The 48,792-nt window shown below is 73.6% G+C and carries 34 protein-coding genes and 2 pseudogenes (1 of these 36 cut by a window edge); 26 read left to right on the forward strand and 10 right to left on the reverse strand.

The features are described from left to right. Window positions 1–1,474 carry the 5' portion of an ATP-dependent DNA helicase RecQ gene (locus LZF96_RS14115; RefSeq protein WP_233871218.1) on the reverse strand. The gene continues 773 nt to the left of window position 1, outside the view, so the window shows 1,474 of its 2,247 coding nt (coding positions 1–1,474); the start codon lies at window positions 1,472–1,474; its stop codon lies beyond the left edge, outside the window. 999 nt (window positions 1,475–2,473) lie between these two features. Between LZF96_RS14115 and LZF96_RS27045 the strand changes: the two genes are divergently transcribed. The 6 genes from LZF96_RS27045 (at window position 2,474) to LZF96_RS14150 (ending at window position 11,401) form a co-directional block, all read left to right on the forward strand. Continuing rightward, on the forward strand, window positions 2,474–3,667 hold the full coding sequence (locus tag LZF96_RS27045) for a DUF4192 domain-containing protein (protein WP_233871221.1): 1,194 nt from the start codon (window positions 2,474–2,476) through the stop codon (window positions 3,665–3,667). Window positions 3,668–3,698: 31 nt separating this feature from the next. After that, window positions 3,699–4,532: an NUDIX domain-containing protein gene (locus LZF96_RS14130; RefSeq protein WP_233871224.1), complete on the forward strand. Its 834-nt coding sequence runs from the start codon at window positions 3,699–3,701 to the stop codon at window positions 4,530–4,532. A 187-nt stretch (window positions 4,533–4,719) separates the two neighbouring features. Beyond that, entirely contained in the window at window positions 4,720–6,915 is a 2,196-nt protein-coding gene (locus LZF96_RS14135) for an ABC transporter ATP-binding protein (RefSeq protein WP_233871226.1), read from the forward strand. Between the two features lie 41 nt (window positions 6,916–6,956). Further along, window positions 6,957–7,916, forward strand: coding sequence for a FadR/GntR family transcriptional regulator (locus LZF96_RS14140; RefSeq protein WP_308294203.1), 960 nt, complete (start codon window positions 6,957–6,959; stop codon window positions 7,914–7,916). A 636-nt stretch (window positions 7,917–8,552) separates the two neighbouring features. Continuing rightward, window positions 8,553–10,127, forward strand: a complete 1,575-nt coding sequence (locus LZF96_RS14145) for an RNA polymerase sigma factor (RefSeq protein ID WP_308294204.1) — start codon at window positions 8,553–8,555, stop codon at window positions 10,125–10,127. A gap of 440 nt (window positions 10,128–10,567) precedes the next feature. After that, a complete protein-coding gene (locus tag LZF96_RS14150; RefSeq protein WP_233871236.1) occupies window positions 10,568–11,401 on the forward strand; it encodes a serine protease in 834 nt (277 codons plus the stop codon). 261 nt (window positions 11,402–11,662) lie between these two features. On the opposite strand, the gene LZF96_RS14155 is transcribed toward LZF96_RS14150, so the two are convergent. Then, window positions 11,663–11,893: a hypothetical protein gene (locus LZF96_RS14155; RefSeq protein ID WP_233871239.1), complete on the reverse strand. Its 231-nt coding sequence runs from the start codon at window positions 11,891–11,893 to the stop codon at window positions 11,663–11,665. A gap of 504 nt (window positions 11,894–12,397) precedes the next feature. On the opposite strand from LZF96_RS14155, the gene LZF96_RS14160 reads away from it, so the two are divergent. After that, window positions 12,398–14,551, forward strand: a complete 2,154-nt coding sequence (locus LZF96_RS14160) for a type IIA DNA topoisomerase subunit B (RefSeq protein ID WP_233871242.1) — start codon at window positions 12,398–12,400, stop codon at window positions 14,549–14,551. Between the two features lie 294 nt (window positions 14,552–14,845). Then, window positions 14,846–16,009 (forward strand): annotated as a pseudogene (locus LZF96_RS14165) (GTP-binding protein); the annotation flags it as partial. Between the two features lie 330 nt (window positions 16,010–16,339). On the opposite strand, the gene LZF96_RS14170 reads toward LZF96_RS14165, so the two are convergent. Beyond that, window positions 16,340–18,802: a DNA topoisomerase (ATP-hydrolyzing) subunit A gene (locus LZF96_RS14170; protein ID WP_233871245.1), complete on the reverse strand. Its 2,463-nt coding sequence runs from the start codon at window positions 18,800–18,802 to the stop codon at window positions 16,340–16,342. Window positions 18,803–19,255: 453 nt separating this feature from the next. Between LZF96_RS14170 and LZF96_RS14175 the strand changes: the two genes are divergently transcribed. The 3 genes from LZF96_RS14175 to LZF96_RS14185 all read left to right on the forward strand — a co-directional run bounded on the left by LZF96_RS14175 (window position 19,256) and on the right by LZF96_RS14185 (window position 23,087). Beyond that, entirely contained in the window at window positions 19,256–20,635 is a 1,380-nt protein-coding gene (locus LZF96_RS14175; protein ID WP_233871248.1) for a pitrilysin family protein, read from the forward strand. 35 nt (window positions 20,636–20,670) lie between these two features. Then, complete coding sequence (locus tag LZF96_RS14180; RefSeq protein WP_233871308.1) at window positions 20,671–22,095, forward strand: pitrilysin family protein; 1,425 nt, start codon at window positions 20,671–20,673, stop codon at window positions 22,093–22,095. A gap of 314 nt (window positions 22,096–22,409) precedes the next feature. After that, window positions 22,410–23,087 (forward strand): GntR family transcriptional regulator, encoded by a 678-nt coding sequence (locus tag LZF96_RS14185; protein ID WP_233871251.1) that lies wholly within the window; start codon window positions 22,410–22,412, stop codon window positions 23,085–23,087. Window positions 23,088–23,520: 433 nt separating this feature from the next. Here the strand turns inward: LZF96_RS14185 and LZF96_RS14190 are convergent, their stop codons facing one another. Continuing rightward, complete coding sequence (locus LZF96_RS14190) at window positions 23,521–23,805, reverse strand: HPr family phosphocarrier protein (RefSeq protein ID WP_233871254.1); 285 nt, start codon at window positions 23,803–23,805, stop codon at window positions 23,521–23,523. Window positions 23,806–24,170: 365 nt separating this feature from the next. On the opposite strand from LZF96_RS14190, the gene LZF96_RS14195 reads away from it, so the two are divergent. The 4 genes from LZF96_RS14195 (at window position 24,171) to LZF96_RS14210 (ending at window position 29,902) form a co-directional block, all read left to right on the forward strand. Further along, entirely contained in the window at window positions 24,171–27,137 is a 2,967-nt protein-coding gene (locus tag LZF96_RS14195) for a GNAT family N-acetyltransferase (protein ID WP_233871257.1), read from the forward strand. Window positions 27,138–27,242: 105 nt separating this feature from the next. Further along, on the forward strand, window positions 27,243–27,875 hold the full coding sequence (locus LZF96_RS14200; protein ID WP_233871260.1) for a DUF5998 family protein: 633 nt from the start codon (window positions 27,243–27,245) through the stop codon (window positions 27,873–27,875). Beyond that, a complete protein-coding gene (locus LZF96_RS14205; RefSeq protein ID WP_374203229.1) occupies window positions 27,872–29,071 on the forward strand; it encodes an alkaline phosphatase family protein in 1,200 nt (399 codons plus the stop codon). The genes LZF96_RS14200 and LZF96_RS14205 overlap by 4 nt, the downstream gene beginning before the upstream one ends. A 96-nt stretch (window positions 29,072–29,167) precedes the next feature. Next, entirely contained in the window at window positions 29,168–29,902 is a 735-nt protein-coding gene (locus tag LZF96_RS14210; RefSeq protein ID WP_233871263.1) for a thymidine kinase, read from the forward strand. 85 nt (window positions 29,903–29,987) lie between these two features. Here the strand turns inward: LZF96_RS14210 and LZF96_RS14215 are convergent, their stop codons facing one another. Continuing rightward, the gene (locus tag LZF96_RS14215; RefSeq protein WP_233871266.1) at window positions 29,988–30,848 is read right to left on the reverse strand and encodes a VOC family protein; all 861 of its coding nucleotides are present in this window, start codon (window positions 30,846–30,848) and stop codon (window positions 29,988–29,990) included. 338 nt (window positions 30,849–31,186) lie between these two features. Between LZF96_RS14215 and LZF96_RS14220 the strand changes: the two genes are divergently transcribed. After that, entirely contained in the window at window positions 31,187–32,029 is an 843-nt protein-coding gene (locus LZF96_RS14220; protein ID WP_233871269.1) for a sulfurtransferase, read from the forward strand. 266 nt (window positions 32,030–32,295) lie between these two features. Here the strand turns inward: LZF96_RS14220 and sepH are convergent. Beyond that, a pseudogene (gene sepH, locus LZF96_RS14225) lies at window positions 32,296–33,378 on the reverse strand (septation protein SepH); the annotation flags it as partial. 1,086 nt (window positions 33,379–34,464) lie between these two features. On the opposite strand from sepH, the gene LZF96_RS14230 reads away from it, so the two are divergent. Further along, a complete protein-coding gene (locus LZF96_RS14230; protein ID WP_233871272.1) occupies window positions 34,465–35,592 on the forward strand; it encodes a ferrochelatase in 1,128 nt (375 codons plus the stop codon). 132 nt (window positions 35,593–35,724) lie between these two features. Continuing rightward, window positions 35,725–36,555, forward strand: coding sequence for an inositol monophosphatase family protein (locus LZF96_RS14235; RefSeq protein WP_233871275.1), 831 nt, complete (start codon window positions 35,725–35,727; stop codon window positions 36,553–36,555). 202 nt (window positions 36,556–36,757) lie between these two features. Here LZF96_RS14235 and LZF96_RS14240 read toward each other — a convergent pair whose 3' ends face one another. Next, complete coding sequence (locus tag LZF96_RS14240) at window positions 36,758–36,934, reverse strand: hypothetical protein (RefSeq protein WP_233871277.1); 177 nt, start codon at window positions 36,932–36,934, stop codon at window positions 36,758–36,760. A 632-nt stretch (window positions 36,935–37,566) separates the two neighbouring features. Between LZF96_RS14240 and LZF96_RS14245 the strand changes: the two genes are divergently transcribed. From LZF96_RS14245 to LZF96_RS14255, 3 genes are all read left to right on the forward strand, one after another. Continuing rightward, window positions 37,567–38,220 carry a response regulator transcription factor gene (locus LZF96_RS14245; RefSeq protein ID WP_233871281.1) on the forward strand — a complete coding sequence of 218 codons (654 nt, stop codon included), beginning with the start codon at window positions 37,567–37,569 and terminating at the stop codon, window positions 38,218–38,220. A gap of 169 nt (window positions 38,221–38,389) precedes the next feature. Then, the gene (locus tag LZF96_RS14250) at window positions 38,390–39,634 is read left to right on the forward strand and encodes a sensor histidine kinase (protein ID WP_374203232.1); all 1,245 of its coding nucleotides are present in this window, start codon (window positions 38,390–38,392) and stop codon (window positions 39,632–39,634) included. Window positions 39,635–39,917: 283 nt separating this feature from the next. After that, window positions 39,918–40,217 carry a DUF4193 domain-containing protein gene (locus LZF96_RS14255; protein WP_143620971.1) on the forward strand — a complete coding sequence of 100 codons (300 nt, stop codon included), beginning with the start codon at window positions 39,918–39,920 and terminating at the stop codon, window positions 40,215–40,217. Between the two features lie 52 nt (window positions 40,218–40,269). On the opposite strand, the gene LZF96_RS14260 is transcribed toward LZF96_RS14255, so the two are convergent. Continuing rightward, on the reverse strand, window positions 40,270–40,851 hold the full coding sequence (locus LZF96_RS14260; protein WP_308294205.1) for a DUF3093 domain-containing protein: 582 nt from the start codon (window positions 40,849–40,851) through the stop codon (window positions 40,270–40,272). 372 nt (window positions 40,852–41,223) lie between these two features. On the opposite strand from LZF96_RS14260, the gene dut reads away from it, so the two are divergent. The 4 genes from dut (at window position 41,224) to LZF96_RS14280 (ending at window position 44,241) form a co-directional block, all read left to right on the forward strand. Next, window positions 41,224–41,718, forward strand: coding sequence for a dUTP diphosphatase (dut, locus tag LZF96_RS14265; protein WP_233871287.1), 495 nt, complete (start codon window positions 41,224–41,226; stop codon window positions 41,716–41,718). A 1-nt stretch (window position 41,719) separates the two neighbouring features. Further along, window positions 41,720–42,478 carry a DUF3710 domain-containing protein gene (locus tag LZF96_RS14270; RefSeq protein ID WP_233871290.1) on the forward strand — a complete coding sequence of 253 codons (759 nt, stop codon included), beginning with the start codon at window positions 41,720–41,722 and terminating at the stop codon, window positions 42,476–42,478. A 542-nt stretch (window positions 42,479–43,020) separates the two neighbouring features. Then, a complete protein-coding gene (locus LZF96_RS14275; protein WP_233871293.1) occupies window positions 43,021–43,428 on the forward strand; it encodes an OB-fold nucleic acid binding domain-containing protein in 408 nt (135 codons plus the stop codon). A 3-nt stretch (window positions 43,429–43,431) separates the two neighbouring features. Continuing rightward, window positions 43,432–44,241, forward strand: coding sequence for a DUF3159 domain-containing protein (locus LZF96_RS14280; protein WP_233871296.1), 810 nt, complete (start codon window positions 43,432–43,434; stop codon window positions 44,239–44,241). Between the two features lie 95 nt (window positions 44,242–44,336). Here LZF96_RS14280 and LZF96_RS14285 read toward each other — a convergent pair whose 3' ends face one another. Then, window positions 44,337–45,032, reverse strand: coding sequence for a TrkA family potassium uptake protein (locus tag LZF96_RS14285; protein ID WP_182662214.1), 696 nt, complete (start codon window positions 45,030–45,032; stop codon window positions 44,337–44,339). Next, window positions 45,029–45,697 carry a TrkA family potassium uptake protein gene (locus LZF96_RS14290; RefSeq protein WP_233871299.1) on the reverse strand — a complete coding sequence of 223 codons (669 nt, stop codon included), beginning with the start codon at window positions 45,695–45,697 and terminating at the stop codon, window positions 45,029–45,031. Before LZF96_RS14290 ends, LZF96_RS14285 begins: the two co-directional genes overlap by 4 nt. Before the next feature lie 969 nt (window positions 45,698–46,666). Here LZF96_RS14290 and LZF96_RS14295 point away from each other — a divergent pair. After that, window positions 46,667–47,971, forward strand: coding sequence for a class I SAM-dependent RNA methyltransferase (locus LZF96_RS14295; protein WP_233871314.1), 1,305 nt, complete (start codon window positions 46,667–46,669; stop codon window positions 47,969–47,971). Window positions 47,972–48,792: the final 821 nt, after the last annotated feature.

The following is a 48,792-nucleotide window of genomic DNA, read 5'->3' on the forward strand; positions in this document are numbered from 1 at the left end:
GGTCGGCGTACTCCAGCATGGCGCGCTCCTCCTCGGCACGCCGCCTCGCCACCCGCTCGTACCGCTCGGTGTCGTACACCCACGGTTCGCCGGTGCCGATCCACCCACCCCGCACCCGGCGCACGGCGCCGTCCACGTCCAACACCTTGAGCATGGTCTCCAGCCGGGAACGCCGCAGGCCGACCAGTGGTTCGAGGGCCGGCAGCGACAGCGGTCGCTCCGACTCACCGAGCACCCGCAGGGTCTGGCGCACCTGCTCCTCCGGCGGGAAGGCCAGGGAGGCGAAGTACCTCCAGATCGCGGAGTCCTCCGGGCCCGGTAGCAGGATCACCTCGGCGCGGTCGGTGCCGCGCCCGGCCCGGCCGATCTGCTGGTAGTAGGCGATGGGGGAGGAGGGCGAGCCCAGGTGCGCGACGAAGCCCAGGTCGGGCTTGTCGAAACCCATGCCCAGGGCGGAGGTCGCGACAAGCGCCTTCACCCGGTTGGCCAGCAGGTCGGACTCGGCGGCGGCCCGCTCGGCGGCCTCGGTGCGCCCGGTGTACGCGGCGACCACGTGGCCGCGTTCGCGCAGGTGGGCGGCGGTCTCCTCGGCCGCGGCGACGGTCATCGCGTAGATGATGCCGGAGCCGGGCAGTTCGCTCAGTCGTCGATCCAGCCAGGCCAGGCGGTGGGCGGAGTCCGGCAGCCGCACCACCGACAGCCGCAGACTCTCGCGCTCCAGGGAGCCGCGCAACACCAGCGCGTGTCCCGTCTCCCGCTCCGTGCCGTCCCTCCCGGTGGCGCCGGTGCCCAATTGCTCGGCGATGTCGGCGGTGACCCGGGCGTTGGCGGTCGCCGTGGTGGCCAGGACGGGTACCCCCTCGGGCAGGTCGGCCAGGACGGTGCGCAGACGGCGGTAGTCGGGACGGAAGTCGTGTCCCCAGTCGGAGATGCAGTGCGCCTCGTCCACCACCAACAGGCCGGTGCCGGCGGCCAGCCGGGGCAGCACGTTGTCCCGGAAGTCCGGGTTGTTCAGGCGTTCCGGACTGACGAGCAGGACATCCACGGCCCCTGCGGCGATCTCCTTCTCGATCCCCTCCCACTCCTCGGGGTTGGCCGAGTTGATGGTCCGGGCCCGGATACCGGCGCGCGCGGCGGCGTCGATCTGGTTGCGCATCAGGGCCAGCAGGGGGGAGACGATGACGGTGGGGCCCCCTCCCTCGCGGCGCAGCAGGGCGGTGGCCACGAAGTACACGGCGGACTTCCCCCAGCCGGTGCGCTGGACGACCAGGGCCCGGCGGCGGTGTGCCACCAGGGCCTCCACCGCCCGCCACTGATCCTCCCGCAACACGGCGCCGGGGACTCCGACCAGTTCGGCCAGCACGGTGTCCGCGCGGACCCGCAGCTCTCCGCCGGGCTCCGGGGACGGGGAGGGGGACGCCGGGGCGTCGGTGGACGGAGGGTCGGAGGGATCGTTGCCGGGAAGCTGTTCCATGGCCTCCATGGAAGCCGATACGGGTGGCCGGCGGCGAATCACCGTCCACAGGCACCCGCGATGATCGGATCGTCTCGGGTGCCTGTGGATGACGCGGGAGACGATTTCGTCCCGAGCCGGCACGGTGCTGCCATGACACGACACCACGAGTCCTCCCGCGGTTCGTCCGACGGTTCCGTGCCCGCCCTCCCCGCCCTGTCCGGCGGTCCGATCGTCCACTCCGCACCACGGGAGCGGACGGACCGCGACGCCCCGATCGGCCCGTCGGGCCCCGGGGTCGCATGCGGTCATCCCACCGGTACCGGGCCGAGCGGTGACGGGGCCGACCCCGCCGCCGCTCCCGCCCCGACTCCCGGGACGCCGGTGCGTTCGGCTCTCCCCGACGCCCCGCGCCCCCGCACCCCCGGATCCGACGCCTTCGGTTCCGAGCCCCCCGGCTCCGACGCTCCGGGCCCCGGCACCCCCGGTTTCGGGACTCCCGGCTCCGGCAGGTCCGGGGGGTCCGCCCACGGCCCGAACGGCGACGGTGCCGATGTCCCGGATCGGGTCCCGGCCCCTCTCCCGGCACCCGATCCGACCGCGCACCCGGTCGGGCATCCGAGGGGAGTGCCGGGATGTCGGAGCCGGCGCCCCGGGGTCCCCTTCCGTGTGGCGGCGACCCGTCCACCCGCCCGGGTCCCGCTCCCCGTCGGCGTCCGGATCCCCGCCCCGCGCCGTCCCGCAGGTGAGGAACCCGGCTCCGGCGCCTGTTCCCTCCCCTCCCGACCGCCCACCGGTCCCCTTCCCGGCGCCACGACGCCCTTCGTCGGCCGGGGTTGCCGGAGCGCTCCGACCGGCCGCGGTGTCCCCCGTCCGGTCCTCTTCCGGTGCGCCGACGGCCATCGGCCGCTGCCGCGCCGACGGGTGATCGGGACCGGGATCCCCGCCCCGATCCCCGCCGGGCACGCGTCCCGACCGTCGCCGTCCCTGCGGCCCGCCCGCACCGAGCCGACCCGACCGGTGACCTCCCGTCGGCCGGGCACCGGACGACGGGAGGTCACGGCCGGCGACGGAGGCGGGTCCCGTACCGGGGCACCGGATGCCCCGGCCGTCGTCCTGCGCGGTGCGGAGGAGCTGGTGGACGCGCTGCCCCACCTGCTGGGCTTCCACCCGGAGGATTCGCTGGTGCTGGTCGCCGTGCACCGGAACGGCGGACGGCTCGGCGGGCGGGTGCGCGCCCCCATCCCGGAGTCCCCGGCGGACTGGCCCCGGGCCGCCGAGGCGGTGGCGGACTGCCTGCTGGAGGGTTCGCGACGGCGTGAGGGGGTGCCCGCCTCGGCGGTGCTCTATCTGTGCCGGGACCCGAGGTCGGGGGAGTCCCCTCGTCAGGTGATGGAACGCCTGCGTCCGTTCGCAGCGCTGCTGCGCTCCTCCTGCGCCGCGCTGGCCGTGCCGGTGCATCGGGCGCTCTGTCTGTCCGGCGACCGCTACTGGCCCTATACGGGGCCGGAGGTGTCGGACTGGCCGCCCGAGGGAGTCTCCCGCCCCCGACCGGGACACTCCGAACTGGCCGCGGTATCGGTCCTGGCGGGTGTCCCGATGCCGCCCACCCGCAGCGAGATGGAACGTCGCATCGCCCCCGCCCGGGGAGCGGCGGCGGAGGACCAGCTCCGGGCCCTGGACGAGGCGCTCGCCGCGATGGCGCCCCGGGTGCTGGGTGACGAGGCGGGCCTCACGCTCCTGCGGGAGGAGACCGTCGACCTGGTCCGACGACTGGTGGGCCGGTTCCGTCGCGGCGGGGTCGAGCCCCGACGCGGTTCACCGGCCATGGCGGACACCCGTGACGACGCGCTGTTGTCCTCGGTGGAGGCGGCCTCCCTCATCCTCGGTCTGCAGGACCGCGAGACGCGGGACCGGGCCGCCGAGTGGCAGGAGGGGGCCGACGGGCGGGCCGCCCTGAGACTGTGGCGGGCGCTCTCGCGGCGCTGTGTGGCGGAGTACGGCGTGCACGCGGCGGCCCCGTTGACGCTGGTGGGGTGGGTGGCATGGTCGCTGGGGGACGAGGTGGAGGCGCGGATCGCGCTGGCGCGGGCGTTGGAGACCGACCCGCGCTGTCTCATGGCCGGCCTGCTCCACCACGCGTTGAACGAGGGGCTGGACCCGGAGCCCCTGCGGCGCTCGCTGCGGTCACGACGGTCGTTCGCGAGGGACTGATTATCGTCAGGCAGACGACTATGATCACCGTATGCCCTACGACCCGTCGGCCTTCCCGCCGTTCGCCGTCACCGTGGACCTGGTCGTGCTCACCGTTCGACGGCACGCGTTGTGCGCGTTGGTGGTCCGGCGCGGGGAACCCCCTCACAAGGGGCGCTGGGCCCTGCCGGGCGGTTTCGTCCGGGAGCGGGAGGATCTGGCGGCGGCGGCCGCCCGCGAGTTGGGAGAGGAGACGGGGCTGCGGTCGCGCGAGCCCGGGACCGAGCGGCCGGGGGTACACCTGGAGCAGTTGGCGACCTACGGGGAGCCGGGCCGCGACCCCCGGATGCGGGTGGTCAGCGTGGCCCACCTGGTACTGGCCCCCGATCTGCCGGCCCCGGTGGCCGGGGGTGACGCGGGCAGCGCCCGATGGGTGCCGGTGGCCGAACTCCTTCCGGCGAGGTCGACCCCGGGCAGCGGCACGGAGACCTCCGCCACCGGCACGGGCGTCTCCCCGGGCGAGGGGGATGCCGACGGCGCGGGCACCCCCGGCGACCCGGAGGTGCCCCGGGGGCCGCTCGCCTTCGACCACGATCGGATCCTCACCGACGGTGTGGAACGGGCGCGCTCCAAGCTCGAGTACTCCTCCCTGGCCACCGCCTTCTGCCCGCCCGAGTTCACGGTGGGGGAGTTGCGCCGGGTCTACGAGGTGGTGTGGGGCGTCGCGCTGGACCCGCGCAACTTCCATCGCAAGGTCACCGGCACCCCCGGATTCCTGGTGCCCAGTGGTGGCACCACCACCCGCCAGGGTGGGCGCCCCGCGCAGTTGTTCCGGGCCGGAGGGGCCACCCTGCTCAATCCACCGATGCTTCGACCGGAGGTGTGAGACCGGGACGGGTCGGGGCGCCGCCCCGGGGCTCGCCGGGGAAGCGGGCACCCGGCCGGCCCGCCACCATTCGGGTCCGATCAACCGACAAGGAGATCGGTTCCCCGGCGGCACGGTTCCTCCTGGCTACCGTGTGGTCACCCTGCGCAAAGGCGCGGGGGCCGCACCGTGATCACCGGGGGCAGCGATGATCCAGGCCATCGGACTCACCGGGCCGTTCGGACGCCGGCGGGAGCCCGTCGTGGACGACCTCACCTTCGACGCCCGACCCGGGGACGTCACCGTGCTGCTCGGCCCGCCCGGGGCGGGGAAGACCACCACGCTCCGCCTGTTGTTGGGACTGGCACCGCATCGGGGCGCGGCTCTCGTCCGGGGCCGTCCGGTCCGTCGCATCCCGCGCCCGGCACGGGAGATCGGTGCCCTGCTGGGGGACCCCGAGCCGCACCCGGGCCGGACGGTCCGGGGGCACCTGAAGCTCTCCGCCGCCGCGGCCGGGGTTCCCGCGGCCCGGGCCGATGAGCTGATGGAGGCGGTGGGGATGACCGGCCTCGCCGACCGTCGGGCGTCCACCCTCTCCCGGGGCATGGAACGGCGGCTCGTCCTGGCGACGGCCCTGATCGGCGATCCCCATACCCTCCTGCTGGACGAGCCGACCCGGGATCTCGACCCCCGGGAGGCGGCCCTGCTGCACGGACTGGTGCGCGGATGGGCCGGGGCGGGTGGCACCGCCCTGGTCACCTCACGGGACCCCGCCGAGGCGGCCCGGATCGCGGACCGGGTGATCTCCGTCGCGGACGGCCACCTGGTCGCGGACCAGGTGGCCGAGGACTTCGTCCGCACCAGGCTGCGCCCCCGGGTGGCGGTCCGCACCCCGCACGCCGAACGCCTGGCGTCCCTGCTGAGCCGGGAGTTCCGGGCGGTCGGGGCACCGGCCGCGGCGCGGTCGGGGGACACCGGCGCCGGACCGGTCGGTACGGCGGCTTCCGGGGCCGCCGGCGCCGGACCGGGTCCCGACCGCTTCGACGGACCCGGTGGACCCACGCCCTCCGGTTTCCCGGACGTCCCCGCTCTCCCCGAGGTGGTGGTGGAATCCGGCGGACGGCTGTCGGTGTACGGGACGGACTGCGCCGAGGTCGGGGAGATCGCCCACCGCCACCGCCTGGTCCTGCACGAGTTGACCCGCGAGACCGGGACGACGGGTGACCGCCGCGCTCCGGGACCGGCCGGCCGGGCGGATGGACGTCCCTGCCGACGTCCCGGGGAACGGGTCCCCGAGCCGCGCGGCACACGGGAGAGGGGAACGGTCCGGCGCGCCCCCCTGCCGGCGGCCCCGGCACGCCCGTTGCGGTACGAGGTGCTGCGTTGGTGCGGTTCCCGGGCGATGGCGGCGGGCGCGGCGGCGGGGGTGCTCCTCACCGTCCTCCTGGCCGGAATCCTGGCGCACGGGGGTCACGAGGGGGCGATCCTGCACCCACGCGTGTTGCTGGGGTGGGCGCCGGTGCTCCCGGTGCCGGTCTCCGCGCTGACGGCGGGTTGGTTGGGAGCGGCGGCGGTGGGACAGGAGCTGCGTCGCCCCGGACTGCTGCCCCGGGTGGTCGGGGTGCGCCGGTGCGCCCCGCTCTCGGCCACGATCGTGGTCGCCACGACCGCCGCCCTGTCGATGTCCGCCCTGGCGGCCCTGATCGGCGCCTCGGTGTTCCCCCTGTTCACCGGAACGACGGACGGTTGGGTCGCGGTGTCGGGAGCCGCCCCGGTACCGGCGTTGCGGGCGGTGGTGGAGGGTGCCGGGCCGGCGGTCTGCTGTGCCGTGCTCGGTCCGCTGCTCGCCGCGGTGTTCCGTTCCGGTGCGGTGGGGGTCTCGGGTGTTCTCCTGCTGCCGCCGGCGCTGCTCGTGCTCGCGCCGCTGCTCCCCTCCGGCCTCCTCGCCCCGGGGTCGGGCGTTTCCCCGACCGGTCGACTCGTCGACGCCCTGGGCTCGGCACCGCTGCCCGGCGCGGACCTGCCGGCCACCCCCGCCGCCTGGTTCCCCGCCTTCGCCGAGACGCTCGCCCGGTTGCCCGGGGTCGGGGGGCCCGGGTGGTGGGTGGTGCCGGCGCTGTTCGGTTCGGTGCTGGTGGCGCTCCCGCTGCGCTGCGCGTTCACGGCGCTGCGGCGTCGGTGGGCGGACGCCGGGACATCCCTTTCGGTGGGGCGGATCGCCGTGCCCCGGACCGGGGGCGGGTACGGGACCGTGGCCGGCGCCGGAGGGGGACGGCGCGCGGAGGGGCGGTTCGGGTCGGCCCCGGGAGTGACGCGCGGGCAGCCGCGGGGGGTGGAAACGGCGGATGGGGGAGCGGGAAACACTCGACGCACGCCCCCTGGGGAAATGTCTGGTTTGAGGTGATAATTCGTCAATTATCTACAGGGTGCCGATCACCCTTTCGTGTGCTTTTCAGCAAAGACCTCAAGCGGACGGCCGGGGCCGCCGACAAAGGATGCGTGACTACCCTTGCGCATTCCATGATGTCCGCCGCCCGGTCCGCAGCCGCTTCGGGTGAGGCCGACCGCTTCGGTTACCCCGACTCCACCGGTGCCCGGGGCGCCACGACCGCCACCGGTGCCCCCGCGTGGGGCGCGGGTGAGAACGACATGGGCCGTCCCGGTCGTCGTGCGGCGGGTAACCGCGGGCGCGGCCTGCACGGCCAACTCGTCCAGCAGCTCGGCCAGATGATCGTCTCCGGCGATCTCGGGGCGGACCGCCCCCTGGTCCCCGAGGAGATCGGTCAGCGGTTCGAGGTCTCCCGCACCGTCGTCCGTGAATCCCTGCGGGTGCTGGAGGCCAAGGGACTGGTCAGCGCCCGTCCCAATGTGGGTACCCGGGTGCGTTCGGTCGCGGATTGGAATCTCCTGGACCCGGACATCATCGAATGGCGTGCCTTCGGTCCGCAGCGCGACGAACAGCGTCGCGAACTGTGGGAGTTGCGGGTCGGTATCGAGCCGTCGGCCGCCCGGCTCGCAGCCGAACGCTGTGACGAGGAGGTGCGGGCCCGCCTCTCCGACATGGTGGACATCCTGCGCCACGCCATCGAGCAGGGTGACGGGCTGACCTTCTCCCGCGCCGACTCGGAATTCCACGCACTCCTGCTGCGGGCCGCCGACAACCGGATGCTCGAGCACCTCGCCGGTATCGTCGCCGTCGCGCTGCAGGTCTCCGGCGGCACCGACGGTCCCTGCCGGCAGTCGAACGAGGCGTGCCTGACCCATCACCAGCGCATCCTGGACGCGGTCTCGGCCGGTGATCCGGAGGCGGCCGAGGCCGCGGCGCGGGCGTTGCTCGACCCCCGCACCGGAGAGGAGCCGGCTCCGGGGCCCGACACGGTGGTGCCCGCCCCCCGCGAGCACTGATCGGCGGGGACGGGGGGTCGGTACCGGCGGGGCGGCGTCCGATCCCCGCCGGTACCCACCCCCCGTCGCGCTTCGTCGAGGTCGACCCACCCCGGTGTTCGCGCCCGGCGGGGATCGGAAGCACCCGGCGCCGTCCGGCGGTCCCCGCGGGGAGGCCCGGTCGGTGACACCCGACGGGCGCCCGCGCCCCATCGCCGGCTCCACCACCCGACCGATCGGATCGCCCCGACCGCCGGAGCCGGACCGTTCCGCCGACCCGCCCCGCCTTCCGGGTGTCCCGGCCGTTCGTCGGATTGGTTTCGGGACGAACGGGCATACGTCGGCACGGGAACACCCGTGTCGATCCGATGGTTCCGGCACGGCGTGTCCGCCGGGCGCCCCGTCTTGGACCGCCGGCCGGTTACAGTCGGAGGGGCGGTGTGACTCGGACCACGCGAAGGTGTGCGTAACGCTTCCGGGCGCAGCGCGATGACTCAAGAGGTGACAACGGGAATCGAATCCCCCGGGCCCCGCGGAACTCAGCGGGATCCGGAGGTCGGTCGTCCTTCGTCGCCACCGGTGGTCGATCCCCGCCACCGGTCGGGGACCCCCAACGGGTGGTCCCCAAGCCGTTCCCAGAGTTCCGAGAGGTTGTTCGTGTCGGCCAGCACTCCCCGTACGCTCCCTGCAGAGATCGCCGAATCCGATTCTGTGATGGCGCTCATCGAACGAGGGAAGGCTGAAGGGCAGATCGCCGGCGATGACGTACGCCGGGCCTTCGAGGCGGATCGGATCCCTCCCACTCAGTGGAAGAACGTGCTGCGCAGCCTCAACCAAATCCTCGACGAGGAAGGCGTGACGCTGATGGTGAGTGCCGCCGAAACCCCCAAACGCGCCCGCAAGAGCGTCGCGGCCAAGGCATCCGCCAAGCGCACGGCCACGCGCACCGTCTCCACTTCCACGAAGACCGCCGTGGCCGCCGAGCCGGCCGCCGATGAGGCGTCCGAGACCTCCGTCGCGGCGAAGGCGCCGGCCAAGAAGACCGCGAAGAAGGCCGCCCCGGCCAAGAAGACCGCGAAGAAGGCGGCCCCCGCCAAGCGCGCGGCGAAGAAGACCGCCGGCGGCAAGACGACCGCGGCCGGCAAGAACGTCGCCGACGAGATGCTGGCCGAGGAGGAGCCCGCGGAGGAGCTCGCCGGCGCGACCGGGGCCCGTCCCGAGGGAGCGGCCGAGGGGACGCCGGGGAAGCCGGAGAACGAGGGCTTCGTCCTGTCGGACGAGGACGAGGACGACGCCCCCGCCCAGCAGGTCGCCGCCGCCGGTGCCACCGCCGACCCGGTCAAGGACTACCTCAAGCAGATCGGCAAGGTCCCGCTCCTCAACGCCGAGCAGGAGGTGGAGCTGGCCAAGCGGATCGAGGCCGGCCTCTTCGCCGAGGACAAGCTCGCCGGCGCGGACAAGATCGCCCCCAAGCTCAAGCGCGAGCTGGAGATCATCGCGGAGGACGGCCGCCGGGCCAAGAACCACCTGCTGGAGGCCAACCTCCGTCTGGTGGTGTCGCTGGCCAAGCGGTACACCGGTCGTGGGATGCTCTTCCTGGACCTCATCCAGGAGGGCAACCTCGGTCTGATCCGGGCCGTCGAGAAGTTCGACTACACCAAGGGCTACAAGTTCTCGACCTACGCCACCTGGTGGATCCGGCAGGCGATCACCCGCGCCATGGCCGACCAGGCGCGCACCATCCGGATCCCGGTCCACATGGTGGAGGTCATCAACAAGCTGGCCCGGGTGCAGCGCCAGATGCTTCAGGACCTCGGGCGCGAGCCCACCCCGGAGGAGCTGGCCAAGGAACTGGACATGACCCCCGAGAAGGTGGTCGAGGTCCAGAAGTACGGTCGCGAGCCGATCTCCCTGCACACCCCGCTCGGCGAGGACGGGGACAGCGAGTTCGGTGACCTCATCGAGGACTCCGAGGCCGTGGTGCCCGCCGACGCGGTGAGCTTCACGCTCCTGCAGGAGCAGCTGCACTCGGTGCTGGACACCCTCAGCGAGCGCGAGGCCGGTGTGGTCTCGATGCGCTTCGGTCTGACCGACGGGCAGCCCAAGACGCTGGACGAGATCGGCAAGGTCTATGGCGTGACCCGTGAGCGCATCCGTCAGATCGAGTCCAAGACGATGTCCAAGCTGCGGCACCCCTCGCGTTCGCAGGTGCTCAGGGACTACCTCGACTGATGCGCCACGGCCCCGCGTGAGGGGCCGCCCGCCGGGGCCCGGTCGGTGACGACCGGGCCCCGGGCGCGTGTCCGGTGCCCGTGGCGGGGGTGCCGGGCCGATCCACGGCCGGAGGAGGAGGCCGGTGAGAAGCCCGTACGCGGATTCGGGGCCCGAACGCCACGCCGGGCGGGGCGGCACCCGGGGAGACGGGAAACCACCCGATCGGTGACTTCGGGTATCCGGTCGGGTGCGTGGAGTGCCCGTGCCGGGCATGGTGGGGATGCCAGACGACCGGCGGACGCCAGGAGCGTGTCCGTCCCGGATCCCCACCGCAGGAACGGCAGGTCTCCATGCGCGCATTCACCCGGCGTCCCCTCACCCGCCGGCGAGCCGCCCCCCGGCCCGGCGACGCCCCCGGCCCCCGACGCGGCTCCTTTCGGCGCGGTCCTTTCCCTGCGATGCGACGCGCCGCGCTGATCGGCGTGGCACTGGGTCTCTGTGCCCCGCTGGCCGCCGCGCTGCCGGGCGGGGGTACGGGGACGCCCGCGGCGGCCCGGGACGTCGTGGTGGGCGGCCTGCCCGCCCACACCGGTGACAGCCCGTGGGCGGTGGCCCTGGCCAGCCGGGCCCGTTTCGGCGAGTCCCGTTCGGGACAGTTCTGCGGCGGTGCGCTGATCGGGCCGACCACGGTGATCACCGCCGCCCACTGCCTGGACCGCCGCGTGCTGGGCGTTCGCCCCGAGCGCCTGCCGGACCTGCGGGTGATCGTGGGACGCGACGATCTGCGCCGCACGGGTGAGGGACGGGAGATCGCCGTGACCTCCCTCCGGACCGATCCCCGCTACGACCCGTGGACCAACATCGGGGATCTGGCGGTGTTGGAGTTGGCCGAGGCGCTGCCCGCGGGGTGGGCCCTGCCGGTGGCCCGTGCGGGGGACCCGGTGTACGCGGCGGGTACCCCGGCCCGGGTGTTGGGTTGGGGGGACACCAGGGGTGACGGGAGCCACTCCCCGGTGTTGCTGGCCGCGGATGTCCGGATGATCTCCGACGCGGAGTGCGCGGCGGCCTACCCGGGTGGCCCGGAGGGGCGTTTCGTGCGCGGTGAGATGGTTTGCGCGGGCCTTCCGGGGGGTGGCGCGGACGCCTGCCAGGGGGACAGCGGGGGACCGCTGGTGGCCCACGGGCGCCTCGTCGGACTGGTCTCCTGGGGTGTGGGATGCGGTCTGCCGAACAAGCCCGGTGTGTACACCTCGGGCGCGATGGCGGCGCAGCGACTCGGCCTGTCGGGCTGAGCGGGCCGTTCCACCACGGGGTGTGCCCCGCCCTGCCGATTCCCCCGTGCCGCCCCGGCTCCCCGCCCCGGGGCGGCACGGGCACGTCCCGCTGTCCTCCGGTGTCCCCGGTGGGGCCCGAACGGCCCGGGCGGCGGATACCCGGCGCGCCGCACCCGGGCCCGGACACGACGACACGGCCGCCCCCGGGTGGGGGCGGCCGTGTTCGAACTCCGACCGTGTCGGATCAGCTCGCCGGGCGGGCTCCGGGCCCGCGTCGGGTCAGCGCTCGTCCTCCGTGCCGGTCGCGCCGGTCGTGGAGAGCCGCTCCGTCTCGTCCTGGATATCGGCGGCGATCTTCTTGAGCTCCGGAGCGAACTTACGGCCGTGGTGGGCGCAGAACAGGAGCTCGCCGCCGTTCACGAGCACGACGCGCAGGTACGCCTGGGCGCCGCAGCGGTCGCAGCGGTCAGCGGCGGTCAGCGGGGTCGCGGGGGTCAGAACAGTAGTCACGTCGCCTCTTCTCTAGCTCGACGAGCTGTCGTACCAGGGTCAACATCCAACCGGGCCGAAAACGTTCCCGCTCGCGGCTTTTTCTCGGAAATCCCTTCTCGACTTCCTCGGTCACCGGATGCTGCCCGTTGGCGGCGAATGGGCCGTAGTGCGGTGTGGTGCTCGTATGGTCGCGCTGTCGTCGCAGATGGTGGATGATCGGTTTCGCTGGGTGATGGTGTCCCGTTGGTTCTCCGGCCACGGACGCCGTCGCCGCCGTCCTCCCGGGTGGGGTCGGTCGCCGTTGACGAATGCCCTTGTGGAGAAGGACGTGCCCGGAGCCTAATTGGTTCATGCCTCGAAAGGAACGCGATGTGTCACTCACCTCTTCCCGAAATCGAACACCAGATCGGTTCCGGTAGGGTGGGAAGACGCCGGGGTGCCCGGTCAGCCGCGTCGTTGGGCCTCGGTACCCTCTGAGCGGCGAACCCGCCACCCAGCAGAATTCAGCGAGGAGCGAACTGCGTGACCGCCGATACGTCCGTGCCGTCCACCGCGCTGCTCACCGGTGCCGAGACCGGGGGCAACTACACCGCGCGGCACCTGTTGGTCCTCGAGGGCCTCGAGGCGGTCCGCAAGCGCCCCGGTATGTACATCGGTTCCACGGACAGTCGGGGGCTGACCCACTGCCTGTGGGAGATCATCGACAACTCCGTGGACGAGGCCCTCGGGGGCCACTGCGACCACATCGAGGTGATCCTGCGCGCCGACGGATCCGTGGAGGTCCGCGACAACGGTCGTGGCATCCCGGTGGACGTGGAGCCGCGCACCGGTCTGTCCGGCGTCGAGGTGGTGATGACCAAACTCCACGCCGGCGGCAAGTTCGGTGGCGGCTCCTACGCGGCCTCCGGTGGCCTGCACGGTGTCGGCGCCTCCGTCGTCAACGCCCTCTCGGCCCGGCTCGATGTCGAGGTGGACCGCGACGGGCGCACGCACTCCATCGGCTTCCGGCGCGGGACCCCCGGCTCCTTCGCCGGAGAGGGCCCCGACGCGCCCTTCGAGCCCGGTGGCGGCCTCGTCAAGGGCGGGCGGGTGCCCCGCGAGCGCACCGGCACCCGGGTGCGCTACTGGGCCGACCGGCAGATCTTCCTCAAGGACGCCGAGCTCTCCCCGGAGAATCTGTACGCCCGTGCCCGCCAGACCGCCTTCCTGGTCCCCGGCCTGACCATCGTCGTGCGCGACGAGCGGGAGGTGGGGAAGGTCGGCGCCGACGGGGAGATCGCGGAGGGCGACGACGCCAAGGGCACCACCGAGATCTTCCACTACGACGGCGGCATCGGGGAGTTCTGCGAGTTCCTGGCCCCCGACCGGCCGATCTGTGACGTGCTGCGGCTGCGCGGCGAGGGCACCTTCAAGGAGACCGTGCCGGTCCTGGACGACCGCGGCCACATGATCCCGACCGAGGTCAAGCGGGATCTGCGGGTCGATATCGCGATGCGCTGGGGCACCGGCTATGAGACCACGCTCAAGTCCTTCGTCAACATCATCGCCACCCCCAAGGGCGGCACCCACGTCGCCGGCTTCGAACGGGCGGTCACCCGTACCGTCAACGAGGTGCTGCGTTCGGCCAAGCTGCTGCGCGTCGCCGAGGACGATGTCGTCAAGGACGACGCCCTGGAGGGTCTCACGGCGGTCGTCACCGTCCGACTGGCCGAACCACAGTTCGAGGGGCAGACCAAGGAGGTGCTGGGCACCTCCGCCGCGACCCGGATCGTCGGCCAGGTCGTGGCCAAGGAGCTCAAGGCCTTCCTGACCTCGGCCAAGCGGGATGACAAGCAGCAGGCCCGGGCGGTTCTGGAGAAGACCGTCGCCGCCGCCCGCACCCGGATCGCCGCCCGTCAGCACAAGGAGGCCCAGCGCCGCAAGACGGCGCTGGAGTCCTCCTCGCTGCCCGCCAAGCTGGCAGACTGCCGCAGCGACGACGTGGACCGCAGCGAACTGTTCATCGTCGAGGGCGACAGCGCGCTGGGCACCGCCAAGCTCGCCCGCAACAGCGAGTTCCAGGCGCTGCTGCCGATCCGGGGCAAGATCCTCAACGTCCAGAAGTCCTCGGTGTCGGACATGCTCAAGAACGTCGAGTGCGGCGCCATCATCCAGGTCATAGGAGCCGGCTCCGGGCGCACCTTCGACATCGATCAGGCGCGCTACGGCAAGGTGATCTTCCTCGCGGACGCGGACGTGGACGGCGCGCACATCCGCTGCCTGCTGCTGACCCTCTTCCAGCGTTACATGCGCCCGATGGTCGAGCAGGGCCGGGTCTTCTCCGCGGTCCCCCCGCTGCACCGCATCGAGTTGATCAACCCCCGGCGGGGCCAGGAGAAGTACCGGTACACCTACTCGGACTCCGAGTTGCGGGACACCCTGCGGGACCTCACCGAACGGGGCATCCGCTTCAAGGAGTCGATCCAGCGCTACAAGGGCCTGGGCGAGATGGACGCCGACCAACTGGCCGAGACGACCATGGACCCGCGCCACCGCACCCTGCGCCGGATCAACATCCTCGACCTCGAGGCGGCCGAGGCGGCGTTCGCCCTGCTGATGGGGAACGACGTGGCGCCGCGCCGGGAGTTCATCGCGGGCTCCGCCGCCGGTCTGGACCGCTCCCGCATCGACACCTGAGGAAGATCCCGGGGACGCCGGAGGGTGGGTGACAGGCCGCACGGCCTGTCACTCACCCGCCCCGGCGTCTCCGCCCCGGCGTCTCCGCCCCGGCGACGGGGCCGGAACATTCCGGGGAACGACATGGGGGACGGTCGGAATTCGGCCGGGAATCGCCGCTCGCACAGCCGATCCGCATCCCCGCCCCGCCCTTCGGATCGGCGGAACGCGGCGGCCTATGCTGATCACCACCCGCGACGGTGATCGGCGCGGCGGACCTCCCGGCACTGCCGGGCCGACGGAAGGGACGGACAGGTGACGGCGGCATCCGGCGGGCGCATCCCGGTGCTCGTCCTGACGGGTTTCCTGGGCGCGGGGAAGACCACCCTCCTCAACCACCTCCTGCACAACCGGCGCGGGCTGCGCATCGGCGCGGTGGTCAACGACTTCGGCAGCATCGGTGTGGACGCCTTCGCCGTCTCCGGGCAGGTCGACTCGATGGTCTCGCTGGGCAACGGTTGTCTGTGCTGTGCGGTGGACACCGAGGACCTGGACGAGATGCTGGGGCGGCTGGCGGAGCCCTCGGTGGGCATCGATCTGATCGTCATCGAGGCCAGTGGCCTGGCCGAGCCGGAGGTGCTCGCCCGCATGGTGCTCGCAGCCTCCTCCCCCCGGGTGCTCTACGGCGGGCTGGTGGAGGTGGTCGACGCCGCCGAGTTCACCGCAACCCGTGAGCGGCACCCGGGGATCGAGCGGCACCTGGCCGTCGCCGACCTGGTGGTGCTGAACAAGGTGGATCGGTTGCCGGAGGAGCGGTTGGGGGTCCTGCTGGGGGAGGTTCGTGCCCTGGCCGCCGGCGCCCCGGTGGTCACGACCGTCCACGGGCGGGTGGACCCCGAACTGCTCTTCGATCCCGTGCGACGGGGGAGCGACGGCCCCCGGCAGTTGAGCTTCGGAGATCTCCTCGCGGAGGAGGCCGGGGACACCGGAACCCCCGCCGGCCCCGACGACGGACCGGTCGAAACCGGCCGGCCCGGGGAGGGCATCCATCCCTCTCCACCGGTCCCCGTCTGCTGCACGGCGGACGCGGGGGAGGGGGACCACGCGGGCCATCTGCACGCCGGCTACGCCTCGCTGGCCTTCACGGCCGACGAACCGCTCGGCCCACGTCGCTTCGCGGCCTTCACCGAACGTCGCCCGGAGGGCCTGTACCGGATCAAGGGCACGGTCCGCTTCGCGCTCCCGCCCGGTGAGCCGGACCGGCGGTTCGTCCTGCACGCGGTGGGGCGCTTCCTGCGCTACCGCCCCGAGCCGTGGCCCGAGGGGGATCCGCGCCGCACCGAACTCGTGCTGATCGGCGCCGGGATCGACACCGAGGCGTTGCGCGCGGAACTCGAGGAGTGCGTCGGCGCCGGGCCGGAGGACGCCCGGCCCGACGCGCTCTACGGTGTGCTGAGATTCGTCGACCACCCGACCGACACCCCTGCCGACGAACCGGTCGATCGCGAGGAGGCCGGCACCGGCGCCGGTCTTCCCACCCCGGTGGGAGCCGACCGGTGGGCCGGGAGTCCGTGGGCGGGCATCGGATCGTCGGCGTCGCGGGACCCGTACGCCGGCGGCGAGCCGGGCGAACCCGGGGACTCGTACGACACGACGCCCCCGTACGCCGTCGGCGACCCCGGATACCCCGACGATGCGTACCCCGCCGTACTGATCCGGCCGGCGGCACGACGAGTGTGCCCCGCCGTGCCCGGCCCCGCGAATCCCCGGACGTGCCGGTGCCCGCCCGTGCGGGCGGGCACCGGTCGGTCAGACGTCCCGACCGACCGGCCCGGCCATCACCGCGATCGCCTTGGGCACCGGGACACCCGAGCCGTCCCGACGCGGATCGGGCTCCGGCAGCGTCGCCGCCGCGCCCGAGGCGGTGGCGGCCCGGGCGGGCGCCGGCCCGGCCCAGGCGAAGGCGAGACGCTCCTCGTCCTTGAGGAAGCGCTGACAGCGCACCCCGCCGGTGGCCCGGCCCTTGCGCGGGTACTGCTCGAACGGGGTCAGCTTCGCGGAGCCCCGGGACCCCGCCGCCCCGGTACCGGCGGCCATCGTGAAGACCACCGCCTCGACGGCCGGGTCCACGGCCGTGAAGGAGAGCACCCGGCCCCCCTCCGGCAGCTTGACGCCCGCCATGCCGCCCGCCGGCCGCCCCTGCGGGCGCACCTGCGAGGCCGGGTAGCGCAGCAACTGCGCTTCGTCGGTGATGAAGACCAGGTCCTCCTCGCCGGTGCGCAGCTCGACCGCGCCCACCAGTCGGTCCCCCTCGCGCAGCGAGATGACCTCCAGTTCGTCCTTGCCCGCCGGGTAGTCGGGGACGACCCGCTTGACCACGCCCTGCTCGGTGCCCAGCGCCAGACCGGGCGAGGACTCGTCGAGGCCGGTCAGGCAGAGCACCCGTTCCTCCCCCTCGAGGGAGACGAACTCGGCGAGCGGAACGGCCTCGGTGAGACCCGGTCCGGTCGCGTCGAGGGGCAGTTCCGGCAGGTCCACCACCTGTAGCCGCAGCAATCGGCCGGCGGAGGTCACCGCGCCGATCTCGCCACGGGTGGTGGCGGGCACCGCGGAGACGATGACGTCGTGCTTGGCGCGTTTGCCGGCGGTGCTCTGCTCGAAGAGGTGCTCCGGGCCGGTGGTGCGGGTCAGCAGCCCGGTGGAGGAGAGCAGCACCCGGCACGGGTCGTCGGCCACCTGCAGCGGCACGGTGGCGAGCGGCGCCCCGTCCTCCTGCGACAGCTCGGTGCGGCGCGGGGTGCCGAACCTCCGGGACACCTCGGTCAGCTCGGAGGAGACCACCCGGCGCAGCTCGGCGTCGGACTCCAGGATCCGGGTCAGCTCGGCGATTTCCCCGGTGAGGCGGTCGCGCTCGGTCTCCAGCTCCAGCCGGTCGAAGCGGGTCAGCCGACGCAGCGGGGTGTCCAGGATGTAGCGGGTCTGCGTCTCGCTCAGTTCGAAGCGCCCCATCAGCGCGTCCTTCGCCGCCGCGGAGTCGTCGCTGGCGCGGATGAGCCGGATCACCTCGTCGATGTCCAGCAGGGCGATCAGCAGGCCCTCGACCAGGTGGAGGCGGTCCTCGCGCCGACCGCGTCGGTGTTCGCTGCGCCGCCGCACCACCGTCAACCGGTGGTCCAGGTAGACCTGGAGCAGCTCCTTCAGCCCGAGGGTGAGGGGCTGGCCGTCCACCAGGGCCACGTTGTTGATCCCGAAGGACTCCTCCATCGGGGTGAGCTTGTAGAGCTGGGCGAGCACGGCCTCGGGGTTGAAGCCGTTCTTGATCTCGATGACCAGCCGCAGCCCGTGGTTGCGGTCGGTCAGGTCCTTCACGTCCGCGATGCCCTGGAGCTTCTTGGCGTTGACCAGGTCCTTGATCTTCGAGATGACCTTCTCCGGACCCACCGTGAACGGTAGTTCGGTGACGATCAGGCCCTTGCGGCGCGGGGTCACCTGCTCGACGGCGACGGTGGCCCGGATGCGGAAGGTGCCGCGCCCGTTCTCGTAGGCGCCACGGATGCCGTCCAGACCGGTGATCCGCCCGCCGGTTGGCAGGTCGGGGCCGGGGACGAAGCGCATCAGCGTGGTCAGGTCGGCGCCCGGGTGCTTGAGCAGGTACTTGGCGGCGGCGATCACCTCGCCCAGGTTGTGCGGGGGCATGTTGGTGGCCATGCCCACGGCGATCCCGGAGGCGCCGTTGACCAGCAGGTTCGGGTAGGCGGCGGGAAGTGCGACGGGCTCCTGCTCGCTGCCGTCGTAGTTCGGCGCGAAGTCGACGGTGTCCTCGTCGATCGAAGCGGTCATCAGCTCGGCCGGCGAGGCGGAACGGCACTCGGTGTACCGCATGGCGGCGGGCGGGTCGTCGTTGCCCAGGGAACCGAAGTTGCCGTGGCCGTCGACCAGCGGCAGCCGCATGGAGAACGGCTGAGCCATCCGCACCAGGGCGTCGTAGATGGCCGAGTCACCGTGCGGATGGAGCTTGCCCATCACCTCGCCGACCACGCGGGCGCACTTCACATGCGCGCGGTCGGGGCGCAGCCCCATCTCGTGCATCTGGTACAGGATGCGGCGGTGCACCGGCTTGAGACCGTCCCGGGCGTCGGGGAGCGCGCGGGAGTAGATCACCGAGTAGGCGTATTCCAGGAAGGAGCCCTGCATCTCGTCCACGACGTCGATGTCGAGGATCCGCTCCTCGAAATCGTCGGACGGCGGGGTCTTCGTACTGCGGCGGGCCATCGCGGCTGGCGCTCCTTCGGCACGTGACGGACGGTCGGGGACGGGCGATCAGGGCGGGCGGCACGCCGCGGGGCGGGTGCCGACGCGACCCCCGGTGACGCGCGCCGCCGACCATTGTGGACCGTGCCGGTGACAACGAACCGCCGGACCGGTCCGGTTTGATGGCGGCGGATCCGTTCGGGGCTTCGCCCCGCGAGGGCATCCGCGCATACAGTGACAACGTCCGTCCGGGAACCGGCCCGCGGCCGGTCGCCCGGCCGGGCCACGGTACCCGGGTTCCGGGGCACCGTGCGCACCGCCCCCGCCGATCGGCCCGGCGGGAACGGCCGCCGGCCCGTGCGTCCCGACCCGGTTCCGTGCCCTGTCGGCCACCCGGCCGTGCCGCGGGCCCGCCCGCACCGAACCGCCCGTGCCCGCCGGCCCCCCCGTCGGCGACACGACGAAAGGAACCACATGACCATCGGCCACACGGCCACCCCACGGGAGTCCGTCGGCGGACTCACCGCGACCGAGCACCGGCTGGCCAACGGCCTGCGCGTGGTGCTCTCGGAGGACCACCTCACCCCCGTCGCGGCGGTCTGCCTCTGGTACGACGTGGGCTCCCGCCACGAGCGGCCGGACCGCACCGGCCTGGCGCACCTCTTCGAGCACCTGATGTTCGAGGGGTCGGCCCAGGTCTCCGGCAACGGACACTTCGAGCTGGTGCAGGGCGCCGGCGGCTCGCTCAACGGCACCACCAGCTTCGAGCGCACCAACTACTTCGAGACCATGCCGGCCCATGAGCTGGAGCTCGCGCTCTGGCTGGAGGCCGACCGGATGGGCACCCTGCTGACGGTGCTCGGCCAGGAGTCCCTGGACAACCAGCGCGACGTGGTGAAGAACGAACGTCGCCAGCGGTACGACAACGTCCCCTACGGCACCGCGTTCGAAAAGCTGGTGTCGATGGCGTACCCCGAGGGGCACCCGTACCACCACACCCCCATCGGTTCGATGGCCCACCTGGACGCCGCCTCGCTGGAGGACGCCCGGGAGTTCTTCCGGACCTACTACGCCCCGAACAACGCGGTCCTGGCGGTCGTCGGCGACATCGACGCCGAGCGGACCCTGGAGTGGGTCGAGAAGTACTTCGGCACCATCCCCGCCCACGACGGCAAGCACCCGCCGCGCGACGGCACCCTCCCGGAGATCCTCGGCGAGGAACTGCGCCGCGAGGTGGTCGCCGACGTCCCGGCGCGCGCCCTGATGGCCGCCTACCGACTCCCGCACGACGGCACCCGCGAGGCCGACGCCGCCGACCTGGCGTTGACGGTGCTGGGCGGCGGCGAGTCCTCCCGTCTGCACAACCGCCTGGTGCGACACGACGGCACGGCGGTGACGGCCGGGTTCGGCCTGTTGCGGCTGACCGGCGCGCCCTCCCTGGGCTGGCTGGACGTGAAGACCTCCGGCGACGCGGAGATCCCCGTCATCGAGGCGGCCGTCGACGAGGAACTCGCGCGGTTCGCCGCCGAGGGCCCCACCGACGAGGAGATGGAGCGGGCCCGCGCCCAATTGGAGCGCGAGTGGCTGGACCGCCTGGCCACGGTCGGCGGACGCGCCGACGAACTGTGCCGCTACGCAGTCCTCTTCGGCGACCCGCAGCTGGCGCTGACCGCGGTGGAGCGGGTGCTCGCGGTCACCCCGCAGGAGGTCCGCGAGGTCGCAGCCGCCCGACTGCACCCCCGCAATCGGGCGGTCCTGGTCTACGAGCCGGGCGGGGAACCCGCCGACACCGGCGCGGAGACCGAAGCGGACGTCGCCGAGACCACGGGCACCGAGAGCGAGGAGCAGCGGTGACGGACACCGAGACGACCACCGCCGGGGAGACCGGGATGCGGCTGCACCCCCGGCCCGGCAGCGGTACCCCGAAGCCCTGGGCCTTCCCGGCCCCCGACCGCTCCAGGCTGCCCAACGGCCTGACCGTGCTGCGCAGCCACCGCCCCGGACAGCGCGTGGTGGCGGTGGAGATCCACCTGCCCGCCCCGCTGGCCGCCGAGCCCCGGGACCGGGAGGGCGTGGCGACCGTCACCGCCCGCGCCCTGTCCGAGGGCACCGACCGGCACACCGGCGAGGAGTTCGCCGCCGAACTGGAGCGCTGCGGGGCGACGCTGGATTCCTGGGCCGACCACGCCGGGATCCGGATCTCCCTCGAGGTCCCCGCCTCCCGGCTGGGGCGGGGCCTGGAGTTGCTGGCCGACTCCCTGCGGGCCCCCGCCTTCCCCGAGCACGAGGTGGAGCGGCTGGTCCGCAACCGCCTCGACGAGATCCCGCACGAGCTGGCCAACCCGGCCCGCCGGGCGGCGATCGCCCTGTCCGAGGCGCTCTTCCCCGCCGACAGCCGGATGTCCCGGCCCCGCCAGGGCTCCGCGGAGACCGTCGCGCGCATCGACACCAAGGCCGTGCGCGCCTTCCACGAGGCGCACCTGCGGCCCTCCACGGCCACCGCGGTGGTGGTCGGCGACCTGACCGGTGTGGAACTGGACGGGATGCTGGGGGAGACCCTGGGCACCTGGCGGGGCGACGACCGTCCCCCGGCCCCGTACGCGCCGGTGACCGGTGACGACTCGCCGCGGGTGATCGTGGTGGACCGACCCGGTTCGGTGCAGACCCAGCTGCTCATCGGCCGGGTGGGCCCGGACCGGCACGACCGGGTCTGGCCCGCCCAGCAGTTGGGCGTCTACTGCCTGGGCGGCACGCTGACCTCCCGGCTCGACCTGGTGTTGCGCGAGGAGAAGGGCTACACCTACGGCGTGCGGGCGTACGCCCGGGTGCTGCGCTCCTCCGCCGACGGCACCGGTGGCTCGCTGCTGGCGATCAGCGGATCGGTGGCCACCGAGGTCACCGGCGAGGCGATGGCCGACCTGCGCCGGGTGCTGGTCACCCTGGCCGAGGAGGGACTGACCGACGCCGAGCGGGACACGGCGGTGCGGAACCTGGTGGGCGTGGCCCCGCTGCGGTTCGAGACGGCCGCCGCGGTGGCGGGCACCCTCGCCGACCAGGTGGAGCAGGAGTTGCCGGACGACTTCCAGGCGCGGATGTACGAGCGTCTGGCCGAGACCGGCACGGTGGAGGCGACGGCCGCCGCCGTCGCCTCCTTCCCCGTCGACCGCCTGGTGACGGTCCTGGTGGGTGACGCCTCGCGGATCGTGGAGCCGGTGCGCGACCTGGGCTTCGGTGAGGTGACGGTGATCACCGGCGAGGCCGTCGACCCGCAGGCCGACCCCGAGGCGGTGAGCGGGGAGGGCCCGGCCGCCTGACCCCCGGTCCGGTGGGGTCCGGGACGCCCCGGATCCCACCGATATCGGGCGTGGTGTCGGGCAAGCGGGTCCGGTATCCCCGTCCCGCCCTCTCCCCGGCGGCCCGCGGAACCGGCGGACCGAAGGACCGTGATTCCCTGCCCGCCCGCGTACGGCCGGTATCCGCCCGATATCCGTTCACGGCGGCCGAAATCGGATGCCCGGGAAGGGCGCCTATCGGCATCCCGGGATTTTTGCCATACAGTTCGGGGAGGGCCCGGCGTGAATATGGCGGGGTGCAACGGGGCCGGCACCGTTATCAGTGGGAGCTCTTCATGCGTGTCTCCGCGCACACGGTATGCACGGCGATCCGTGACGACATCATCGGTGGGGTGCTGCCGCCGGGCGCCCGGCTCGCGGAGGAGCAGTTGGCGCACCGTTACGGCGTCTCCAGGGTGCCGGTGCGCGAGGCCCTGCGCACCCTGGAGTCGGAGGGCTTCGTGGTCTCACGGCGCCACGCGGGGGCCTGTGTGGCGCAGCCCGGTGACCGGGAGGCCGCCGACCTGCTGGACGTCCGGGGCCTGCTGGAGCCGCTGGGCGCGGCCCGCGCGGCCCAGCGCCGCACCGAGGCCCACCTGAAGGTTCTGCGCGGACTGGTGCGGTTGGGGCGACAACGTGCCGGTCAGGGGCAGGAGGCCGACCTCCGCTCGTTGGGCGACTGGTTCCACGAGACGGTGGCCCGCGCCACCTGCAGCCCCGGCCTGACGTCGATGCTGGTGCAACTGCGCCGCAAGATCACCTGGCTCTACACCACGGAGCCGATGTCGCGGGCGGTACCGCTGTGGCAGGAACGGGGAGCGCTGGTGGACGCGATAGCCCGCGGGGACGCCGAGCGGGCGCGCGCCCTGTCGGTGGCCCAACTCGAGCACTCCACGACGGTGCGCAGAACTCCGCGCCAGGGCGCGGTGAGAACTCCGAAACCTGCCGTCAACACGGCGCGCGGGCGGATTTAACGGGGGTCGTATACACCTGGGTTCACGGCGATTGATTCGGCTCCCGAATCATCGTGTCGATTTCCATCTGCCTGCTTCGGTGAATTCCGGACCGGTCGCGGAGTCGAACATTTGGATCCCGGTTCCCGCGGGTGTCGTGACGGTATCGCGTGACGGCTCCGGGGAAAACGGTGGGGAATTCCCGCCGAAGGCCGAAGGTCGGGCCACCCCGGACCGGAGGAACCCGACCGGCGGGTGATCCGACACGGCACGCCGCCCCGCCCCGTCCCCGGGGACGTGACGCCCCGGGGGCCGGTGGAGCGCCGGCGCCGGAAGCGCCCCCCCGGACGCCACCACCGGTTCCCGACGGCCCGGCCCTCGACGTCCCGGTTCCCGACGCCCCGGGGGCGGCACCCGACCCGGGTACCGCCCCCGCACCGCCGCGAGAGTCGCGTCAGCCCGCGGCGGGGAGCTCCTCCAGCCCTTCGGACACCAGCTTCGCCAGTCGGTCCATGGTCTCCTCCGCCCCGTCGGCCCCGGAGGCCAGCACGACCTCCTCGCCGCCCTCCGCGCCCAGTGCCAGCACCGCCAGCATCGAGGCGGCGTTGACGGCCGGAGCGTCACCCTTGGCGATGGTCACCGGGATTCCGGCACCGGTGACCGCGCGGACGAAGATCGAGGCGGGGCGGGCGTGCAGGCCCTCCGGCCAGCCGACGGTGACACGGCGCTCGGTGGTCATGGTGGTAAGCCCTTCGGGTCGGGGACACTGCCCGGCCGGGCCCCCCGTGGACCCGGACCGTTTCCCGTGGACCCCGCCCGCCGACGGGACGCCGGGCGTCCCGTCGGGGTGCGATCCACGGATCTCCAGCCTGCCCCGGGTGCCCCGGCCGGGCGCACCCGGGGCACCCGGAAGAGCAGTACGCCCCGAACCCGCCCGCCGCCGCGACCCGCCGCCGATCCGCGGGTCGGGACACACGCCGGTCCCGGTGCCGGTCGGCCCCCCGGCCGGCACCCCCGGGTCGGCGGCGGGACGTCCCGAAGGTCCCCCGGTCGGGTCCGGTACGCCCGGTGCCGGGACGGCCCCCCCGGCCGTAGGGTGGCACCATGCCGCCGTCCGCCGCCCCCCAGCCGAGCCCCGACGCCGACTCCGAGTCGCAGCGGTACCCGGCCCACTGGGAGGCCGATGTGGTGCTCCGCGATGGTGGCACCGCGCACATCCGGCCCATCACCGAGGATGACGCGGGCCGCCTGGTGGACTTCTACGAACGGGTCTCCGACGAGTCGAAGTACTACCGCTTCTTCGCCCCCTACCCCCGGCTCTCGGCCCGCGACGTCTACCGCTTCACCCACCACGACCACGTGGACCGGGTGGGCCTGGCCGCCACGGTCGGGGACGAGTTCATCGCCACCGTGCGCTACGACCGGATCGACACGGACGGCCATCCCGCCTCCTTCCCCGCCGACCACGCCGAGGTGGCCTTCCTGGTCGAGGACGCCCACCAGGGCCGGGGCCTGGCCTCCGCGCTCCTGGAGCACATCGCCGCCTGCGCCCGGGAGCGCGACATCCGGCGGTTCGTGGCCGAGGTGCTGCCCGCCAACAGCAAGATGATCAAGGTGTTCACCGACGCGGGTTACTCCCAGCGCCGCAGCTTCGTGGACGGCTCGGTGCACCTGACGCTCGATCTGGAGCCCACCGAGGCCTCGCTGAACGTGATGCGGGCGCGCGAGCAACGCGCGGAGGGGCGGTCGGTGCACCGTCTGCTCGCCCCTCGTTCGGTGGCCGTCATCGGCGCCGGCCGGCGCCCCGGCGGCACGGGCCGCACCGTCCTGGAGCACCTGTTGCGCGGTGGTTTCGCCGGGCGCGTGCACGCAGTCAATCACGCCCTGCCCGCCGACGGCGGACTCCTGGAGATCGGCGGGGCCCCCGCCCACCGCTCGATCGCCGACATCCCCGAACCGGTGGACCTCGCCGTCCTGGCCGTGCCGACGGAGGCGGTCCCCGGCGTGGTGGAGGAGTGCGGTGAGCACGGCGTCCAGGGGCTGGTGGTCATGGCCGGCGCCCCGGACCGCGTCCGCCAGCGCGAACTGGTCCACCACGCCCGCTCGTTGGGGATGCGGATCATCGGCCCCAACGCCTTCGGTGTGTTCAACACCGCCTCCGGTGTGCGGATGAACGCGAGCATGGCCCCCTACCTGCCCCATCGGGGTCCGATCGGCCTGTTCACCCAGTCCGCCGCGATCGGCATCGCGGCGCTGGAGGAACTCGAACGCTGCGGCGCGGGTCTGACCACCTTCGTCGCGGCGGGCAACCGCGCGGACGTCTCCGGCAACGACCTCCTGCAGTACTGGTACGACGACCCGGACACCCGGGTGGTGCTGATGTACCTGGAGTCCCTGGGCAACCCGCGCAAGTTCACCCGTTTGGTGCGCCGGGCCGCGGCCGCGGGGCGACCGGTGGTCGTCGTGCGCGGTGGTCGGCACAGCGGTGGCAGCGTCCCCACCGGCCACGCCGTCCCGGCACTGGGGTCCGGCCGCACCCCCGACGCCACCGTCTCGGCCCTGCTGGGCCGGGCCGGCGTGATCGAGGCGGACACCGTCACGGAGATGGTGGACGCCGGGCTGTTGCTGGCCCGCGGTCCGCTGCCCGCCGGCCCCCGGGTGTCGGTCGTGGGCAACGCCGAGTCGTTGGGCTTGGTGGTGCACGACGCCTGCCGCGCCCAGGGCCTCATCCCGCGACTGACCCCTCCGCTGCCGGCCGACGCGGATCCGGCGGCGTACCGCCGGGCGGTCGCCGCGGCCCTCGCCGACCCGGCGACCGACGCCGTGGTGGTCACCGCGGTGCCGGTGGTGGGCGAGTCGCGGCAGGAGGCGACGGGCGTCGGCTCGGAGCGCTGGGGGCGCGCCCTCACCGAGGCCCTGCACGCCGCCCTGCGCGACGCGGCCCCCGGCACCGGGGACGACCCGGGGGAGGACACCGCGGGCGCCCCGACGACCACGACCGGCCCCGCCGCCCCGGCCCCCGCCCCGCGCCACACCGGCTCCGACACCACCCCGACGGGTGACGACGGGGAGCGCCCCGTCGGCCCCTTCGGCACCAAACCGGTCGTCGTCGCCCACGTCGCGATCGAGGGCCTCGCCGAGGCCCTCAGCGCCCGGGACATCCCCGCCTACCCCTCCGCCGAGCGCGCCGTCCGCGCCCTGGCACACGCCGACCGGCACGCGCGCTGGCGCCGCGCCGCCGGCACACCCGGGAAGGCCCCCCGGTTCGAGGACGTGGACGAGGCCGCCGCCGAGGCGGTGCTCGCCGAAGCCCTCGGCGGCCGGGCCGCCGGCGGACCGCTCACCACCCCCGCCGGGATGCCCGGGGCCCCCGCGGCCGTCCGCAGCACCCCCCTCGCCGACGAGGCCGCCCACCGCCTGCTCGCGGCCTACGGCATCCACGTCCTGCCCGCCCTGCCGGCCCCCACCGAGGAGGCCACGGTGGAGGCCGCGGAACGCCTGGGGTACCCGGTGGCGCTCAAGACCACCGCCCCCCACCTGCGCCACCGCGCCGACCTCGGCGGCATCCGCCTCGGCCTCGGCTCCGTGGACGACCTGCTGCGGGCCCGCGCCGGGATGATCGCCGACCTCGGCGGCCCGGCCGGGCTGCGCCCCGTCGTGCAACCGATGGCCCCGCGCGGCGTGGACACCGTGGTGCGCGCGGTGGTGGATCCGTCCATCGGCGCCGTGCTCTCCTTCGGCCTGGCCGGCCCCGCCTCCGAACTCCTCGGTGATCTGGGTCACGCCCTGCTGCCCCTCACCGACCGGGCCGCCGCCGAGGTGATCCGTTCCATCCGGGCCGCCCCGATGCTCTTCGGCTGGCGCGGCGCCCAACCGGTGGACACCGCCGCCCTGGAGGAGATGCTGCTGCGCCTCGGCCGACTCGTGGACGATCACCCCGAGGTGGCGGCCGTGGACCTCGAACCCGTCGTGGTCTCCGCCCGGGGCGTGGCCGTGCTCTCCGCCTCGGTGCGCGTCGCGCCCGCTCCGCCCCGCAGCGACCTCGGCCCCCGCCGGCTCGCCTCCTGGTGAGCCGGCGGGGGCCCGACGGGGCGCCGGGCGGGCGCGGCGCCGGCACGCGGACGCCGGGCCCGCTCGGGGACGGCGCGGTCGGTACCGCCCCTTAGGATGGACCGCATGGCGAAGACCGGTACCACCACCCAGGGGCTGCGTGCGGCGATCGAGCGCAGCGGCTACTACCCGGCGCTCGTGGCGGACGCGGTCGAGTCGGCCGTGGGCCGGGAGCCGGTGGTCTCCTATCTGGTGCACCAGGAGACGACCTTCGACAGCAACGAGGTCCGCCGGCACGTCACCGTCCTGGTGCTGACCGCCACCCGATTCGTCGTCAGCCACACCGACGAGCAGCCCGCCGACCCCGGCGCCCCCGCGCCCTCCGGCCGGGGCTCCGACCCCGCCCAGCCCGCCGAGCCGGTCGCCTACGCCACCACCTCGACCGAGTCGGTCCGGCTGGAGCGGATCTCCTCGGTGGTGCTCAGCCGGGTCGTCGCCGACCCCGAGTCCTACACCCCCGGCACCCTGCCCCACGAGGTGGTCCTCACCATCGGCTGGGGCGCGGTCTCCCGCATCGACCTCGAGCCCGCCGGCTGCGGCGACCCCGGCTGCGAGGCCGACCACGGCTACACCGGCTCCACCACCGCCGACGACCTGTCGCTGCGCATCAGTGAGGCGGGTGACGGCCCGGAGACCGTTCGGCAGACCCTGGAGTTCGCCCGTGCCCTCTCCGAGGCCACCGCCCCGACCGGCCGGTGACCCGGGTGCCCTCGGACGCCTACGACGAGCCGCCGCTCCCCGACCCGGCCCTGGCCCCGGTACCCGCCTGGGGCACCGCCTCGCTGGCGGACCTGCTGCCCGCCGCCCTCGCCGGCATGGGCGTGCCCGGCCCCGCCACCGGACTGGTCCTGCCGGCCGCCGATCGGGTGTGCGTCTTCCTGGTGGACGGCCTGGGGTGGGAGGTGCTGTGCGCCCACCCGGCCGAGGCCCCCTTCCTGACCTCGCTGCTGCCCGGCTCGCTCGCCGGCAGCGGCCGGCCCGCCACCGCCGGCTTCCCCTCCACCACCGCCTCCTCGCTGGCCTCGGTCGGCACCGGTCTGCCGGTCGGCGCGCACGGCCTGGCCGGCTACCGGGTCCTGGACCCGGCGGCCGACCGGTTGATGAACCAGCTGCGCTGGGATCCGTGGACCGATCCCCACCTGTGGCAGCCGCACCCCACGGTCTTCCGGCTGGCCCACGAGGCGGGGGTGGCCACCTGTCAGGTCTCCGCGCCGGCCTTCGAGCACACCCCGCTGACCCGGGTGGCGCTCAGTGGCGGCCGGTGGTTCGGCCGCCTGGACCCGGGTGAGCGCATGGACCTGGCGGCGAGCCGGCTGGCCGTCGCCGACCGGGCCCTGGTCTACACGTACTACGCGGACCTGGACGGCTGCGGTCACCGCTTCGGCGTGGACTCCCCGGAGTGGCGCGCCCAACTGCGGATCGTGGACGGCCTGGCCCGTCGGCTGGCCGAGCAACTCCCCCCGCGCTCGGTGCTGTACGTGACCGCCGACCACGGCATGGTGGACGTGCCGATGACCGAGGAGTCCCGCTACGACGTGGACGAGGATTGGGAGTTGGGCGCCGGCGTCCGGCTGCTCGGTGGCGAGGGCCGCGCCCGGCACGTCTATGCCGTCCCGGGCGCCGCCGCCGACGTGTACACCGTTTGGCGGGAGGTGCTGGGGGAGGACGCCTGGGTGGTCGGGCGGGAGGAGGCCGTCGAGTTGGGCTGGTTCGGGCCGCCGAAGACCGTGGAATCACGGGTGGTGGGACGGCTGGGCGACGTGGTCGTCGCGATGACCGGCACCGCCGCCGTGGTCGCCGGCTCCACCGAGCCCAACGAGTCGGCGCTGATCGGTATGCACGGCTCGCTGACCTCCGCCGAGTTGGACATCCCGCTGCTGGAGGTCCGTACCTGAGCCGGTCACCCGCCACGCCGTGACCCCGGGTCCGGCGAAGAGCCCCACGCGATGCCCCGCGTCCGCCCCCGCCCGCCGCACCGAAAGCCCCCATCCGTGGCCGAACTCGCCTTTTACGCCGGAACGATGAACTGCGGGAAGAGCACCCTCGCCCTGCAGATCCAGCACAACCGCTCGGCCCGCGGGCTCCGGGGCCTGATCTTCACCCGGGACGACCGGGCGGGGGAGGGGCGGCTGTCCTCCCGGCTCGGCCTGGTCACCGAGGCGATCGAGACCGACGGCGCCTTCGACTTCCACCACCATCTGGTGCGCCGGCTCACGGCGGGTGACCGGGTGGACCACCTGATCGTGGACGAGGCCCAGTTCCTCTCCGCCGCCCAGGTCGACCAACTCGCCCGGATCGTCGACGACCTGGGCATCGATGTCTTCGCCTTCGGCATCACCACCGACTTCCGCACCCGGCTGTTCCCCGGTTCCCAACGTCTCATCGAACTCGCCGACAGCGTCCGGACCCTCCAGGTGGAGTCTCTGTGCTGGTGCGGGGAGCGCGCCACCCACAACGCCCGTACCGTGGACGGCCGGATGGTCGTCGAGGGAGAGCTGGTGGTGGTCGGTGACGTGGACGGCGAGCCCGCCGACGGGGCCGGGGACCGGGGCGCGGTCGGGTACGAGGTGTTGTGCCGGCGCCACCACCGGCGGCGGCTGACCGCCGCCTCGGCCGGCGCGGCCCGCCTCTCCCCGGATGTGCTCCCGGTCGATCCCCCCGAGGACCCGGCACCGGCCCGACCTCCTGTCCCGCGGGGTGGGCGGGGCCCGATCCGTATCGGCTGATCGCACGGACGATCGAGGCGTTCCCCGGTCGGGGGCCCTCCGGCCGGGTTCCACGCGTCGTTCCACACGACGTGCGTCGGGGTCCTCAGCCGCCGGTCGGGGCGTCCGCCGGTCGCACCAGGCCGAAGGGCGCGCCCTCGGGGTCGGTCACCCGAACGAAGTCGCCGAACGGCGCCGGCCGCACCGGTCCCAGCACCTTCCCGCCCAGCCGACCGACCCGGTGGGCGGCCTCCTCCGGGTCGGCCACCGAGAAGTAGGTCACCCAGCAGGCACCGTGCCCGGGCGGCAGACCGGTCGCCCCCACACCGTGGATCCCGGCCACCGGTCGGCCCCCGTGGTGGAGCACCACGTAATCCCCGGTGTCCCCGGTATCCGGAGCGCCCCCGACGTCATCAACACCCTCGGATCCCGCCGGCGCCCACGGACCTCCGCCCCGGTGTTCGGTGCGGGGATCGTCGTCGAAGACCAGCGAGTAGAACTTGCTCACCATCGAGGAGTCCACGGTCACCAACTCCGTCCACACCGGGGCCCCGGGGCGGGTGGAGAAGGGCGTGCCGTGCACGGCACCGGCCTGCCAGACGCCGAACACCGCGCCCAACGGATCGGCGGCCAGCGCGACCCGCCCGGCCCGCTCCACGTCCATCGGCCCCACCGCCGGTGTGCCGCCGCACTCGCGCACCAGGTCCATGGTGGCGTCCGCGTCGGCGGTGGAGAAGAACGGCACCCAGGCCACGGGGTGCCGACGGCCCGATGCCGTCCCGCCCAGGCCGGCGATCGGCCGACCGTCCACCATCGCGTTGAGGAACGGGCCCAGCATCTCCGGACCCGCCTCGAACTCCCACCCGAGCAACTCCCCGTAGAACCGCCGACCGGCGTCGAGGTCGTGCATCATCACGCTGACGAAACAGGGGATGCCGGGGGTGGGTCCGCTCACGGATTCGGTCATCGTCGCCTCTCCTCGGAACTGAACCGGGTGCTTCCGGTCACCGCGCTCCCGGCGCCGTGCGGCGGACACCGTCCGAACCGCCGGTCGATTCCGTTCGCCGGGCCCGGGGCGATGACACCGGTGTCACTGTCGATGCTCCCACCGATCACCTCCCGCGTCGTCGTCCGGGGCCGGAGTGGTCCGGGGTGTCGCGGGTTTTCGTCCGGAGCCCGACCCCGTCACGTTCGGAACGTGTTCGACGCGATACCCCCCGTGCCCGACGTCGAGGTGTTCGGACCCGTCCGGGCGGCTACGCGCCCCGGCCCACCCGAGCACCGCCCGCACGGGACAATGACCCCATGACCGCAGCGATCATCTCCCCGGACGAGCTCGCCGCCGTGCTCGCGGACCCCCACACCGACGCCGAACCGCCGGTCCTGCTCGACGTGCGATGGAACCTCGGCGGACCACCGAGACGTGAGGAGTACGGGCGCGGCCACCTGCCCGGCGCGGTGTGGATCGATCTGGAGACCGAACTCGCAGGACCGCCGGGAGCGGCAGGCCGCCACCCGCTGCCCGACCCGGATGTCCTGCGGGACGCGATGCGCCGCGCCGGCGTGGACGACGACAGCCACGTCGTGGTCCACGACGGCGGTCCCGGCTGGGCCGCCGCCCGCGCCTGGTGGCTGCTGCGTCACGCCGGGCACGAACGGGTGCGTGTGCTGGACGGTGGCCTGGCCCGCTGGAAGGGCCCGCTCACCACCGAGGTGCCCGACCCCCGGCCGGGGACCTTCACCCCGCGGTTCGGGGCCATGCCGGTGCTGGACGCCGACGCCGCCGCCCGCCTGGCCCGCGACGGCATCCTCCTCGACGCCCGCGCCCCCGAGCGCTACCGGGGCGACACCGAGCCGATCGACCCGGTGGCCGGGCACATCCCCGGCGCCCGCTCGGCCCCCACCACCTCCGCCGTCGGATCGGACGGCGCGCTGTTGCCGGCCGACGAACTCGCCGCCCGTTTCACCGCTCTGGGCGTCACCCCCGGCACCGGGACGGGCGTCTACTGCGGATCGGGCGTCTCGGCGGCGCAGCAGGTGCTGGCGCTGTCCCTGATCGGGGTGCGGGCCGCCCTGTACCCGGGCTCGTGGAGCGAGTGGTGTGCCGACCCCGCCCGGCCGGTGGCCGTCGGCCCCGATCCGGGCTGAGCCGCCCCCTGCCGATCCGGTTCGCGCCGGTCCGGTCCGGACCCGAACGCTCCGCACGGGCCGGACCGCGTCGGGCTGAGAGCCCGGGCCCGCTCGGACCCGCTCGGACCGGCCCGAGCCGGCCCGAAAAGGGCTGAACCCCGGTCGGTGTCGGACCGGGCCGGTGCGAGAATCCTCCCGGGCCGACGCCGATCCCCGCGCCGGGCCGAAGGCCGGTCGGGGCCGTGCCGAACCGGGTCGGCACGGCCCCGAAGGCCGGACAGGACACGGCGGCGGGTGCCGAAGACGATCTCGTCCCAGCTGGGCACCGCCGCGCGCCGTCCGGGCCGCACGCCGTCCGCTTCGGCCTGTCGATCGGTGGTGCCGACCAGCCGGTCCCGGTGGCCGCTGACCGCCCGGGGCATCAACACGTCCGCGTACGCCGCGCCCGCACCCGCCGCGGAGGCCGCGCGCTCGGCCGGGGGTTCCTCCCCGACCTCCTCCTCGACGGCCTGCGGCTCCTCGTCGTCCGGCGGGGGGCGGTCCGGCACGACGAGGTCGCCCCGGAAGCTGGGTACCGCCTCCAGCAGACTGGTCAGCGAGTCCTGGTCGTTCGGCGAGGAGGTCCGGGAGTCGGGGGACGCCGAGGACATCGCCGCCGCCGGATCGGTCACCCGGTCCCGGCCGGGTCGGGCCCGACCCGCCTCGCGTTCACCTTCGCGCGGAAGGCGGGCGATGCGCGGCACGAAGGGCGTACTGGGGGAGGGGGTGTCGTCCACGTCGCCGAGTAGCGCCCGTGCCTCGTCGTCGACCGCCTGCACCAGCCGGCGCGGAGGGTCGTACATCCAGCTCGCGGAGTGCGTCTCGCCGGCGACCCGGTAGACCAACAGCACCTCCCAGGTGCCGTCGTCGCGCCGCCAGGAGTCCCAGCGAACCGTGTCCCGATCGGCGCCGCGCACCAGCAGCCGCTCCGCGACCGCGTCACCGAGCTGCGGGCCGGTGGTCTCACCGGAACGCCGCACCGGGGTCTTGCGGGCGCGTTCGGCCATGAAGGCGCGCTCGGCGAGCACCGGCCCCTCGAAACGCCGCACCCGCTCCACCGGGATGTTCGCGAACTGCGCGACCTCCTCGGCGGTCGCACCGGCCCGTATACGGGCCTGGATGTCGCGGGGGCGCAGGTGGCTCTCGACCTCGATCTGACCCAGACGCGCGCGATCGTTGCGCACGGCGGCGCGCAGACGTTCGTCGATCGGCAGGGTGTATTCCGTGTTGTCGGCAGCCTTCAGCACCAGCCGTGTGCCGTCGTTGCTGACGGCCACGACACGCAGTTCGGGCATGAGGACCTCCCGGGTGGTGCCTGCCGACGTCACGTGCGTCGCTGGTTCTCGCTGGACGAGTGTGGCCTGCCCGGGTGCAGCCTGCCACAACCCTGCGGACCAGCCCGGAGTGTCGGGCCGGGGCCCGGGGAGCCGTCATGGCGACGCCTCACCTCCCTGCCACCCCGCGGGGCCGATGGTTTCGGCCCCTTCGGATGGTCGGTCGGCCCACGCCGCCGGAATGGCCACACTACTCCATAGGGGCCATCCGGGAGGGGTGGACGCGCCAATCCGGATCGGCTCCCCGGGGGGCCGGGAAAGCCCCGCGGAACCTCCCGAATCGGCCTCCTCCGTCCGGCGGACGGCCCGTCTCCCGTCCCCGACCGGCGGGTGATCGGGGACGGAAGCCCCTTTCGGGGAGAGTCCGGGAAGCGCGGAGGGGGCCCGGACGGGGTGCTCGACGAACGTCCCGGAAAGGGGCGGACGCGGTCCCCGGAGGACGGCCCGGTGGCCCCGCACCGCCGGGGAGGGGGTTCGTCCGGCCCGGCCGCACGCGGCTGTCGGTCGACGTCCGGGGCCGCCGGCCGACAGGGCGAAGGGGGACCCGTGACGGTAGTTCCGGGAACGGTTTCGTCGCCGCCGCCCCCAGTGGCCGCCGGTACCGCCGGCGCGATCCGCCGATATCCGCCGCACCGTGTCGGAGTCTTCCGGCGGGGCGCGGGCGAGCCCCGGGGAGGATGTCCGGGACCACCCGGATGGCGGTCACCGGATCGAGGGACCCCTTCCCGGGGGTGAGGTCCATGTGCCCCGGTGGGCCGGCGAAAGTGCCGGGCGGGGGCGCGGAACGGGGTGGCGGCCCCGACATCGGGGCGCGGTGCCGTGCGGCCGGCTTCCCCACCCGGTGGTGCCCCCCGGTCGATCGCTTCGGCGGTTCCCCGGGATCGTGGTCCCCCCGGCCGGCCCCTCCCGACCGTGTGTGGTCGATCGGACCCACCGGCGGTCCCGATCCGCCCGTATCCGGTGGCGCCGCCGGGAGGGGAGCCGCTCCGAACGACCCCACCGCGGACCGCGCCCGCACCGTCGGCGAGAACGGTGGTGCCGACCCGTCGGGTGACCGTGAGTGATGCGAGGATGGCCGACATGGCACACCCCACCGACCCCACCCCCTACGACGCGCTGCTGCTGCTCTCCTTCGGCGGACCCGAGGGCCCCGAGGACGTCGTCCCCTTCCTGGAGAACGTCACCCGCGGGCGCGGGATCCCCCGCGAACGCCTGGAGGAGGTGGGGCAGCACTACTTCCTCTTCGGCGGTGTCAGCCCGATCAACGAGCAGAACCGCCGTCTGCTCGCCGCCCTGCGCGAGGACTTCGCGGCGAACGCCCTCGACCTGCCGGTGTACTGGGGCAACCGCAACTGGGACCCCTATCTCACCGACACCCTGCGCGAGATGGTCCGCGACGGCCGCCGGCGGATCCTCACCCTGGCCACCAGCGCCTACTCCTCCTACTCCGGCTGCCGCCAGTACCGCGAAGACCTCGCCGGGGCGCTCGCCGCGCTGGAGGCCGAGGGGGCGGAGCTCCCCCGGGTGGACAAGATCCGCGTCTACTGGAATCACCCCGGCTTCCTGGAGACCATGGCCGAAGGCGTGGTGGCCGCCCTGGAGGAACTGCCGGAGGAGGTGCGCGACGGTGCCCACCTGGCGTTCTCCACGCACTCCATCCCGATCTCCGCCGCCGACACCTCCGGCCCGCAGGCCGGTCACGGCGACGGCGGCGCGTACGTGCGCCAGCACATGGACGCCCTGCGGTGGATCTCCGAGGCGGTCCGCGAGGCCACCGGCGTGGAGCGCTCCGCCGAACTGGTGTACCAGTCCCGCAGTGGTGCCCCGCACATCCCCTGGCTGGAGCCCGACATCTGCGACCACCTCGAAGAGGTGCACGCCAGGGGTGTGTCCGCCGTCGTGATCGTGCCCATCGGCTTCGTCTCCGACCACATGGAGGTCCTCTACGACCTCGACACCGAGGCGAAGGCGAAGGCGGAGGAACTGGGTCTGCCCATGGTCCGCTCGGCCACCGTCGGCGCCGACCCCCGCTTCGTGGCGGCCGTCCGCGACCTGGTGCTGGAACGTGCGGCCGCCGAGCGCGGGCAGGAGCCCGTGCGGTGCGCCCTCGGTGACCTCGGCCCGAGCCACGACCGCTGCCCCGTGGGTTGCTGTCCCGGCCGCACCCCGCGCCCGGCGGCCACCGGCGTCGACAGTCCCCAGGCCTGACCCCCACGCCCGACCACCGGGTCCGACCCGCTCGCCCCTCGGCGGAGTCGGGCGGATCGCCGCGCCCGACGATCCGCCCGACACCACCGCCCCGGCCCGTGGCCCGGACCCCGTACAGGAGGAACTTCCCCCGTGAGCGACCACACCGGATACCCACCCGCCCCCGGCGACCTGCTCGACCTCGCGTTGGAGGCGGCCGCCCGCGCCGGCCGGCTGCTGCGCGGCGGGCGCCCCGACGACCTCGCGGTCGCGGCGACCAAGTCCAGCCCCATCGACGTGGTCACCGAGATGGACCTGGCCGCCGAGAAACTGATCACCGACTTCCTCGCCGAGCGCCGCCCCGATGACGCGGTGTTGGGCGAGGAGGGTGGTGACACCGCCGGCACCAGCGGGGTGCGCTGGGTCGTCGACCCCCTCGACGGCACCGTCAACTACCTGTACGGCCTGCCCAACTGGTCGGTCTCCATCGCCGCCGAGATCGACGGCCGCGCCGTCGTGGGTGTCGTGGAGATCCCGATGCGCGGCGAGACCTGTTGGGCCGTGGCCGGTGGGGGAGCGCTGCGTCGTACCGCCGACGGCACCACGACCCCGCTGCGCTGCCGCCCCTCGCCCCCGCTGGAGCAGGCCCTGATCGGCACCGGATTCAACTACGTGACGGAGGTCCGCGTCGCGCAGGCGGAGGTGGCGCGCCGACTGATCCCCCGCCTGCGGGACATCCGGCGCGGTGGCTCGGCGGCGATCGACCTGTGCGACGTGGCGGGCGGTCGGCTGGACGGTTACTACGAGCGCGGACTCGGCGCCTGGGACCTCGCGGCGGGCGAGTTGATCGCACGTGAGGCGGGGGCACTGACCGGCGGACGCCCGGGGCGACCGGCGGACGGCGACCTCACCGTGGCCGCCTCGCCCGGCGTCTTCGAGCTCCTCCAGCCGTTGCTGGAGGAGCTGGGCGCCTGGCACGACTGAGCGAGCCGGCGCGACCGGCGGTATCCGGCCCGCCCCCGGCCCCCGGCACGACCGGCCCGCACGCGAAGAAGCCCCGGGAGGAGAGAGATCCTCCCGGGGCTTCTTCGCGTGCGAACCGCGTGGGTCGGTCCGAACGTGATCCCGGGTCGCCCCGGGGAAGGTCGCGGTGCCGGGCGCGGCACGCGCGACGGAGTGCGTGACGTCAGGCGGGTACTCCCCGCTCGACCCGTACGCCGTGCTCGGAGGCCAGACGCAGCAGGTCCTCCAGCTCGGCCTGCTCCAAGTCCGCGGAGAAGACGTCGCCGGCCTCGCGGGCGCGCTCCAACTGGGTCTCGGTGTTCTCGATGCGCTGCAGAATGCCTGCGGTGAACGCGTCCATGATGCGCCCCCTTGTCATCGGTCGGCGGCACGGGGTGCCGGGGTGGTTCGCGATCGCCACGCCCTCGAGGAGGCGGTCCCGTCCGTGTCGCCGGCGTCGATGCCTGGCGCCCGGTAGGGGGGAATCGCTGGGGTGTGCAGGGGTGATCCCCGGGTGGCACTCCTCGGAAACCTTCCGGCAACAGAAAAAACGATGGACATTCCGGCGGACGCCCGGTGCGCGGTCGGGCCCCGGATCCGACCGTCGCCCGCCCCCGGGCTTCCCGCGCGCTCCTTGCGAACCGCTCACGGCACTCCGTGCCCGCTCCTGCCCCGGGACACGTGATCCACTCCACCGGGTGATTCCTGACGGCGCGCTTATCCGTGTCCGGGGGAGTATGGCTCCGGGACGAATGATCCCCGGGGTCGGGCCGACCGTCCGGCCCCGGGGCGTCCCCGGTGGACCCCGGCCGCCTCGGCGCCACCGGAGCGGGCGATCCGGAGCCGTCGGCCCGCCGCGCGAATCCGTCGCCCCCGCGCCCCGGAGCCCTTCCGCACTCCCCGCCCCGTGACCGGTCGCCGGTCGGGTCGGTGAGCGGGGACGAACGGTTCGGGCGACCACGAGCGGAAACGATCAGGAGAGGGAGGTGCCGCGTGCGCGTGCTGGTCGTCGAGGACGAACACCTGCTCGCCGACGCCGTCGCCACCGGTCTGCGACGCGAGGGCATGGCGGTCGACGTCGTCTACGACGGCGGGGCGGCCGAGGAGCGGGTGGAGGTCAACGACTACGACGTCATCGTCCTGGACCGCGACCTGCCCGTGCTGCACGGCGACGACGTCTGCCGCCGCGTCGTCGACCTCGGCCTGCCCACCCGGATCCTCATGCTGACCGCCGCCGGCGACGTCAGCGACCGGGTCGAGGGACTGGAACTCGGCGCCGACGACTATCTCCCCAAACCCTTCGCCTTCACCGAGCTGGTGGCCCGGGTACGCGCGCTGGCCCGTCGTTCGGTCCCCGCCCTGCCGCCGATCCTGGAACACGCTGGCATCCGGCTGGACCCCAACCGGCGCGAGGTCCTGCGCGACGGCCGGTTGATCCACCTCGCGCCCAAGGAGTTCGCCGTGCTGGAGGTGCTGATGCGGGCCGAGGGCTCGGTCGTCTCCGCCGAGCAACTCCTGGAGAAGGCCTGGGACGAACACACCGACCCCTTCACCAACGTGGTGCGGGTCACCGTCATGACCCTGCGGCGCCGACTGGGCGAGCCGCCGGTGATCACCACGGTGCCCGGCGCCGGATACCGGATCTGACACCATGCCCGGCACCTCCCCACCCCCCGGCGCCGACGCGCCCCGCGGCTCGGCGACCCCCGGTCCGCCGAGCCGTCCCGCCACCCCGTCGCCCCGGCCCACCGATCACGTGGCCGGCCCGGGGGCCGCCGGCCACGCCCGTACCGACGGCCCCCCGGCCGGCGTCCGGATGCCCGCCCGGCCCCCCGGTCCGCCGCCGGGTCCACCCCCCGGTCCGCCGCCGGGCCCCACCGATCCGCGCCCGCCCTGGCTGCGCCCCACCATCCGCATCCGCCTCACCCTGCTCTACGGCGGGATGTTCCTCATCGCCGGTGTGGTGCTGCTCGGCATCATCTACCTGCTGGCCGCCGACGCACTGGGCGCCGGCAGCGCGGTCCCGTTCCGCTTCGTCTCCGAGGCCGAGGTGGAGATCACCTCGGAGGCCTGCCGGCCGATCGCGGGCATGGTGGACGCCGAGACCTTCCGTTCCTGGTACGCCGAGTGCGCCGGGATCCAGCGCCGGCTCGCGCTGGAGGAACTCCTGCAGCGCTCGCTCCTCGCCCTGATGGGTCTGGCCGTCCTGGCCTTCGCCTTCGGCTACCTGATGGCGGGGCGGGTTCTCGCGCCGCTGGGCCGCATCACCCGCACCGCCCGCCGGGTCGCCGGGTCCGACCTGCATCGCCGCATCGAGCTGGGCGGCCCGGACGACGAGCTCAAGGAGCTCGCGGACACCTTCGACGAGATGCTCGACCGCCTGGACCGCGCCTTCACCGCCCAGCGGAGGTTCGTCGCCAACGCCTCCCACGAGCTGCGCACCCCGTTGGCGATCAACCGCACCCTGCTGGAGGTGCACCTCTCCGACCCCGCCGCCCCTCCGGAGCTGATCCAGCTGGGCCGCACCCTGTTGGCCACCAACGAGCGCAGCGAGCAACTGGTGGAGGGCCTGCTGCTGCTGGCCCGCAGCGACAACGAGATCACCGAGCGCAAACCGCTGGACCTCGCCGAGCCCGCCGACCGGGCGGTGGAGCAGGTCCGCGCCGAGGCCGTCGCGGCCGGGGTGGAACTGCGCGGCACCCGTCGACCCGCCCCGACACGGGGCAACGGCGTGCTGCTGGAACGAGTCGCCCTGAACCTGGTGCAGAACGCCGTCCGGTACAACGTCCCCGAGGGCGGTTGGGTACGGGTCGACACCGAGCTCCGGGGGTCCCAGGCCGTCCTGGAGGTCGAGAACACCGGCCCGGTGGTACCCGCCTACGAGGTGGACAACATGTTCGAGCCGTTCCGCCGACTGCGGCACGAGCGGACCCACAGCGACCGCGGGGTGGGCCTGGGCCTGTCCATCGTGCGGTCGGTGGCCCGGGCCCACGGCGGAGCGGTCACCGCCGAGCCCCGATCGGAGGGCGGCCTGGTGATGCGGGTGTTTCTGCCGATCTGAGATGATGTCCGGACGGAAAACGCCGGATGTGATCAATCACACATGCGACCCCGGTTCCCCGGGCAATCGACCGCCGTGACCGGCTTTCCGGCCCCCGCACCACGGCCCCGCCCGTGCCGCCGATCGCTCCTTCGGGCGCCCGGCCGGGTGTCGATTGAGTAACACAGCTTGATGTGAGGCAAAATCTCCGCCTCGAGTCGGGCACAAGACCGGCCCTCCGGGCGTTACCCGCGCTGGAGACCATCACCGAATACCACGGACACCCAAAGGGGGAGTTACGAGCATGGCCACCGATTACGACACACCACGCAAGACCGATGACGACGTCAACGAGGACAGCATCGAGGAGCTGAAGGCCCGGCGCAACGACAAGTCGGCCTCCACGGTCGACGTCGACGAGTTCGAGCAGGCCGAGGGCCTGGAGCTGCCCGGCGCAGACCTGTCCAACGAGGAGTTGTCGGTCCGGGTGCTGCCCCGCCAGGCGGACGAGTTCACCTGCATGAGCTGCTTCCTGGTCCACCACCGCTCCCAGCTCGCCGCGGAGAAGAACGGTTCGCCGATCTGCCGCGACTGCGCCGGGTGAGCCCGCTCCGGAGTGCGCGGCGGGCGGGACCGCGGGGGCCCCGCCCGATCGATCACCCGGCGTCGCGTTGTTCGGACCGTTCGGCCGGTTCGGCGGGACCGGTCGTTCCGGCCTGCCCGGTCATCGGTTCGACGCGAGGCCCCTCCGCCTCCGGAGCGGATCCCCGCCCGGCCTCCAACGCCGCCACCAGGCGTCGCGGGTTCCGGGTCGAGAGGTACAGGTAGGGGGTCGGGTCGTCGGGATCGACGACCTCGACCCGAACGGCTTCGGGCACGTACGCCCGCAGCAGCATGAACGCGCGGGCGTCGGCCCGGTGGGTGCGCCAGGCCACCGCCTCCGCCTCGTCCAGCGGTCGGGCCGCCCCCAGGGCCGACAGCGGCACCCGGGCCCGGCCCGCCAGCAGGGTGCCCCCGGCCACCCTGATCCGGGCCGAGCCGTAGGCGCTCAGCGCCATCCCGCAGCCCACCAGCGCGGCGGTCGTGCCGATGAGGGCCGGCACCGGACCCAGCGGCACCAGTGTCACCCCCGTCAGCGCCGCGCCCATGAGCGCGATCAGCCACCACGTGCGGGGCACCGTGAGACGTTCCTCGTAGGGGCGGGGCGGCCGGGACGGCCGGTTCGCGTCGGACTCCATGGGACAAGCATCCCGGGCGCACCCGGATCACCCGCACCGGCGGTAGGGTCTGGGAGGCGTTCGGGCCCGTCCCGTCCGGACCCGCGCCCCGGCCCCCATCCGGGGTGCGTACCAAGCCCGCGCGCGGCAGTGCGCGCTCGCCGGCGCGCGAACGAGGCCGTACGCCCCCTCGGGGGAGCGGAGGTCGGCGACGACCACCGGGGACGGCCCCCGCACCCGCACGACCGACCCGGGCCACGTCGGCCGCGCACCGCGCGACCGGTGTGGCGGACACCCCGGGAACGGACGAGCGGGAAGCCGGTCCGGGGCCGACCGGGGACCGACACGAGCACGACGCGAGTACGACGAGAGACCGAGAGAGGGTGAGACCGGGTGCTTCCGGGACCGCAGGAGCCGGTGGACGTCCTGATACACCGCACGACGCCCGATGTCCCCCTGCCCTCCCGCGCCCACCCCGGCGACGCGGGCGTGGACCTGGTGACCACCGAGGCGACCGAACTGGCCCCCGGCGAGCGCGCCGTCCTGCCCACCGGTGTCGCCATCGCGCTCCCCGACGGACACGCCGCCTTCGTCCACCCCCGCTCCGGACTCGCCGCGCGGTGCGGAGTCGCCCTCGTGAACGCCCCGGGGACCGTCGACGCCGGGTACCGTGGAGAAATCAAGGTCATCCTGATCAACCTCGACCCCCGGGAGAGCGTGCGTTTCGAACGGTTCGACCGGATCGCCCAACTGGTGGTCCAACGGGTCGAGACGGTGCGCTTCCACGAGGTCGCGCAGCTGCCGGGTTCGGCACGGGCCGGCGGGGGCTTCGGCTCCACCGGTGGCCATGCCGGCGCGGAACACACCTACGCCGTGAAAGGACAGTGACGTGTTCGGACGTCGCCGCAAGCGGAATGAGGAGCCCGGGGAGGCTGTCGAGCCCACCGCTCCGGAGGCTCCGGACGAGGAAGAGGTCCGCCGGGTGAGACTCGCCCCGGCGCCCCGCCCCGAGGGCCCCTGGGACATCTCCGAGGTGAGCCGGCCCACCGAGGGCCGTGTCGACCTCGGCGGGATCTTCGTGCCGGGTGTACAGGGCATGGAGTTGCGGGTCGAGGTCGCCGGTGAGTCGATCGTCGCCGCGACCGTCGTCCTGAAGGACAGCGCCGTGCAACTCCAGGCGTTCGCCGCGCCCAAGCGCGAGGGCATCTGGGGCGAGGTCCGCGAGGAGATCGCCGGTGGCATCACCGGCCAGGGCGGGGTCGTCGACGAGATCGAGGGCCCCCTCGGCTGGGAGCTGCGGGCGCAGGTGCCCGTCCAACTCCCCGACGGCAAGCGCGGCATGCAGGTCGTGCGCTTCATCGGCGTGGACGGCCCCCGCTGGTTCCTGCGCGGCGTCATCTCCGGGCAGGGCGCGGTGCAGCCGCAGGCCGCCGGCGTGCTGGAAAGCGTCTTCCGCGACACCGTCGTGGTGCGCGGCGACCAGCCGATGGCCCCCCGTGACCCCATCGTCCTCAAGCTGCCCGAGGACGCCAGCATGGTGCCCGAGGGCGTGCGCAAGCAGGAGGCGCAGGAGCAGGACGCGGGCTCCCGCTTCGCGGGTGGCATGGACCGCCTGCGCCGGGGCCCGGAGATCTCCGAGGTCCGCTGAAACCCGCCCGGGAGACCGGTCGACCGCCCGGCCACGAGGGAAGGCTCCCGACACCTTGGGTTCCAACGGTCCTCGCAACACCCGCGATCTGTGGGAGTTGCGAGGACCGTGGGCGTTGAGCGTGATGATCTTGCGGGATTGAGGGAGCGTTTCCTTGCGCGTTCCCCTCGGGCGTCCGGGAGGGATATCGGCCCCGCCCGGTTTCCTCCCGCCGGGTCCCGCCGGGTCCCGCCGCGTCCCGCAGCCTGAACCCTGAACCCCGGACCCTGAACCCCGGCACCCGGCACCCGGACCCCGGGGTCCGGGTGCCGGAGCCGGATGTCCCCGCTTCACGCCTCGTCGTACGGCGTGCCGAGCGGCGGCGCCGGACCACGGCGGTTCACCGTGCGCCCCGGCTCCGCGAGCCGCCGCACGGTATGCCCCCGGCCGGGACCCGCCCCGGTCCCGACCGGGACCCGCCGCGGGCCCCGGATCCGTCCGTCGCCCGGAACCCGCGCGGAACCGGGAGCCGGGAGCGCCCCCGTGGGGGTTAGGCTGAACGCATGACTGATGGGAGCCGTTCCGGGCGACGCGGTACCGGATGGCGGCGCTTGTTGGGCCTCCCGGAGCACTCACCGGAGCCCTCGGACCTGGGTGCCGATCCGGCCGACGACGAGGCCGAGTGCGTCCATATCTGCGACTGCGCGGAGGGCCCCGAGGGGCGACGTGTGGTAACCGTGCGCGGTACCCTCCGTACCGTTGGTGAGCGCACCGTGGGCGGGCTACCCGCCCTGGAGGCCGAACTCGACGACGGCTCGGACTCGCTGAGCATCGTGTGGATGGGACGCCGGTCGATCGCCGGGATCCAACCCGGCCGCGACATGATCGTCTCCGGGCGGCTCGTCGCCTCCGGGGGCAGGTCCGTGCTCTTCAACCCCCGCTATGAGCTCAAACCCCTCGGAACGGAGTGACGGGTGACCTCCCTGGACAGGCCGACGAACGGCGCCCCCGGCGAACCCGAACCGGATCCCGCGGGGGCGACCCAAGCCCCCCGGGAGGCTGACGAGGCGGCCACCAAGGCCGCTTTTTTCGAGGCATTCGGCGGCGTGCGGGGCATGATCGAGACCACCGTCCCGGGCCTGGTCTTCGTGCTCAGCTACACCCTCAACCGTGACCTGAACACCTCGGCGATCCTGGCGCTGTCCATCACCGGCGTGATGTTCGTCGCCCGCCTCGTGCAGCGCGGCCCCACCAAGCACGCCTTCAGCGGCGTCTTCGGCGTGGTCATCGGCGCGGTCTTCGCGATGATGACCGGAGACGCCCGCAACTTCTACCTGCCGGGCATGATCTACACGCTCGTCCTCGGCGTCGCCTACACCCTCTCCGCCGCCTTCGGGTTCCCACTGCTCGGCCTCATCCTCGGTCCGCTGTTCAAGGAGAACCTCTCCTGGCGCACCCGCAACCCCGGGCGCAAGCGGGCCTACGTCAAGGCCAGTTACGTGTGGGGTGCCATCCTGCTGGCCAAGTCCGCGATCACCTTCCCCATCTACTTCTGGGGCGACGCCGCCCAGCTCGGTTGGCTGCGGGTGGCCCTGGGCATCCCGCCGTTCCTGCTCGCCGTCTACCTCACCTGGATCATCATGGTGAAGGCACCCGCCCCCATCGACGTCATCGCCGAGATGGAGGCCGAGGAGCGGCGCGAGTCCGAGCGGGAACGGGAGCGCGAGGAGGAGCGGGCCCGGGCGGCCGCCCGCGCCACCGGAACCGCCGGCACCGGCCCCTGATCCGACTCCGGCACCCGGCACACGGGGACGGGGCGCGGATGCGGGTGGAGACCGAACCCCTCCGGACGCCCCGATCCGCCGTTTCCCACCCGGCCCTACCGCTCGCCCCGCTCCCCTCGTTCGCCACGACCCTCGCGTGGGGACAGCAGATCCTCCAACTGCCGTTCCTGCTCCGGCGAGGCCACGAACAACAGTTCGTCACCGGCCGCCAGCGCGTCGTCCGGATCCGGGATCAACACCCGGGTCCCCCGGATGATCGTCACCAGGGCGGTGTTCTGCGGCCAGGCCACCTCACCCACCCGGGTGCCGACCAGCGTCGCCGTGTCCGGCAGCGTCAGCTCCACCAGGTTCGCCTCGCCCTGGCTGAAGCGCATGAGCCGGACCAGGTCGCCGACGCTCACCGCCTCCTCCACCAGCGCCGACATCAGACGCGGGGTCGAGACCGCCACGTCCACGCCCCAGGCCTCGTTGAACAGCCACTCGTTCTTCGGGTTGTTGACCCGGGCCACCACCCGGGGCACCCCGTACTCGGTCTTCGCCAACAGCGAGACCACCAGATTCACCTTGTCGTCGCCGCTGGCCGCGATGACCACCTGGCAGCGCTCCAGCGCGGCCTCGTCCAACGAGGTGATCTCGCAGGCGTCCGCCAGCAGCCACTCCGCGTCCGGCACCCGGTCCACCGACACCGCCTGCGGCGACTTGTCGATGAGCAGCACCTCGTGCCCGTTCTCCAGCAGTTCACCGGCCACCGACCGGCCCACCGCGCCCGCGCCCGCGATCACGACCCTCATGCCCGCTCCTCCTCGGGGCCCAGCGCGCACGCGGCCTCCACCTCGGCCACCCGGTCCGAGGGCAGCATCACGTGCACCAGATCCCCCTCCTGGAGAACCGTCTTCGAGGTCGGCAGCATCGCTTCACCCATTCGGGTGAGAAAAGCGACCCGCACCCCGGTCCGCTCCTGGAACAGCGCCACCTTGTGCCCCAGCCAACCGGGTGAGATGTGTACCTCGGAGAGCTGTACCGCGCCGCTGGGGTCCTGCCACAGCGGTTCCGCGCCCGAGGGCAGCAGCCGGCGCAGCATCTGGTCGGAGGTCCACCGCACGGTCGCGACCGTCGGAATGCCCAGCCGCTCGTAGACCTCGGCGCGCCGGGGGTCGTAGATGCGGGCGGTGACGTTCTCCACGCCGAAGACCTCGCGGGCCACCCGGGCGGCGATGATGTTGGAGTTGTCGCCACTGCTGACGGCGGCGAACGCGCCGGCCTCGGCCAATCCGGCCTTCTCCAGGGTCTCCCGGTCGAAGCCCAACCCGGTCACCCGCCGACCGCCGAAGCGCGAACCCAGTCGTCGGAAGGCCGTCGGATCCCGGTCGATCACGGCGATCGAGTGGCCGCGCCCCTCGAGTTCCCGGGCCAACTCGGCGCCGACCCGCCCGCAGCCCATGATGACGATGTGCATCGAACCTCTACCCCGCACTCCTGATCGGGACCCCGAACCGCTCCGGCAGTGTGCTCACGTCGCCCTCTTCTTCCTTTCCGGGATTTCGCTCCCGATGATCGGTCCCACCGGTGACAATCCGGGATACCCGGCCGGTGTTCGGCCGGGAGCCGGCTGGGTGTCGATCTCACCGTAGCCCCATCGGGCCCGGGCGCATCGACCTCGGGTGGTGACGATCCGTGCCCGGGACATCTGTCAGGGGTACCCCCGCGCCGGTGGGAGGCGCGAGGTCCGGGATGATCGAGGCAGGGGATCTTGATCGAACCGTGCCTCTTTCGCTTCTCTTCCGCCTCCTTCCGGGCGATCGCCGGTTCTTCCGGGGGCCGCACGGTTCGGCGCGGCCCGGCTGTTCCACCCGGCCGGCCGGTGCGGTCCGCACAACCGGCCGTTTTCGTGTACCGGCACCCGCCCGTCCCCGGGCTCCGGCCCCACCCACCGTGTCCACCCTCGCTCCGACGTTCGTCCCGGCCCCGGCGTTACACCCCCGCGCCCGGAGTTCCCCGCCGGAGTCGCGGAGCCGATGGTGGGCGTCCCGGAGCCTGCCCACCGGCCCGGGCCCCCGCCTCCGGCCTCCGTTCACCGGGCACCCCGTGCGGCCCGGATGGAGAAAGGCGCACACCCCGGCCCGAAGGGGCCGACCCTCCGCGCCCGCTGCCGAGGGCACCTCCGGCCGACCCCGTGCGGACCCGACCCGACCTGCCGTCCTCCGGCCCCACCGGTCCGTCGACTCCCGCCGCCGTGCCGAACCCCCCGCCCCCGCCCGCCGGCCCGGCCCCCCACTCGGACGCACGCATCTCGCGCGGGGCCTAGACTGGGCGGCTGCCGTCCGTACCGTCCCTGGAGCCGTTCCTCGTGTCGACCGACCCCTCCGCCGCCGCGCCCCGCCCCGCCGGGTCCGACGACGCATCCGCCCACCCCGCCGTCCCCTCCCTGGTCGGACGGGAGTGGGAGGTCGAGGTCGGCCCGGTCGCCCACGGCGGACACTGCGTCGCCCGCACCCCCGAGGGACGCGTGCTGTTCGTCCGGCACACCCTGCCCGGCGAACGGGTGATCGCCCGGGTCACCGAGGGACACGAGAAGTCCCGGTTCCTGCGCGCCGACGCCGTGGAGATCCTGGAGGCGTCCAAGGACCGCGTCACCGCCCCCTGCCCCTACGCGGGGCCCGGCCGCTGCGGTGGCTGCGACTGGCAGCACGCCAAGCCCGGTGCCCAGCGTCGCTTCAAGGGTGAGGTCCTCGCCGAGCAGCTGAGCCGCTTGGCGGGCATGACCCCCGAGGACGCCCGCTGGGACGGCACCGTCGAGCCGGCCCCCGGCGACAAGCTGCCCGCCGGCGAGGTCCCGGCCTGGCGCAGCCGCGTGCAGTACGCCGTGGATGCCGAGGGACGTGCCGGCCTGCGCCGTCACCGTTCCCATGAGGTCGAGCCCATCGACCGCTGCCTGATCGCGGCCGAGGGCGTCTCCGAACTGGGCGTGGAGCGTCACGAGTGGCCGGACATCGCCTCCGTCGAGGCCATCGCCGCCACCGGCTCCGGCGACCGCCAGGTGATCCTCACCCCCCGCCCCGGGGGACGGCTGCCGCTGGTCGAGCTGGACCGGCCGGTGTCGGTACAGCGGGCGGAGGAGCGCGACGGATCCGTCCACCGTGTGCACGGCCGCCCGTACGTCCGCGAGCGGGCCGACGACCGCACCTGGCGGGTGAGTGGCGGCGGCTTCTGGCAGGTACACACCCGCGCACCCGAGGTGCTGGTGGACGCCGTCATGCGCGGCCTGCTGCCCCGCAAGGGGGAGACCGCCCTCGACCTGTACTGCGGCGTCGGCCTCTTCGCCGGGGCACTGGCGGACCGGATGGGGGAGACCGGCGCGGTACTCGGCATCGAGTCCTCCGCCCGCGCGGTGCGCGACGCCCGGCAGAACCTCGCCGACTTCGAGCGGGTCCGCGTCGAGCAGGGGAAGGTCGAGGTCGTCCTGCCGCGTACCGGCATCACCGAGGCCGACCTCGTCGTCCTCGACCCGCCCCGGGCGGGTGCCGGCCGCAAGGTGGTCGAGATGATCGCCGGACTCGGTCCGCGCCGCATCGCCTACATCGCCTGTGACCCGGCTGCCCTCGCCCGCGATCTGGCCACTTTCCGCGACCTCGGCTACCGTCCCCGCTTCACCCGCGCCTTCGACCTCTTCCCGATGACCCATCACCTGGAGTGCGTCGCGATCCTCGAACCGGCCGCAAAGGGCTCCTGACCTGCGATTTCGCGTGTGCGCGTTATGTGCGTTGTGGGCGTTACGGGCGATATCCTGACGCTGAAATGACGCTCGTGACGCTCATTTGACGCTCGTTCCGATGGGGCGTCAGCTGCCTGATCGCGCAGGTCGCGCCGGGTGGAGGACGTGCTCCCGCGGGCTGGCTTTGCGGAAACTTTAAGCAAACCCGGCCGAGTTCCCGCCGGTGGTTCGACGGGTCGAACCGTTGGCGGAGCGGACGCTCCACGGGTCGGTCCGTAGGGCTCCGGTGTCCGGGGAGAGATCTTGCGCAACCCCCGCTGTGTTCCCCGGCCCCCGGGGAACGCAGCGGGCACGGTGGCGGCCGGGGGCCGGGTGGTGGACCCCTCCTCTCGACCCGGGGCGGGGGCGAGAGGGGAGAGGCTGTTGAGGAAGCGTGAGCAAGAGGCAGGGCGTCTCGCTCACGCGGCCCTGTCTGCGTCTCGAAGCGCCCCTACACTGCTTCCGTGATCGAAGAACCCGGCCACGACTTCCCCCGTGGGGCAGAGGGCTCCTGCAATGGTAAAGAAATTGCAAAGCTCCTCTAACGTCGCAGGTGGGGAAGTGTGCTCTCCGCGCGAGCGGAGGTGACCCGCAGCGTGCATCGCGTTGTACATCTGCCGCAGGGTGCTCTCCGCGCGAGCGGAGGTGACCCTGTCGGCGGTCTTTGAATTTGGGCTCTGGATCACTTTCCGTGCCAGGGCCACAGAGGGTCACCACAACCGCGATCATGAACGGGCTCGCGGTGCGAGGAGCACCCGCTTGCGCAGCAGGTCGAAGTTGGCCCGGCCGAACATCTGCCG

Origin of the sequence: Streptomyces sp. ST2-7A (assembly GCF_021390475.1) — a bacterium.
Taxonomy (GTDB): domain Bacteria; phylum Actinomycetota; class Actinomycetes; order Streptomycetales; family Streptomycetaceae; genus Streptomyces.

Excerpts from the sequence above, each read along its gene's own strand:
- LZF96_RS14130 (WP_233871224.1), top strand. The coding sequence starts at position 3,699 with ATGCCCTACGACCCGTCGGCCTTCCCGCCGTTCGCCGTCACCGTGGAC.
- LZF96_RS14135 (WP_233871226.1), top strand. The coding sequence starts at position 4,720 with ATGATCCAGGCCATCGGACTCACCGGGCCGTTCGGACGCCGGCGGGAG.
- LZF96_RS14150 (WP_233871236.1), top strand. The coding sequence starts at position 10,568 with ATGCGACGCGCCGCGCTGATCGGCGTGGCACTGGGTCTCTGTGCCCCG.
- LZF96_RS14170 (WP_233871245.1), bottom strand. The coding sequence starts at position 18,802 with ATGGCCCGCCGCAGTACGAAGACCCCGCCGTCCGACGATTTCGAGGAG.
- LZF96_RS14175 (WP_233871248.1), top strand. The coding sequence starts at position 19,256 with ATGACCATCGGCCACACGGCCACCCCACGGGAGTCCGTCGGCGGACTC.
- LZF96_RS14180 (WP_233871308.1), top strand. The coding sequence starts at position 20,671 with ATGCGGCTGCACCCCCGGCCCGGCAGCGGTACCCCGAAGCCCTGGGCC.
- LZF96_RS14185 (WP_233871251.1), top strand. The coding sequence starts at position 22,410 with ATGCGTGTCTCCGCGCACACGGTATGCACGGCGATCCGTGACGACATC.
- LZF96_RS14190 (WP_233871254.1), bottom strand. The coding sequence starts at position 23,805 with ATGACCACCGAGCGCCGTGTCACCGTCGGCTGGCCGGAGGGCCTGCAC.
- LZF96_RS14195 (WP_233871257.1), top strand. The coding sequence starts at position 24,171 with ATGCCGCCGTCCGCCGCCCCCCAGCCGAGCCCCGACGCCGACTCCGAG.
- LZF96_RS14200 (WP_233871260.1), top strand. The coding sequence starts at position 27,243 with ATGGCGAAGACCGGTACCACCACCCAGGGGCTGCGTGCGGCGATCGAG.
- LZF96_RS14215 (WP_233871266.1), bottom strand. The coding sequence starts at position 30,848 with ATGACCGAATCCGTGAGCGGACCCACCCCCGGCATCCCCTGTTTCGTC.
- LZF96_RS14220 (WP_233871269.1), top strand. The coding sequence starts at position 31,187 with ATGACCGCAGCGATCATCTCCCCGGACGAGCTCGCCGCCGTGCTCGCG.
- LZF96_RS14230 (WP_233871272.1), top strand. The coding sequence starts at position 34,465 with ATGGCACACCCCACCGACCCCACCCCCTACGACGCGCTGCTGCTGCTC.
- LZF96_RS14240 (WP_233871277.1), bottom strand. The coding sequence starts at position 36,934 with ATGGACGCGTTCACCGCAGGCATTCTGCAGCGCATCGAGAACACCGAG.
- LZF96_RS14250 (WP_374203232.1), top strand. The coding sequence starts at position 38,390 with ATGCCCGCCCGGCCCCCCGGTCCGCCGCCGGGTCCACCCCCCGGTCCG.
- LZF96_RS14255 (WP_143620971.1), top strand. The coding sequence starts at position 39,918 with ATGGCCACCGATTACGACACACCACGCAAGACCGATGACGACGTCAAC.
- LZF96_RS14260 (WP_308294205.1), bottom strand. The coding sequence starts at position 40,851 with ATGGAGTCCGACGCGAACCGGCCGTCCCGGCCGCCCCGCCCCTACGAG.
- LZF96_RS14275 (WP_233871293.1), top strand. The coding sequence starts at position 43,021 with ATGACTGATGGGAGCCGTTCCGGGCGACGCGGTACCGGATGGCGGCGC.
- LZF96_RS14285 (WP_182662214.1), bottom strand. The coding sequence starts at position 45,032 with ATGAGGGTCGTGATCGCGGGCGCGGGCGCGGTGGGCCGGTCGGTGGCC.
- LZF96_RS14290 (WP_233871299.1), bottom strand. The coding sequence starts at position 45,697 with ATGCACATCGTCATCATGGGCTGCGGGCGGGTCGGCGCCGAGTTGGCC.